55 protein-coding genes, 2 tRNA genes and 1 riboswitch (2 of these 58 only partly in view) are annotated in these 56,205 nt (G+C 70.6%); of the genes, 32 read left to right on the top strand and 25 right to left on the bottom strand.

Annotated elements, in window-relative coordinates; translation table 11 throughout:
- Nucleotides 1–362 carry the beginning of a TOMM precursor leader peptide-binding protein gene (locus FB157_RS26530; RefSeq protein WP_145883152.1) on the bottom strand. It extends 853 nt beyond the left edge of the window, so only the first 362 of its 1,215 coding nucleotides appear in the window; it begins with the start codon at nt 360–362; the stop codon falls past the left edge of the window.
- Between the two features lie 299 nt (nt 363–661).
- On the opposite strand from FB157_RS26530, the gene FB157_RS26525 reads away from it, so the two are divergent.
- The 4 genes from FB157_RS26525 to FB157_RS26510 all read left to right on the top strand — a co-directional run bounded on the left by FB157_RS26525 (nt 662) and on the right by FB157_RS26510 (nt 4,523).
- A complete protein-coding gene (locus tag FB157_RS26525; RefSeq protein WP_145883151.1) occupies nt 662–1,258 on the top strand; it encodes a M48 family metallopeptidase in 597 nt (198 codons plus the stop codon).
- A gap of 128 nt (nt 1,259–1,386) precedes the next feature.
- Nucleotides 1,387–3,057: a TerD family protein gene (locus tag FB157_RS26520; protein WP_145883150.1), complete on the top strand. Its 1,671-nt coding sequence runs from the start codon at nt 1,387–1,389 to the stop codon at nt 3,055–3,057.
- 11 nt (nt 3,058–3,068) lie between these two features.
- Nucleotides 3,069–3,749 carry an AIM24 family protein gene (locus tag FB157_RS26515; RefSeq protein ID WP_145883149.1) on the top strand — a complete coding sequence of 227 codons (681 nt, stop codon included), beginning with the start codon at nt 3,069–3,071 and terminating at the stop codon, nt 3,747–3,749.
- 18 nt (nt 3,750–3,767) lie between these two features.
- A complete protein-coding gene (locus FB157_RS26510) occupies nt 3,768–4,523 on the top strand; it encodes an AIM24 family protein (protein WP_145883148.1) in 756 nt (251 codons plus the stop codon).
- A 54-nt stretch (nt 4,524–4,577) separates the two neighbouring features.
- Here the strand turns inward: FB157_RS26510 and FB157_RS26505 are convergent, their stop codons facing one another.
- Nucleotides 4,578–5,099, bottom strand: coding sequence for an NUDIX hydrolase (locus tag FB157_RS26505; RefSeq protein WP_145883147.1), 522 nt, complete (start codon nt 5,097–5,099; stop codon nt 4,578–4,580).
- Nucleotides 5,096–6,532: a zinc-dependent metalloprotease gene (locus FB157_RS26500; RefSeq protein ID WP_145883146.1), complete on the bottom strand. Its 1,437-nt coding sequence runs from the start codon at nt 6,530–6,532 to the stop codon at nt 5,096–5,098. The genes FB157_RS26505 and FB157_RS26500 overlap by 4 nt, the downstream gene beginning before the upstream one ends.
- Before the next feature lie 192 nt (nt 6,533–6,724).
- Here FB157_RS26500 and FB157_RS26495 point away from each other — a divergent pair, with 192 nt between their 5' ends.
- From FB157_RS26495 to FB157_RS26485, 4 genes are all read left to right on the top strand, one after another.
- On the top strand, nt 6,725–7,834 hold the full coding sequence (locus FB157_RS26495) for an SDR family oxidoreductase (protein ID WP_145883145.1): 1,110 nt from the start codon (nt 6,725–6,727) through the stop codon (nt 7,832–7,834).
- 217 nt (nt 7,835–8,051) lie between these two features.
- Entirely contained in the window at nt 8,052–8,513 is a 462-nt protein-coding gene (locus FB157_RS26490) for a molybdenum cofactor biosynthesis protein MoaE (RefSeq protein ID WP_145883144.1), read from the top strand.
- A 158-nt stretch (nt 8,514–8,671) separates the two neighbouring features.
- Nucleotides 8,672–8,827: a hypothetical protein gene (locus FB157_RS47460; RefSeq protein WP_186581698.1), complete on the top strand. Its 156-nt coding sequence runs from the start codon at nt 8,672–8,674 to the stop codon at nt 8,825–8,827.
- Nucleotides 8,828–8,877: 50 nt separating this feature from the next.
- Complete coding sequence (locus FB157_RS26485; RefSeq protein ID WP_145883143.1) at nt 8,878–9,975, top strand: PDZ domain-containing protein; 1,098 nt, start codon at nt 8,878–8,880, stop codon at nt 9,973–9,975.
- Between the two features lie 115 nt (nt 9,976–10,090).
- Here FB157_RS26485 and FB157_RS26480 read toward each other — a convergent pair whose 3' ends face one another.
- A complete protein-coding gene (locus tag FB157_RS26480; protein WP_145883142.1) occupies nt 10,091–10,633 on the bottom strand; it encodes a PPA1309 family protein in 543 nt (180 codons plus the stop codon).
- A 164-nt stretch (nt 10,634–10,797) separates the two neighbouring features.
- Between FB157_RS26480 and FB157_RS26475 the strand changes: the two genes are divergently transcribed.
- The 4 genes from FB157_RS26475 (at nt 10,798) to FB157_RS26460 (ending at nt 15,998) form a co-directional block, all read left to right on the top strand.
- Complete coding sequence (locus FB157_RS26475) at nt 10,798–13,725, top strand: UPF0182 family protein (RefSeq protein WP_261386559.1); 2,928 nt, start codon at nt 10,798–10,800, stop codon at nt 13,723–13,725.
- Nucleotides 13,726–13,766: 41 nt separating this feature from the next.
- Nucleotides 13,767–13,840, top strand: a tRNA-Met gene (locus FB157_RS26470).
- 205 nt (nt 13,841–14,045) lie between these two features.
- Nucleotides 14,046–15,857 carry a tetratricopeptide repeat protein gene (locus FB157_RS26465; protein ID WP_186581685.1) on the top strand — a complete coding sequence of 604 codons (1,812 nt, stop codon included), beginning with the start codon at nt 14,046–14,048 and terminating at the stop codon, nt 15,855–15,857.
- Nucleotides 15,858–15,924: 67 nt separating this feature from the next.
- Nucleotides 15,925–15,998, top strand: a tRNA-Met gene (locus FB157_RS26460).
- 119 nt (nt 15,999–16,117) lie between these two features.
- Here the strand turns inward: FB157_RS26460 and FB157_RS26455 are convergent.
- Together FB157_RS26455 and FB157_RS26450 are read right to left on the bottom strand one after the other, a co-directional pair.
- Nucleotides 16,118–16,534 (bottom strand): Fur family transcriptional regulator, encoded by a 417-nt coding sequence (locus FB157_RS26455; protein ID WP_145883140.1) that lies wholly within the window; start codon nt 16,532–16,534, stop codon nt 16,118–16,120.
- A gap of 89 nt (nt 16,535–16,623) precedes the next feature.
- Complete coding sequence (locus FB157_RS26450; RefSeq protein ID WP_145883139.1) at nt 16,624–17,016, bottom strand: cyclic nucleotide-binding/CBS domain-containing protein; 393 nt, start codon at nt 17,014–17,016, stop codon at nt 16,624–16,626.
- A 454-nt stretch (nt 17,017–17,470) separates the two neighbouring features.
- Here FB157_RS26450 and FB157_RS48675 point away from each other — a divergent pair, with 454 nt between their 5' ends.
- The 3 genes from FB157_RS48675 to FB157_RS26440 are packed head-to-tail and all read left to right on the top strand — an operon-like array spanning nt 17,471 to nt 19,504.
- Nucleotides 17,471–18,148, top strand: coding sequence for a hypothetical protein (locus tag FB157_RS48675; protein ID WP_261386551.1), 678 nt, complete (start codon nt 17,471–17,473; stop codon nt 18,146–18,148).
- A 31-nt stretch (nt 18,149–18,179) separates the two neighbouring features.
- Nucleotides 18,180–18,737 carry a SigE family RNA polymerase sigma factor gene (locus FB157_RS26445; protein WP_261386550.1) on the top strand — a complete coding sequence of 186 codons (558 nt, stop codon included), beginning with the start codon at nt 18,180–18,182 and terminating at the stop codon, nt 18,735–18,737.
- A complete protein-coding gene (locus tag FB157_RS26440; protein WP_145883137.1) occupies nt 18,734–19,504 on the top strand; it encodes a hypothetical protein in 771 nt (256 codons plus the stop codon). Before FB157_RS26445 ends, FB157_RS26440 begins: the two co-directional genes overlap by 4 nt.
- Before the next feature lie 93 nt (nt 19,505–19,597).
- Here FB157_RS26440 and hisN read toward each other — a convergent pair whose 3' ends face one another.
- On the bottom strand, nt 19,598–20,398 hold the full coding sequence (gene hisN, locus FB157_RS26435; RefSeq protein ID WP_145883136.1) for a histidinol-phosphatase: 801 nt from the start codon (nt 20,396–20,398) through the stop codon (nt 19,598–19,600).
- A 178-nt stretch (nt 20,399–20,576) separates the two neighbouring features.
- On the opposite strand from hisN, the gene FB157_RS26430 reads away from it, so the two are divergent.
- Nucleotides 20,577–21,188, top strand: coding sequence for a TetR/AcrR family transcriptional regulator (locus FB157_RS26430; protein ID WP_186581684.1), 612 nt, complete (start codon nt 20,577–20,579; stop codon nt 21,186–21,188).
- Between the two features lie 103 nt (nt 21,189–21,291).
- On the opposite strand, the gene FB157_RS26425 is transcribed toward FB157_RS26430, so the two are convergent.
- The 4 genes from FB157_RS26425 to FB157_RS26410 form a co-directional block, all read right to left on the bottom strand.
- Nucleotides 21,292–21,615: a multidrug efflux SMR transporter gene (locus FB157_RS26425; protein ID WP_055710521.1), complete on the bottom strand. Its 324-nt coding sequence runs from the start codon at nt 21,613–21,615 to the stop codon at nt 21,292–21,294.
- An 85-nt stretch (nt 21,616–21,700) separates the two neighbouring features.
- Entirely contained in the window at nt 21,701–22,711 is a 1,011-nt protein-coding gene (rsgA, locus tag FB157_RS26420) for a ribosome small subunit-dependent GTPase A (RefSeq protein ID WP_145883135.1), read from the bottom strand.
- 16 nt (nt 22,712–22,727) lie between these two features.
- Nucleotides 22,728–24,068, bottom strand: coding sequence for a 3-phosphoshikimate 1-carboxyvinyltransferase (aroA, locus tag FB157_RS26415; protein ID WP_145883134.1), 1,341 nt, complete (start codon nt 24,066–24,068; stop codon nt 22,728–22,730).
- A gap of 28 nt (nt 24,069–24,096) precedes the next feature.
- The gene (locus FB157_RS26410) at nt 24,097–24,819 is read right to left on the bottom strand and encodes a M50 family metallopeptidase (protein ID WP_145883133.1); all 723 of its coding nucleotides are present in this window, start codon (nt 24,817–24,819) and stop codon (nt 24,097–24,099) included.
- A gap of 104 nt (nt 24,820–24,923) precedes the next feature.
- On the opposite strand from FB157_RS26410, the gene FB157_RS26405 reads away from it, so the two are divergent.
- The 10 genes from FB157_RS26405 (at nt 24,924) to FB157_RS26360 (ending at nt 34,933) form a co-directional block, all read left to right on the top strand.
- Nucleotides 24,924–25,739, top strand: a complete 816-nt coding sequence (locus FB157_RS26405; RefSeq protein ID WP_145883132.1) for an SOS response-associated peptidase — start codon at nt 24,924–24,926, stop codon at nt 25,737–25,739.
- Between the two features lie 9 nt (nt 25,740–25,748).
- The gene (locus tag FB157_RS26400) at nt 25,749–26,375 is read left to right on the top strand and encodes an alpha/beta family hydrolase (RefSeq protein WP_145883131.1); all 627 of its coding nucleotides are present in this window, start codon (nt 25,749–25,751) and stop codon (nt 26,373–26,375) included.
- Nucleotides 26,376–26,681: 306 nt separating this feature from the next.
- A complete protein-coding gene (sigR, locus tag FB157_RS26395) occupies nt 26,682–27,365 on the top strand; it encodes an RNA polymerase sigma factor SigR (protein ID WP_145883130.1) in 684 nt (227 codons plus the stop codon).
- Nucleotides 27,362–27,664, top strand: a complete 303-nt coding sequence (gene rsrA / locus FB157_RS26390) for a mycothiol system anti-sigma-R factor (RefSeq protein WP_145883129.1) — start codon at nt 27,362–27,364, stop codon at nt 27,662–27,664. The genes sigR and rsrA overlap by 4 nt, the downstream gene beginning before the upstream one ends.
- Nucleotides 27,665–27,773: 109 nt before the next feature.
- Entirely contained in the window at nt 27,774–29,117 is a 1,344-nt protein-coding gene (locus FB157_RS26385) for an HD-GYP domain-containing protein (protein WP_145883128.1), read from the top strand.
- Nucleotides 29,114–30,343, top strand: a complete 1,230-nt coding sequence (locus FB157_RS26380; protein ID WP_145883127.1) for an HD-GYP domain-containing protein — start codon at nt 29,114–29,116, stop codon at nt 30,341–30,343. Before FB157_RS26385 ends, FB157_RS26380 begins: the two co-directional genes overlap by 4 nt.
- A 110-nt stretch (nt 30,344–30,453) precedes the next feature.
- A complete protein-coding gene (locus FB157_RS26375) occupies nt 30,454–31,434 on the top strand; it encodes a hypothetical protein (RefSeq protein WP_145883208.1) in 981 nt (326 codons plus the stop codon).
- Nucleotides 31,435–31,573: 139 nt separating this feature from the next.
- Nucleotides 31,574–32,224, top strand: coding sequence for a peptide deformylase (gene def / locus FB157_RS26370; protein ID WP_145883126.1), 651 nt, complete (start codon nt 31,574–31,576; stop codon nt 32,222–32,224).
- Between the two features lie 259 nt (nt 32,225–32,483).
- The gene (gene cyc1, locus FB157_RS26365) at nt 32,484–33,566 is read left to right on the top strand and encodes an epi-isozizaene synthase (protein ID WP_145883125.1); all 1,083 of its coding nucleotides are present in this window, start codon (nt 32,484–32,486) and stop codon (nt 33,564–33,566) included.
- Nucleotides 33,563–34,933 (top strand): cytochrome P450, encoded by a 1,371-nt coding sequence (locus FB157_RS26360; RefSeq protein ID WP_145883124.1) that lies wholly within the window; start codon nt 33,563–33,565, stop codon nt 34,931–34,933. Before cyc1 ends, FB157_RS26360 begins: the two co-directional genes overlap by 4 nt.
- 132 nt (nt 34,934–35,065) lie before the next feature.
- Here FB157_RS26360 and FB157_RS26355 read toward each other — a convergent pair whose 3' ends face one another.
- The 7 genes from FB157_RS26355 to FB157_RS26325 all read right to left on the bottom strand — a co-directional run bounded on the left by FB157_RS26355 (nt 35,066) and on the right by FB157_RS26325 (nt 43,546).
- Nucleotides 35,066–36,073 (bottom strand): ribonucleotide-diphosphate reductase subunit beta, encoded by a 1,008-nt coding sequence (locus FB157_RS26355; RefSeq protein ID WP_145883123.1) that lies wholly within the window; start codon nt 36,071–36,073, stop codon nt 35,066–35,068.
- A gap of 56 nt (nt 36,074–36,129) precedes the next feature.
- Entirely contained in the window at nt 36,130–38,508 is a 2,379-nt protein-coding gene (locus FB157_RS26350) for a ribonucleoside-diphosphate reductase subunit alpha (RefSeq protein WP_145883122.1), read from the bottom strand.
- A 124-nt stretch (nt 38,509–38,632) separates the two neighbouring features.
- A riboswitch (cobalamin riboswitch) is annotated at nt 38,633–38,770 on the bottom strand.
- A gap of 141 nt (nt 38,771–38,911) precedes the next feature.
- Complete coding sequence (gene mctP, locus FB157_RS26345; protein ID WP_145883121.1) at nt 38,912–40,522, bottom strand: monocarboxylate uptake permease MctP; 1,611 nt, start codon at nt 40,520–40,522, stop codon at nt 38,912–38,914.
- Nucleotides 40,519–40,785 carry a DUF3311 domain-containing protein gene (locus FB157_RS26340; RefSeq protein ID WP_145883120.1) on the bottom strand — a complete coding sequence of 89 codons (267 nt, stop codon included), beginning with the start codon at nt 40,783–40,785 and terminating at the stop codon, nt 40,519–40,521. The genes mctP and FB157_RS26340 overlap by 4 nt, the downstream gene beginning before the upstream one ends.
- A gap of 136 nt (nt 40,786–40,921) precedes the next feature.
- A complete protein-coding gene (locus tag FB157_RS26335; RefSeq protein WP_145883119.1) occupies nt 40,922–41,686 on the bottom strand; it encodes a GntR family transcriptional regulator in 765 nt (254 codons plus the stop codon).
- A 203-nt stretch (nt 41,687–41,889) separates the two neighbouring features.
- Nucleotides 41,890–42,675, bottom strand: a complete 786-nt coding sequence (gene nagB, locus FB157_RS26330; protein ID WP_145883118.1) for a glucosamine-6-phosphate deaminase — start codon at nt 42,673–42,675, stop codon at nt 41,890–41,892.
- Between the two features lie 118 nt (nt 42,676–42,793).
- Nucleotides 42,794–43,546, bottom strand: a complete 753-nt coding sequence (locus FB157_RS26325) for an SDR family oxidoreductase (protein ID WP_145883117.1) — start codon at nt 43,544–43,546, stop codon at nt 42,794–42,796.
- A 96-nt stretch (nt 43,547–43,642) separates the two neighbouring features.
- Here FB157_RS26325 and FB157_RS26320 point away from each other — a divergent pair, with 96 nt between their 5' ends.
- Complete coding sequence (locus FB157_RS26320) at nt 43,643–44,272, top strand: TetR/AcrR family transcriptional regulator (RefSeq protein ID WP_145883116.1); 630 nt, start codon at nt 43,643–43,645, stop codon at nt 44,270–44,272.
- Between the two features lie 339 nt (nt 44,273–44,611).
- Entirely contained in the window at nt 44,612–46,087 is a 1,476-nt protein-coding gene (locus FB157_RS26315) for a sensor histidine kinase (protein WP_145883115.1), read from the top strand.
- A 200-nt stretch (nt 46,088–46,287) separates the two neighbouring features.
- On the opposite strand, the gene FB157_RS26310 is transcribed toward FB157_RS26315, so the two are convergent.
- Nucleotides 46,288–46,545, bottom strand: coding sequence for a WhiB family transcriptional regulator (locus tag FB157_RS26310; protein WP_016639615.1), 258 nt, complete (start codon nt 46,543–46,545; stop codon nt 46,288–46,290).
- 320 nt (nt 46,546–46,865) lie between these two features.
- The gene (locus tag FB157_RS26305; RefSeq protein WP_145883114.1) at nt 46,866–47,834 is read right to left on the bottom strand and encodes a diacylglycerol kinase family protein; all 969 of its coding nucleotides are present in this window, start codon (nt 47,832–47,834) and stop codon (nt 46,866–46,868) included.
- A 146-nt stretch (nt 47,835–47,980) separates the two neighbouring features.
- Between FB157_RS26305 and FB157_RS26300 the strand changes: the two genes are divergently transcribed.
- Entirely contained in the window at nt 47,981–48,424 is a 444-nt protein-coding gene (locus tag FB157_RS26300) for a hypothetical protein (RefSeq protein ID WP_145883113.1), read from the top strand.
- Nucleotides 48,425–48,469: 45 nt separating this feature from the next.
- Here the strand turns inward: FB157_RS26300 and FB157_RS26295 are convergent, their stop codons facing one another.
- From FB157_RS26295 to FB157_RS26285, 3 genes are all read right to left on the bottom strand, one after another.
- Nucleotides 48,470–49,543, bottom strand: a complete 1,074-nt coding sequence (locus FB157_RS26295) for an RNA polymerase sigma factor SigF (protein WP_261386543.1) — start codon at nt 49,541–49,543, stop codon at nt 48,470–48,472.
- 17 nt (nt 49,544–49,560) lie between these two features.
- The gene (locus tag FB157_RS26290; RefSeq protein WP_004925829.1) at nt 49,561–49,974 is read right to left on the bottom strand and encodes an anti-sigma regulatory factor; all 414 of its coding nucleotides are present in this window, start codon (nt 49,972–49,974) and stop codon (nt 49,561–49,563) included.
- A gap of 272 nt (nt 49,975–50,246) precedes the next feature.
- Nucleotides 50,247–50,507 (bottom strand): UBP-type zinc finger domain-containing protein, encoded by a 261-nt coding sequence (locus FB157_RS26285; protein WP_145883111.1) that lies wholly within the window; start codon nt 50,505–50,507, stop codon nt 50,247–50,249.
- Nucleotides 50,508–50,569: 62 nt separating this feature from the next.
- Here FB157_RS26285 and FB157_RS26280 point away from each other — a divergent pair, with 62 nt between their 5' ends.
- Nucleotides 50,570–52,162 carry a Na+/H+ antiporter gene (locus FB157_RS26280; RefSeq protein WP_145883110.1) on the top strand — a complete coding sequence of 531 codons (1,593 nt, stop codon included), beginning with the start codon at nt 50,570–50,572 and terminating at the stop codon, nt 52,160–52,162.
- A 53-nt stretch (nt 52,163–52,215) separates the two neighbouring features.
- Here the strand turns inward: FB157_RS26280 and FB157_RS26275 are convergent, their stop codons facing one another.
- Together FB157_RS26275 and FB157_RS26270 are read right to left on the bottom strand one after the other, a co-directional pair.
- On the bottom strand, nt 52,216–53,151 hold the full coding sequence (locus tag FB157_RS26275) for a 1-aminocyclopropane-1-carboxylate deaminase/D-cysteine desulfhydrase (protein WP_145883109.1): 936 nt from the start codon (nt 53,149–53,151) through the stop codon (nt 52,216–52,218).
- Between the two features lie 43 nt (nt 53,152–53,194).
- Nucleotides 53,195–53,788, bottom strand: a complete 594-nt coding sequence (locus FB157_RS26270) for an N-acetylmuramoyl-L-alanine amidase (RefSeq protein ID WP_145883108.1) — start codon at nt 53,786–53,788, stop codon at nt 53,195–53,197.
- Nucleotides 53,789–54,077: 289 nt separating this feature from the next.
- Here FB157_RS26270 and FB157_RS26260 point away from each other — a divergent pair, with 289 nt between their 5' ends.
- A complete protein-coding gene (locus FB157_RS26260) occupies nt 54,078–55,484 on the top strand; it encodes a family 2B encapsulin nanocompartment shell protein (RefSeq protein WP_145883106.1) in 1,407 nt (468 codons plus the stop codon).
- Nucleotides 55,485–55,596: 112 nt separating this feature from the next.
- Nucleotides 55,597–56,205, top strand: partial view of a family 2 encapsulin nanocompartment cargo protein polyprenyl transferase gene (locus tag FB157_RS26255; protein ID WP_186581683.1) — the 5' portion only. It continues 522 nt past the right edge of the window; 609 of the gene's 1,131 nt are visible here — the first part of the coding sequence; it begins with the start codon at nt 55,597–55,599; its stop codon lies beyond the right edge, outside the window.

Below are 56,205 nucleotides of genomic sequence, written 5' to 3'. Positions count from 1 at the left end.
GCGCCGCCGGGTTCGGGGGCGGTCAGGGAGAGGGAGGCGAGGTCGGGGCGGAGCCGCTCCAGGACGTCCGTCTTCTCGCGCAGGGTGTCCGCGGCGGGTCCGCCGCCGCGTGTGTCGTCGAGCAGTCCGGCCCGGGCCAGCCGGTCGAGGAGCGCGTCGACGTGGCCGTCCTGCAGGTCCATGCGCCGGCCCTCCTCGCGCAGCAGGGGGAGGGCGCGGGTGCCGTTGAGCAGTTCCAGGAAGCTGCCCGTGGCCGTGTCCATCGGTCCGAGTGTCATCGCGTGCGCCGGGGTCATACCGAACTGCACGGTGTTGAGGTCGCGCCAGCCGCGTCGCAGCGCGGGTTTCACCATCGGATGCATCACAGGTCCCCCGTATTCCGTGAACTGCCCTGAAATGTTCCTTGAGTCCATGGGTGTCCATGACCTTCGTGGACATCCGTGTTGTCGGTGAAGCCGGTCATGCTCCGTCGACGCCTGCCAGCATGCCGGGTCGGGCTGACGGGCGGCGGGCGTTGTCCACAGGCGGGGGATGATCGTCGTACGAACGGGGTGCACCAGTCGGGCATATCGGTCGTACAAATCAAACGCATGGTGGGGCATCGGCATCGAACCGTTCCGGAGCCGGGACTTCGGTGCTGTCCAGCGGGTAACGTCGGGGCGTGCCCGCCGACCCCCTGCACCGCGCCGGAAAGCCACAGCGCAGCACGACGAGCCAGCCGCCGAGCGGCTCGGGGGCGAGCGCGATCGAGGTCCGCAGGAGTACCCGGCGCCGCCGCACGGTCTCCGCGTACCGCGAGGGCGATCGCACCGTCGTACTGATCCCCGCCCGGATGTCCGAGGCGGAGGAGCAGCGCTGGGTGACCGTCATGCTCGACAAACTGGCCGCCCAGGAGAGCAAACGGGTGCTGGGCGACGCGGAGCTGACCGAGCGCGCCGAGCGGCTGTCGGACCAGTACTTCGACGGCCGGGCGCGCCCCGCCTCCGTGCGCTGGGTCACCAACCAGAACACCCGGTGGGGTTCGTGCACGCCGGCCGAGGGCAGCATCCGGCTCTCGCACCGGCTGCAGGGGATGCCGGAGTACGTCGTCGACTACGTGCTGTGCCACGAGCTGGCGCATCTGCTGGTGCCTGGTCACGGGCCGGACTTCTGGCGGCTGCTGGAGTCCTACCCGCGCACCGAGCGGGCTCGCGGCTACCTCGAAGGGGTGGTGGCGGCCGAGCGGCTGCCACATGGGCCCGGCGCGCGCGGGGAGTGAACGGGCGCCGTGGATCCGTCCACGGGCGCGGTTGTGTACCGGGTCTGTACCGGCTGCGTCCGATGTCGGGGTTTGCCGTTAGCCTGGCGCGACGCACTCACATTCGGGATGGGGGACGGTCGTAACGCATGGCCAGGGAATTCCAACGCGGCCACAAGGCCAGGATCAGTGACCTCACGGCGGGCACGGATCTGTACGTAGGCGTGCAGATCTCCGCCCCCGGACTGACCTTCGACATCAGCTGCTTCGGTCTGGACGCCGACGAGCGTCTCTCGGACGACCGGTACTTCGTCTTCTTCAACCAGCCGAAGTCCCCGGAGGAGTCCATTCAGCTGCTGGGTACCCAGTCGGGTGACACGGAGTCGTTCCGGGTCACCCTGGACCGGATCCCCTCCCAGATCCGCAAGCTGTCCTTCACGGCGACCATCGACGGTGCCGGGCAGATGTCGCAGATCGATCCCGGATACGTGCGCATCGTGGCCGGCGGCGAGGAGGTCGCGCGGTACTCCTTCAGCGGCTCGGAGTTCTCCACCGAGCGGGCCGTGATGCTCGGTGACTTCTACTTCAAGGACGTGTGGCGGTTCGCCGCGGTCGGCCAGGGCTTCGACGGCGGCCTGGAGGCGCTGCTGAAGAACTTCGGCGGCGAAGTGCTGGAGGAGGAGGCGCCCGCCGCCCCGCAGCAGCCGCAGTCCGGCGCCGCCCCCGGCTTCGCCCCGCCCGCACAGGCCGGCCCGACGCCCGCGTTCGGCGCCCCGGCGCCCGCCCCTGCTCCGGCACCCGCTCCGCAGGGCTTCGCGCCGCCGAGCGCGACTCCGCCCCCGGCCCCGGCCCCGGCCCCGGCACCCGCGCCGAACGTGCACGCGGCGCCGACGATCATCGCCCCCCTGACCCCGCCCGCCGGCGGCACGGTCCATCCGCCGGCCCCGGCGCCCGCGCCCTACGGCCAGCCGCCGCAGCAGCCGTCGTACGGCGGCCAGCCCGGCGCGCCGATGCCTCCGGGCTACGGCCAGCAGCCCTCCTACGGCGGTCAGCCGGGTGCGCCCATGCCTCCGGGCTACGGCCAGCAGCCGCCCTACGGCCAGGTCCCGGGTCAGCAGACCACTCCCTACGGAGTGCCGCAGGGCGCTCCCCAGGGTGGTGCCGGTGTCACGGCCGCGCTCCAGGCGTTCAAGGAGACGCCCACCGGGCAGCGCTGGACACAGCAGAACAAGAAGCTGATCCGTGTCGACCTCGGCATCGGCGGGCAGCCCGTGCTGGCCCGGCAGGGCAGCATGGTGCTCTACCAGGGCAAGGTCGACTTCAGCTACAAGGGCGCCGGGTTCGCCGGGCGGCTCGTGGGCAACGCGACCGGCCAGGAGATGCAGCTGATGCGCTGCACCGGCAACGGCCAGGTGTTCCTCGCCGAGAACTCCACCCACCTGCACCCCATCGAGCTGCAGGGCGACGCGATCTGCGTGTCCGCGGAGAACGTCCTCGCCTTCGACGAGAGCCTCCAGCACGAGGTCCGTCGCATCGAGGGCCACGGCATCCCGGGTGGCGCGCTGTTCACCATGCAGTTCCAGGGCACCGGCACCATCGTCGTCAAGACGCACGGCACGCCCGTCGTGCTGCCCGTGACGCCCACGACCTTCGCCGACTGCAACGCGGTCGTCGCCTGGTCGGCGGCCTCCCAGGTGATCGTCTCCAGCCAGGTCCGGATGCGCCGCAACGCCTACCCGGGCGACACCGGTGAGAGCGTCAACCTGCAGTTCCGGGGTGCGCCCGGCAACTTCATCGTCGTCCAGCCGTACGAGGTCTGAGGGAGCCCGTCATGAACCAGCCGCTCGCGGGCTACGCCCCCGCACCCGTCACCGCCCGTATGGAGAACCACGGCGACCACATGCTGAAGGTCGCCCTGCAGACCGGGAACGACCTCCTCGCGCGCGTGGGGTCGATGGTCGCCTACGAAGGCTTCATCCAGTACGAGCCCAACCCGCCGGCCGTGCGCCAGATCGCCCGCGACTGGATCACCGGCGAAGGCGCGCCGCTGATGAAGTGCTCCGGCGACGGACTGCTCTACCTCGCCGACTACGGCGCCAACGTCGTCGTGATCAACCTCAACGGCGACGGCATCTCCGTCAACGCCACCAACCTGCTCGCCTTCGACGCCCACCTCGACTGGGGCGTGGAGCGCGTCAAGGGGCTCGCCAAGTTCGCCGGACAGGGCCTGTGGAACACGAGGATCTCCGGGCAGGGCTGGGTCGCGCTGACCTCCCGGGGCAAGCCGATCGTCGTCGACTGCGGCGGCGGCGAGGACGAGACGTACGTCGACCCCGACGCGCTCGTCGCCTGGTCCCCGAACCTGAAGGTGAAGGGCAAGCGCAGCTTCAAGGCCCAGTCACTGATCGGCCGCGGCAGCGGTGAGGCCTACCAGATGGCCTTCTCCGGCCAGGGCATCGTCGTCGTCCAGCCCAGCGAGGACAGCACCGACCGCCTCCGGTTCCGGGGCTGAGGGGGAGCCAGAAACATCATGCAGAGCCCGCTTTTCGCGTACAACGACTCCCAGACTCAGGAGCGTTGGAGCCTGCAGAACAAGCAGATGCTCCGGGTCACCCTCGAGGGTCACGACGACCTCCTCGCCCGCAAGGGCACCATGGTCGCCTACCAGGGACTCGTCGAGTTCGATGCCGAGTACCGCAGCAACAGCCAGGCACGCGCGCGTGCGTACACCGGCGAGGGCCTGGACCTGATGCGCTGCCACGGGCAGGGCACGGTCTACCTCGCCAACCTCGCCCAGCATGTGCACGTCATGGAGGTCGAGCAGGACGGCCTGACGGTCGACAGCAGCTACGTCCTCGCCATGGACTCCTCGCTGCACCACGAGGTCATCGCCGTCGACAGCCTCTACGGCATCTCCGGGTCCGGGAAGTACCAGCTGAACATCACCGGGCGCGGCAAGGTGGCCCTGATGACCTCGGGCGCGCCGCTGCTGATGCAGGTCACGCCCGACAAGTACGTCAACTGCGACGCGGACGCGATCGTCGCCTGGTCCACCGGGCTGCGGGTGCAGATGCAGGCCCAGACGCACTCCTCGGGAGTGTGGCGGCGGCGTGGGAACACCGGTGAGGGCTGGGAGCTGAGCTTCATGGGCTCCGGGTTCGCGCTCGTGCAGCCCAGCGAGCTGCTGCCGCCGCAGAACGCGCAGATCGGCCAGGGTCTCGCCGCGCAGTTCGGCATGGGGCAGCAGGGGGCGCGCGGCCAGAACCAGGGCAACGTCTGGAGCTGACCGTCCGGAAAACAGACGTAAGGGGCGACCGCCGTGGCGGTCGCCCCTTACCTGTCAGAGCCTGGCGCGGGTCGCGTCCAGCAGGCGTACGACCGACTCGTCCGCCACGTCCGCCACCTCGCCGTAGGCGAACCAGCGCACGTCCAGCGACTCGTCGCTGACCGCGTGCTCGGCGTCGCCCGGGGCCAGCGCCGCGTACTGCACGTCGAAGTGCCAGTGGCACGGCGGCGGGATCGGATGCCGGTCCAGGCGCACCGGACCGCCGGACAGCAGCGTCAGTCCCGCGATGCCGGACTCCTCGGTCGCCTCACGCAGGGCCGCCGCGGCCAGCGAGGCGTCACCCGGCTCGCAGTGGCCGCCCATCTGCAGCCACATCCGCAGCTTCCGGTGCAGCGTGAGCAGTACCCGGCCGTGCTCGGGGTCGATCACCAGCGCGCTCGCTGTGATGTGGCCCGCGTGGCAGGCCTTCCACATGCCGTCCGGATGGGTCGCCAGATGGTCCAGGTAGGCCTGGCGCAGTTCTCCCTGGCCCTCGTACCCCTTGAGGACGAGGGCCGCGTCGTCGTGCAGGCTCACTCGGTGCCGTCGCCCTTGTCCTCGTCGTCCTTCTTCGGGTTCGGCTTCTCGCCGTGGCCGCTCGCCGCCTCGCCGAGCATCTTGTCCAGCTCGGAGAAGTCCAGCTGCTCGCGGTGCACGAAGCCGTCCGGGTCGTCCAGGTCGGAGGCCGTCGGCAGCATGTCCGGGTGGGCCCACAGGGCGTCCCGGCCGTCGACCCCGCGCGCGTCCGTGAGCGAGGCCCACAGGCGGGAGGCGTCGCGCAGCCGGCGCGGGCGCAGCTCCAGGCCGATCAGCGTGGCGAACGTCTGCTCCGCCGGACCGCCGGTGGCCCGGCGCCGGCGCAGGGTCTCACGGAGGGCGTCGGCGGACGCCAGACGCGGCTTCGCGGCCGCGTGGACCACCGCGTCCACCCAGCCCTCGACGAGCGCCAGAGCCGTCTCCAGACGGGCCAGGGCCGCCTTCTGCTCGGGCGTGTCCTCCGGCTGGAACATGCCCTGCTGGAGAGCGTCCTGCAGCTGCTCGGGGTTCTGCGGGTCGAACTGGCCGACCACGTCCTCCAGCTTGGCCGTGTCGACCTTGATCCCGCGCGCGTACCCGTCGACCGCGCCGAACAGGTGCGAGCGCAGCCACGGCACGTGCGAGAACAGGCGCTGGTGCGCGGCCTCGCGCAGGGCCAGGTAGAGCCGGACCTCCTCCTGCGGCACGCCGAGGTCCTTGCCGAAGGCCTCCACGTTGGCCGGGAGCAGCGCGGCCTTGCCGGCCGGGCTCAGAGGGAGGCCGATGTCGGTCGAACCGACGACCTCGCCGGCGAGCACGCCCACGGCCTGCCCGATCTGCGTGCCGAACATGGCACCGCCCATCGAGCGCATCATGCCGATCAGCGGGCCCGCCATGGCCTGCATCTCCTCCGGCAGGACGTCGCCCATGGCCGCGCCGACCCGCTCGGCGACCGGGTCGACCAGCTCCTGCCACGCGGGCAGGGTCGCCTCGACCCACTCCGCGCGGGACCAGGCCACCGCAGAGGCGGCACCCGACGGCAGGGACGTCGCGTCGTCCAGCCACAGGTCGGCCAGGCGGACGGCCTCCTCGACCGCGGTGCGCTCGGCGGCGCCGACGCTCGCGTCCTTGACGCCGTCCGGGGTGCCCTGGGAGACCGTCTGGCGGGCGATCTGCTTGGCCATGTCCCAGTTCACCGGGCCGCCCTCGTAGGAGAGCATCTGGCCCAGCTGCTGGAACGCGGCACCCAGGTCGGTGGGGTTCAGGGAACCGAACATCGCTGCGAGCGGATTGTCGGCGCCGGGGCCGCCAAAGCCTCCGGCTCCCGGCAGCCCGAAACCGAACGGGTTGCCCGGTCCCTGCTCACCACCGCTCTGCTGGTCCTTCTTCTTGCCCTCGTCGCCGTCTTCCGGCTCCTCCGGCGGAAGGCCGAATCCGAATGGGGTGTCACTCACGGGGTTCCTCGGCTGGTAAGGCCGCCGGTGATTCTCCGGCGGCGCGGCTGCCCGACATCACCACCCAGCGTAGACACCCGGACCCGATCGGGCCTCGGTGCTTCGTCCACAGAAGGCCTGCGGCAGGATGGATGCACCTGGTACGGCCGCGTCAGTCGCGCCCGTACCGAAGACAACCTCTGGAGACGCCAGGTGAGTTCCCCAGATCCGCAGGTTCGCGCAGCGCGAAACCCCTCAACCCCGCCCGCCGTGCGCGGACCCGTCGTCGCGGTCACCGGTGCCGCCGACGGGGTGGGAGCCCTGCTCACCGAGCGGCTCGCCGCGTCCGAGGAGATCAAGCAGGTCATCGCCATCGACGAGCGGCGCGGGGAGTGCGAGGCCGCACAGTGGCACATCCTCGACGTGCGCGACCCGTCGATCGCCGACAAGCTGCGCGGCGCGGACGTGGTGGTGCACCTCGCGCTCGACCTGGACCTCGGGAGCGACCCGGCCGCCCGCACCGCCTACAACGTCCGGGGGACACAGACCGTGCTGACCGCGGCCGCGGCGGCCGGGGTGCACCGGGTGGTGCTGTGCACGTCCGCGATGGTCTACGGGGCGCTGCCGGACAACGAGCTACCGCTTTCGGAGGACGCCGAGCTGCGGGCCACGGCCGAGGCCACCGGGGTCGGGGACCTGCTGGAGATCGAGCGGCTGGCGCGGCGCGCGCCGCGGGCGCATCCGGGGCTGAACGTGACCGTGGTCCGGCCCGCCGTGCTGGTCGGGGGCACGGACACCGCGCTGACCAGGTACTTCGAGTCGCCTCGACTGCTGGTCGTCGCCGGGTCGCGGCCCGCGTGGCAGTTCTGTCACGTCGAGGATCTGTGCAGCGCTCTGGAGTACGCCGTCCTGGAGAAGGTCGACGGGGAACTGGCGGTCGGCTGTGACGGGTGGCTGGAGCAGGAGGAGGTGGAGGAGCTGAGCGGGATCCGGCGGATGGAGCTGCCGTCGGCCGTCGCGCTCGGCGCTGCGGCCCGGCTGCACCGGATCGGGCTCACTCCCTCTCCGGCGGGGGACCTGGCGTACACGATGTATCCCTGGGTGGTCAGCGGGAGCCGGCTGCACGATGCCGGGTGGCGGCCGGGGTGGACCAACGAGGAAGTGCTCGCGGAGCTGCTGGGGGAGGTCTCCGGGCGGCATACGGTCGCGGGGCGCCGGCTGGGGCGGAAGGACGCGACGGCTGCGGGCGCGGCGGGTGCGACGGTGGCCCTGCTGGGCGCCGCCGCTGTGGTCCGGCGGGCTCGGAAGGCCCGGCGGCGGTGAGGCGTGGGGGCTTTGCCCCTTGACCTCCGCCAGGGGGGCTCCCGCCCCTGGAGCCCCGGCCTGTGCCCGCCCAGCACCCGCCTCGGTGGGCCGACGAGCGGCCGTGGCCCTGCCCCGGTGGGCCGGCAGCCCCTGTAGAAGGCTCCAAGGCGGCACGCGCGTGTGCCTGGTGAAAGTCGTATTCCTCGTCGTCGGGGGCATGCGGCACGATGGACCCATGGCAGCTACGAACGATCACCCCGGTGAGCAGGCGGCTCAGGATCCCATCAAGCTGATCGGCATCCGCGAGACCGCGCTGTCCGTGGACGAGGTGTTCCGGGCCGTCGGGGACGACGCCGCCGGCGGCGTCGCGCTCTTCGTGGGGACCGTGCGGAACCACGACGGGGGCGCCGACGTCGACGCGCTCGGGTACTCCTGCCATCCCAGCGCCGAGGCCGAGATGCGGCGGATCGCCGAGAAGGTCGTCGCCGAGTACCCGGTGCGCGCGCTGGCCGCCGTCCACCGGGTCGGCGACCTCGACGTCGGGGACCTCGCCGTCGTCGTGGGCGTGTCGTGCCCGCACCGGGCCGAGGCCTTCGAGGCGTGCCGCAAGCTGATCGACGACCTCAAGCACGAGGTGCCCATCTGGAAGCAGCAGAAGTTCTCCGACGGGACCGAGGAGTGGGTCGGCGCCTGCTGACATCAGCCGCACCCGTGTTCACGTTCGGCCCACCTCCCACTCCGGTTGCGTAACCGACCCCCTGGCGTGAGCGTTGTCAGTGCGGATGGTTAATCTGCTGATCAGTCAGTCGCGGACGCTCATGGGGTTGGGAGGTCGGCATGGCGGCGCTTGCCTGGTTGCTGATTCCGCTTGTGGCTGCGGTCGGTGCCGGTCTGTGGGGAAGCTGGGCCAACCGCACTCGACGGGCCCGCAGCGACGGGCCCGAACTGGACGGGTACGCACGCTTCCGCGAGGCCATGGAGAAGCCCCGCTCGGGCGCGCACGGCGCCTGACGGGGGTGCCCTGACGGTGCGCTGACAGAGGCGTCCCGTACTGTCGTTGCATGCCACGCCGCACCGCGACGATGCTCGCCTCCACCCTGATGCTGATCGCGCTCCTGTGCGCGGGAGTGCTCATCCCCGTGCCGTACTCGGAGATGTCCCCCGGGCCGACCGTGAACACGCTCGGGGAGCACGCGGGCGAGCCGGTGCTGGAGATCGAGGGGCACAAGACCTACCCGACGGACGGGCATCTCAACATGACCACCGTCCGGGTCACCAGCGCCGACTTCCGGATGAACCTGGTGGAGGCCGTCTACGGCTGGCTGGCGCACGACACCAAGGTCGTGCCGCACGACACGCTGTACCCGGACGGCAAGACGGAGGAGCAGTCCACCCAGGAGAACGCCGAGGAGTTCAGCCAGTCCCAGGAGAGCGCCAAGGTCGCCGCCCTGAAGGAACTGGGCGTCCCGGTGAAGTCCTGGGTGATCGTCTCCACCGTCGTCAAGGGCTCCCCGGCCGAGGGCCGGCTGCACGCCGGTGATGTGATCAAGGCCGTGGACGGTACGGCCGTGAAGCAGCCGTCCGATGTCGCCAAGCTCGTCACCAAGCACAAGCCGGGGCAGAACGTCGTCTTCACCGTCGTCCCCGTCAAGGAGCAGGCCGCCGCCCAGAAGGAGCACAAGACGGCGACCAGGACGCAGGACGTGAAGATCACGACGGCGACCTCCGCCGACAGCGGCGTCAAGCGGGCCATCGTCGGGATCTCCGCCGGGACCGACCACACCTTCCCGTTCACCATCGACATCAAGCTCGCCGACGTCGGCGGGCCCAGCGCCGGCCTGATGTTCGCGCTCGGCATCTACGACAAGCTCACCCCGGGCAGTCTCACCGGCGGCAAGTTCGTCGCGGGCACCGGGACGATCGACGACAACGGCACGGTCGGGCCGATCGGCGGCATCGAGATGAAGACCGTCGGCGCGCGCAGCAAGGGTGCCCAGTACTTCCTGACCCCCGCCGAGAACTGCGCGGCCGCCGCCAAGGACACCCCGGGCGGGCTCACCCTGGTCAAGGTCAAGACCATCGGCGACGCGCTCGGCGCCCTGAAGGACATCCGCAGCGGCGACACCGCCGCCCTGCCGAAGTGCACCGTCAAGGGCTGACGAGCGGATCCCGCTGCGGCGAGCGGATTCCGGTACACGGCTGGGGGCGCCCCTTGTGACAAGGGGCGCCCCCAGCGCCGTACAGGATCTGCGAGAAGAGTGCGAGAAGAGGACGTCAGTCCGCGAAGGTGGTCGACAGGGCCTCGGCCAGGCCGGGCACCAGGTCCGGGCCCGTCAGGACCTCCGTGGCGGAGTCCTTCTCGCGCAGCCGCAGCGCCGAGTCGCGGCTGCCGTCGCGCAGCACCGCGACCGTCATGCGGACCTCCTGGCGCTCGGGGTGGTCCGCCACCCACTGGGCCAGCTTGGCCTCGCTCAGGCCCTGGGGGACCTGCGCCTCGGCCGACGGCGGCAGCATCAGGCGCTCCACCGTCAGCGCGCAGCCGACCACCGCGTCCGGCCAGGCGATGGTGCCGAGGAACTCGTCGAGCGGCTTGTCCGTCGGGACCTCGTCCTGCTCGATCGGGGTGAGACCGGTCGTCTCGGACTCGTCCTGCAGGCCGAGCTGGGCGGCGAGCGAGGGTTCCTGAGCCCGCAGCCGTGCGGTGTCTACGAGGGCGAAAAGGCGAGCGGGCTGGTCCCAGCCGAGGCCGGAGGCGTACTCGTCGATCTCGAGTACGGCCCGGGTGAGCGGGCTCGCTGCCATGGGAGTGTTGGACATGGTCACAATCCTGCCTCGTTACCGGCCGGAATCGGGAACCGAGTAAACCGTGAGTAAGTTGCATAGGTGTGGGCCCGCGATCACGGGGGGCCACGGAGGGCCCGCGAACACGAGGGCCTGACGGATCGACAGCGAACTTCGAGGTGCGCACCTTGGCTTTCCAGATGCCGGACCGCGGCGGAGGCCCGACGGGACCGCGGATCAGAGCGGGCCGCCCGTCCCGGCGCGCCCGGACCCTGCTCATGACACTGGGCGTCCTGTCCGTCCTCGGCATGGCGTTCACCATGTTCGCGGGCTTCTGGACGGACTGGCTGTGGTACCGGTCGGTGCACTACTCGTCCGTGTTCACCACTACGCTGTCGACCAAGATCGGGCTGTTCTTCGTCTTCGGTCTGCTGATGGCTCTCGCCGTGGGCTTCAACATCTGGCTCGCGCACCGGCTGCGGCCCCCGCTGAGTGCCATGTCCATGGAACAGCAGAGCCTGGACCGCTACCGGATGGGCATCGCGCCGTACAAGACGTGGATGCTGCTCGCCGTCACCTCCCTCGTCGGCCTGATCGCGGGCGCCTCGGCGTCCAGCCAGTGGCGCACCTGGCTGATGTGGGTCAACGGCGTGCCCTTCCACCAGAAGGACCCGCAGTTCCACCTCGACGTCTCCTTCTACGCCTTCGATCTGCCCTGGTACCGGTTCCTGCTCGGCTTCGGATTCGCCACCGCGATCCTCTGCCTGATCGCCGCCGCGCTCACCCACTACCTGTACGGCGGGCTGCGCGTCACCAGCCCGGGCGCGCGCGCCACCGCCGCCGCGACCGGGCATCTGTCGGTGCTCCTCGGCATCTTCGTCGCGCTGAAGGCGGTCGCCTACTGGCTCGACCGGTACGGCCTCGCCGTCAAGTCCAGCGACTTCAAGACGACCGGCAACTGGACCGGCCTGCGTTACGTCGACGCCAACGCCTATCTGCCGGCCAAGACGATCCTGTTCTGCATCGCGGTCATCTGCGCACTGCTGTTCTTCGCCACCCTGTGGCGGCGCACCTGGCAGCTGCCCGTCATCGGCTTCGGCCTGATGGTGCTCTCCGCGATCCTGATCGGCGGCCTGTACCCGGCCATCGTGCAGAAGTTCCAGGTCCAGCCCAACGAGCAGGCCAAGGAAGCCCCGTACGTCCAGAAGAACCTCAAGGCGACCCGTGAGGCGTACGGCATCGACGACGCCAAGGTCACCGAGTACCCGGGCAAGTCCGGCACCGCGGACAAGACCAAGCTGCGCGACCAGGTCGACGACACGGCCAGCATCCGCATCATGGACCCGAACGTCGTCTCGCCGACGTTCCAGCAGCTGCAGCAGATCCGGAACTACTACGGGTTCCCGACCAACCTCGACGTCGACCGGTACGCCAAGGACGGCAAGGACCAGGACACCGTCATCGGTCTGCGCGAGCTGAACCTGGACGGCATCCCGAAGAACAACTGGATCAACGACCACTTCCGCTACACGCACGGCTTCGGCGTGGTCGCAGCCAAGGGCACCGAGGCCGACCCCGAGGGCCGCCCGGTCTTCACCGAGAAGAACCTGCCGTCCCAGGGGGACCTGGGCACGTACGAGCAGCGGATCTACTACGGCGAGAAGACCACCACGTACTCGATCGTCGGCGGTCCCCAGAAGGAGATCGACTACTCCGACGACCAGGGCGAGAAGACCACCAGCTACACCGGCAAGAGCGGCGTCAACCTCGACGACCCGATCAACCGGGCCGCGTACGCGGTGGCGTTCAACGAGCCGCAGATCCTCTACTCCGGCGCGATCGGCAAGGGCTCGCGGATCCTGTACAACCGCACACCCAAGGACCGCGTCGAGGCGGTCGCCCCCTGGCTGACCATCGACGGCGACGCCTACCCGGCCGTGGTGAACCACCGCATCCAGTGGATCGTGGACGCGTACACGACCACGAACGGATACCCGTACGCCTCCCGTACGACCCTCGGTGACACGACGGCCGACTCGCTGACCGCGAACAACAACTCCCGCGCGGTGGTGGCCCAGCAGAACCAGGTCAACTACATCCGCAACTCGGTGAAGGCGACCGTCGACGCGTACACCGGCGAGGTCAAGCTCTACCAGTGGGACACCAAGGACCCGGTGCTGAAGACCTGGATGAAGGCCTTCCCCGGCACGGTGAAGCCCCGCGCGGACATCTCCGCGGACCTGATGGCCCATCTCCGCTACCCGCAGGACCTGTTCAAGGTCCAGCGCGAGCTGCTCACCCGCTACCACGTGACGGACGCGCAGACCTTCCTCAGCGGCAGCGAGGTGTGGGAGGTCCCGGACGACCCGACCAACGACTCCGGCAGCGCGGTGCCGCCGTACTACCTGAGCATGAAGATGCCGGACCAGGCGGCGCAGGCGTTCTCGCTGACGACGACGTTCACGCCGAACGGGCGGGACAACCTCAGCGCGTTCATGTCCGTCGACTCCGATCCGCGGGCCAGCGACTACGGCAAGATCAGAGTCCTGAAACTGCCGACGAGCACGACCGTCGACGGACCCAAGCAGGTCCAGAGCCAGTTCAACTCCCAGGCGGACATCGCCGAGACGATCAGCCTCCTGTCCAGAGGCCACTCGAAGGTCGAGTACGGCAACCTGCTGACCGTGCCGCTCGACGGGGGCCTGCTGTACGCGGAGCCCGTCTACGTACGCGGTGGTGAACTCAAGTACCCCTTGCTGCGCAAGGTGTTGGTGACTTACGAGGGCAAGACCGCCTTCGAGGACACGCTGGACGAGGCGCTCAACAAGGTGTTCGGAGTGAACGGGTCGACCACACCGCCCGATACCGGCACCACCAATCCGCCCGGCACCACCAACCCGACGGTGCAGCAGGCGCTGGAAGACGCGCAGAAGGCCTTCGCCGCCGGGCAGCAGGCCCTCAAGGAGGGGCCGGACTGGGACGCGTACGCCAAGGCCCAGAAGGATCTGCAGGATGCGCTGAAGCGGGCCGAGGACGCACAGTCCAAGGCCGGCAGGACGACCGACAAGACGGCTGACAGGACAGCGGACAAGGCGACCGACAAGACAGCGGACAAGAACGCGAGTTGATCAAGGCCACTCTGCGCCGTGGTACTGTTACCAGGCAACGGCGCGGGGTGGAGCAGCTCGGTAGCTCGCTGGGCTCATAACCCAGAGGTCGCAGGTTCAAATCCTGTCCCCGCTACTGAAGTCGAAGGCCCGGATCCTAAGGGATCCGGGCCTTCGTGGTGTGCGAACTCATGTACAGGCGTGGAATGACCGCCGCGCCGCCGTGGGGAGTTGGACGACTTGTGTTTGACTTATCTCTCTGTGGGCATGTCGACAAAACGCTGAAGTGACCTCACGGGCTGCGGTATACCGGGTGTACCCAGGTTGCAGGTGGTGCGACGATGGACGTTATGGGGGACAAGGCAACTCTGTTCGAGACAGGGCGATTTGTGCAGCCTTCGAGTGAGGAGCCGACGCGGGACGAGATGGGCGACATGGGGGACGCCGCCGAGGAGGTACGCCTCCGGCTCGCCGCCGAGACCGGCGACACCGAGGCGATGAGCGTCCTCGGTGCCATCCTGCTGCGCCGCGGTGATCTCGACGGAGCGGAGCCCCAGCTGCGTGCCGCCACCGCGGCCGGGGACCGGGCCGCGGCCAACAACCTGGGTGTCCTCCTGCACCAGCGCGGCTACCCCGAGGAGGCCGCCGGCTGGTGGCGGATCGCCGCCGTCGCCGGTTCGGCCGCCGCCGCGCACGCGCTGGGCCGGCACCACCGCGAGCGCGGGGACGAGCCCGCCGCCGAGTACTGGCTGCGCCAGTCCGCCGAGCAGGGCCATGCGCTGGGCGCGTACGCGCTCGCCGACCTGCTGGAGCACCGCGCGGACGCCGGCTCCGAACAGTGGATGCGCGCCGCCGCCGAACGCGGGCACCGCGAGGCCGCCTACCGGCTCGCACGCGCGCTCGACCGCAGGGTCGCGCAGGAGGACGAGAGCGGGACCGACAACGCTGTCGAGGAGATCGAGCAGTGGTACCGGCAGGCCGCCGCGCGCGGCCACCGGCGGGCCGCGCTGCACCTCGGCGCGATCCTGGAGAAGCGCGGGGAGCTGAAGGAGGCCGGGCGCTGGTACCTGACCTCCGCCAAGGACGGGGAAGCGCGTGCCGCCTGCGCGCTCGGGTTCCTGCTGCGGGACGCCGGGGACACCGAGAGCGCGGCCGTGTGGTGGCTCAGGGCCGCGCAGGACGGCGACGGCAACGCGGCCAACGCGCTGGGCGCGCTGCACGCCGAGCGCGGCGAGACACAGACCGCCGAGCGGTGGTACAGGGCGGCGCTGGACGCCGGCGACGACAACGGGGCGTACAACCTCGGGCTGCTCTGCGCCGAGCAGGGGCGGACCGCGCAGGCCGAGCAGTGGTACCGGCGGGCCGCCTACGCCGGGCACCGGGAGGCGGCGAACGCGCTGGCCATCCTGCTGCTCCAGGGCGGCGACACGAGCGGTGCGGAGCCCTGGTTCTCCAAGGCGGCCGAGGCCGGGAGCGTGGACGCCGCGTTCAACCTGGGGATCCTGCACGCCGGGCGGGGCGAGGATCGGTTCGCTCTGCGCTGGTACGAGCGGGCGGCCGCCGCCGGGCACACCGAGGCGGCGCTTCAGGTCGGGATCGCACGGCTGCGCGAGGGCGACGAGCCGGAGGCCGAGCGGCATCTGCGGTGCGCGGCCGGCGGCGGCAGCGCCGAGGCGGCGTACCGGCTGGCCACAGTGCTGGACGCGCGGCGGCCGCCGGAGCCCGCGCACGAGCTGGGCGAGATCGTGCACGAGAAGACCGAGTGCGAGGAGTGGTACGAGCGGGCGGCCTCCCAGGGGCACCGGCGCGCGCAGGTGCGGGTGGGCATGCTCGCGGCGGCCCGGGGTGACGTCGTCGAGGCTGCGCGGTGGTACCGGGCGGCGGCGGAGGCCGGATCGCGCAACGGGGCGTTCAACCTGGGGCTGCTGCTGGCCCGGGAGGGCAGCGAGCCGGAGGCGGCCGTGTGGTGGACGCGGGCCGCTGACGCGGGGCACGGGCGGGCGGCTCTCCGGCTGGCCCTCGTCTACGCGCGTCGCGGGGAGCTGGCCGAGGGGCAGAAGTGGGCCGACCGGGCGGTGGCGCTCGGGCCCGCGGAGGTCGCGGAGCGGGCGGGACGGCTGCGGGACGCGCTGCGGGAGGAGCTTTCCGCGTGACCCCGGCCACTCGCCCCTAATGGATTTGCTTCAGCGGGCTGCCCTCACGTAGTGTCGTGTTCACCGACGCGGGGTGGAGCAGCTCGGTAGCTCGCTGGGCTCATAACCCAGAGGTCGCAGGTTCAAATCCTGTCCCCGCTACTGAAGGCCTAGGGCCGGAATCCAGGAATGGATTCCGGCCCTAGGTGCGTTCATGGGCGCCTGCGCATCAGCATGTAAAAAAGGGGGGCTTGCGCCCCCCTCGTGTCATGTGCCTCGTGTCACGTGCCGGCGCAGGTCGGGCACAGTCCCCGGTACGTCACCTCGACGTCCGACACCGTGAAGCCGAAGCGCTCCGTGTCGGGGAGGTCGGCGAGCGGGTTCCCCGTGGGGTGCACGTCACGGATCGCGCCGCACTGGGCGCAGACCAGGTGGTGGTGCGGCCGGTGCGCGTTCGGGTCGTACCGCTTGGCGCGCTTGTCCGTGGAGACCTCGAGCACCTCACCGAGGGAGACCAGCTCACCCAGCGTGTTGTAGACGGTCGCCCGGGAGATCTCCGGCAGCTTCACGACGGCCCGCGCGTGGACCTCGTCGGCCGTCAGATGGACATGCTCGCCGTCGAGAACCTCGGCCACGACGCGCCGCTGTGCGGTCATCCGCCATCCGCGTCCGCGCAGCCGTTCCAGAAGGTCGCTCATGCGGACAGTGTAACGGAATCGAGACCAGGTTCCGAATAGGTGTGACTTTGGAATGTTGACGGACTTGGACTAAGTCCAATGTTGGGATCTCATGCGGGTACCTGCTGCCGCGCCGGCGCCCAGCAGCGGATGATGTCGCGGACCGAGACGATGCCGGCGGGCTCGCCGCGGTCGAGGACGACCAGATGCCGGAAGCCGCCGTGCGCCATGGCGCGGGCCGCCTCCTCAAGGGTCCAGGTCGGGGTCGCGAAGACGACGTCGGTGGTGGTGTGGGCGTGGATGAGCTCCGCGTCCGGGCTCTGGCCGAGGCCCACGGAGTTGAGGATGTCGCGCTCGGTGATGATCCCGATGCCGCCGGCATCGGGATCGAGGATCACAGCGGCGCCGACGCGACGGGCGGACATCAGGGCGGCAGCCTGGCGGAGGGTGTGGTTGGGGCCGAGGGTGAGGACCATGGTGCTCATGGCGTCACGGACGAGCATGGATGGGCCACCTCCTACGGGAATCCCCGAGTCCGCGGCTCCGGCCGTTGGTTCAGGGATTCACAAGTTCACAAGTGGGGGTGGCCTCAGGATGCCAGGTAAAGGACGGGTCAACAAGAGGGCGCGCGCGGCCAGTTGAGGGCGTGCGCGGGCTTCTCTCCTTCCTCAGTAGCGCTGGTATTGAACTTTGCTTCCAGTGGGGTGCGGCGTGGCTCTGCACTCCGCCGGTGAGCTGCGTAGTTGCTGTCGATGCCTGTCGTCGTCGGTCTTCGGTCGACCTCATCTCGCGCGGGCGTGCAACCTGCCGTGAGTGTTTGGGAGTACCTACGGGCGGACGTCCAAGCCGCGGCCACCCCCTGGTGGTCGCTGCAGGTCGGCACGCGGGCCCAGCGCGCCGGCCGTCGACGACCGCCCGGCATGGCGTCGGGCGGCAGCTTTGAAGGAGAAATGCTCCGTGGCTCTCAGTTTTGCCAGGAAGGCAGCCATGGCGGCCGTCGCGGTCGCCGCGCTCGGAGGGGTCTCGTTCGGCGCCTCCGCGAGCGAGGCGGCGCCGAGCCCGGCCGCCCATCCGGCGTCCGCACCTGCCTCCGCCGTCGCCGAGCGGTCTGCTTCCGCTCACCGGCAGGTGCCGCAGGTGGTCACGCAGGTGATCGGCAGGGGCCGGGTGGACGGGCACCGTTGGTCGGTGGCGCTGGAGTTCCACCGGACGCTGCCCAAGGGCTACACCCTGCCGACGCTTCCCGATGGATCCACGGCCCCTGGTACGTCGCTGTTGTGCCAGCGCATGTACATCGGCGGCGTCCGTATCGACCACCAGGGCGGCCGGTGGGCCGACTGCCAGCCCGTCACCGGCACGCAGGACCCTCATGCCTCGGGCGAACTGGGGTTGTGGGGTCTGCACGACAAGGGTCTCAGCGGCAGCCGGCTCATGGTCTCCAACCCCGAAGCCGACGTCGCCTACGGCGTGGTCTCGCTCTCCGACGGCACCCAGGTCAAAGCCGCCACCGTCACCGTCCCCGGCACCACCTACCGTGCCTGGGCCGCGGCCATCCGCGACGGACGGACCATCACCGCAGTCGACCAGTACGACATCCACCACAAGCGACTCACCCACGACACCAACTGGCGCTGACCAGCCAGGCGAAGGACGGGCACCTCCTGCTGTGCAGCCAAGTGACCGCAAGGCCGCGGACCGCGGACCGGATTCGGAGTTCACCCGGTTCGTCGCCGCCCGTTGGCGAGCCCTGACCCACACCGCGTACCTGCTCACGGGCGACTTCCACGAAGCGGAAGACCTGGTGCAGACGACGCTGGCCAAGGTGTACCCGCACTGGCGGCGACTGGAGCCGGAGCGCGCCGAACACTACGTTCGCCGCGCACTGGTCAACACCAACCGCAGCCGGCATCGCCGCCGCAGGATCACCCACCTCCTTCTCCCGACACTGCCCGACACCGGCACCGTCCACGACGACGGGGCCGGTGTCGGAGGCGTGGACGTGTACGACGCCCTGGCTCGCGAGCTCGCCGACCTGCCCGAGCGCCAGCGGGCTGTCGTGGTGCTGCGCTACTGCGAGGATCTGTCCGTCGAGGAAGTGGCAGACGTCCTCGGCTGTTCGGTCGGCACCGTGAAGAGCCAGGCGTCCCGGGCCCTGGCCAAACTGCGCAGCCGGTCGACCCTCGCCTGCAACTACCCGCCCAGCCGCCCTGCAGAGGCACGATGACTCCAGACCACGGCCAAGAAGACTGGGCACGCGCCGCCTTCGCCCGGTCACGCGAGGCCTACCCCTCGTCCCAGGCTCCCGTCGACCAGATCCTGACCGCCGCGCGCGCCCGCAGGAAACGCCGCCGTGCGGCGGCTGCCGTGGCAAGTGCCGCGTGCGTGCTCGGCCTCGGCCTGACGGTTGCGTTCCTGAAGCCACCGTCTGATGCCGTCGCCCCTGCGCGCCGGCCCTCACCCCCCGCGAGCTCCTCCTTCACCCCGGCTCCCGGCCCGGTCGGTGTCCGGGTGGCCGAGGGGACGACGGACGGGCACCGTTGGTCGGTGGCGCTGGAGTTCCACCGGACGCTGCCCAAGGGCTACACCCTGCCGACGCTTCCCGATGGATCCACGGCCCCTGGTACGTCGCTGTTGTGCCAGCGCATGTACATCGGCGGCGTCCGTATCGACCACCAGGGCGGCCGGTGGGCCGACTGCCAGCCCGTCACCGGCACGCAGGACCCTCATGCCTCGGGCGAACTGGGGTTGTGGGGTCTGCACGACAAGGGTCTCAGCGGCAGCCGGCTCATGGTCTCCAACCCCGAAGCCGACGTCGCCTACGGCGTGGTCTCGCTCTCCGACGGCACCCAGGTCAAAGCCGCCACCGTCACCGTCCCCGGCACCACCTACCGTGCCTGGGCCGCGGCCATCCGCGACGGACGGACCATCACCGCAGTCGACCAGTACGACATCCACCACAAGCGACTCACCCACGACACCAACTGGCACTGACCACCACCGCCAGCAGATGCGGCGAACGCCAGGATCTCGGCCCACCTGCGGCACACCGGGTGGTGGGCCGGAGATCCCGTCCACGCTCCGGCGTCAGTAGCGCCCGTTCAGATACCCCAGCAACTCGTCGTGCAGCAGTCCGTTGGACGCGGCCGCGTTGCCGCTGTGCGGGCCCGGGCGGCCGTCGAGGCCGGTGAAGGTGCCGCCGGCCTCGGTGACGATGATCGCGTTGGCAGCCATGTCCCACAGGGACAGCTCCGGTTCGGCGCAGATGTCGACCGAGCCCTCGGCCACCATCATGTAGGGCCAGAAGTCGCCGTACGCGCGCGTGCGCCACACCTCGCGGGTGAGGTCGAGGAAGCCGTTCAGGCGGCCCTGCTCCTCCCAGCCGGAGAGCGAGGAGTACGCGAAGGAGGCGTCCGGGAGCTTGCCGACGCGGGAGACGTGGATGCGGGTCGCGGCGGACAGGCTGCGGCCGGTGAAGGCGCCGTGCCCCTTCGCGGCCCACCAGCGGCGGCCGAGGGCGGGGGCGGAGACGACGCCGACGACGGGGTGGTAGCCGCCCTCGCCCGCTTCCGTCAGGGAGATGAGGGTGGCCCAGACGGGGACGCCGCGGACGTAGTTCTTGGTGCCGTCGATCGGGTCGATCACCCAGCGGCGGGGGCCGGTGCCCTCGACGCCGTACTCCTCGCCGAGGACCGCGTCCCGGGGGCGGGCGCGCTGGAGCTGGCCGCGGATGAGCTCTTCCGCCGCCTTGTCCGCTTCGCTCACCGGGGTCATGTCCGGCTTCGTCTCCACCTTAAGATCGAGGGCCTTGAAGCGGTCCATGGTGGCGGCGTCGGCCGCGTCCGCGAGGACGTGGGCGAGGCGGAGGTCGTCGAGGTAGTCCGGCATGTGAGGAACGGTATCCGGCGAGGGGGTACGGGGCCATAGGGGGCCCGGGGGACGGGAGCCGGGCCGGTTCCTTCGGTGCATCGGTGGCGGAGGGCGCCCCTCCGCACCACCGCGAACCCTTGACAGTGCATGTACGCGCGTCAAATCTGGGCGCAGAGTTGCTCGCCCCAGGGAGGCGATGATGCCTGCAGCCCGGGAATCGCTACTGGACGCCGCCTGCACGGCGCTCGGGCGTCGGCCGTGGTCCGCGGTGCGGATGGTCGACGTGGCAGCGGCGGCCGGGGTGTCCCGGCAGACGCTGTACAACGAGTTCGGGAGCAAGGAGGGGCTGGCCAGGGCCCTGGTGCGACGGGAGGCCGACGGGTATCTCGCCGGCGTGGAACGGGCCCTGGCCGCGCACACCGACCCGCGGGACCGGCTGACCGCCACCGCCGAGTGGATGGCGACGGCCGCCCGGGACAACGCGCTGGTACGGGCCATGCTCACCGGCTGCTGGAGCGAGCGTCTGCCCACACCGACCCTGTCCGCCGTGCCGTCCTCCTCCGCCGTACCCGCGCAGCGCCGCGCCGACGGCCCGCTGCCCTCCCCCCGCGACTTCGTGCAGATCGTGCGGGACCGGGCGGTGACGGTGCTGGCCGGTCCGGGCGTGGCCACCACGGACACCGCCGAGCTGGTCCGCTCCTGCGAGCTGGCCGTACGGGTCGCCCTGTCGTGTGTCGCGGCCCCGCCGGGTGAGGGGGGAGTGGCCGAGCTGGTGCGCAGCGCCCTGGTGCGGCAGCGCGTCGGCTAGAGGTCTGCCGGACGGGTCAGGGCGCAAAGCCCCCGAGTCCGGGTGGCGGGTCGGGCCGGCAGGCCCAGGGCCGGGCCGGCCGACGGGCCGGGACCCGAAGCACCTAGTGCGCCGACCCCGACAGCTGCAGCCCGATCACGCCGACGATCACCAGGGAGATCGAGACGATCTTCAGGGTCGACACCAGGTCGCCGAGGAAGACCATGCCGTAGATCGCGGTGCCCGCCGCGCCGATCCCGGTCCACACCGCGTACGCGGGACCGACGTCGAGCTTCTTCAGGGAGAGGGTCAGCAGACCGAAGCTGCCCAGCGCGAAGGAGGCGAAGGCGACCGTCGGCCACAGGCGGGTGAAGCCGTGGGAGAGCTTGAGGCACACGGCGAAGCCGGTCTCCAGAATCCCGGCCACGATGACCAGCAGCCACGCCATGTGCTGTCCTCCCGTAGGTCCGGCCGTCCGGCTGGGTGCGATTATGCACTTACCGTCCAGGGACCCCGGCAAACAAGTGCGATGCTCAGTCGCCTTCCCGACGCTCCCGCGTCGCCAGCAGCCGGCGCAGGGAGAACAGCCGCGCCGGGTCCGCGTGACCCTCCTCGACCCACGCGTCCAGCGCGCAGTCCGGTTCGTCGTGGCTGCACGCGCGCGGGCAGCCCTCGGTGCCCGGTACCAGGTCCGGGAAGGCGTGGATCACCCGGTACGGGTTGATGTGCGCGAGACCGAAGGAACGCACGCCCGGGGTGTCGATGACCCAGCCGTCCGCGCTGTTCAGCGGCAGTGCCAGCGCCGAGGTGGTGGTGTGCCGGCCGCGGCCGGTCACCGCGTTGACGTGCCCCGTCGTACGGCGGCGGTCCTCCGGGACCAGCGCGTTGACCAGGGTCGTCTTACCGACGCCCGAGTGGCCCACGAAGGCGGTGATCTTGCCGTTCAGGTGCTCGCGCACCTGGTCCGCGGCACCGCCGTTCTCCAGCTCCTCGCGGCTGGTGACGATGTAGGGGATGTCGAGGGCGCCGTACAGTTCCAGCAGCTTGTCCGGCGGGGCCAGGTCCGACTTGGTCATCACCAGCAGCGGTTCCAGACCGCCGTCGTAGGCCGCGACCAGACAGCGGTCGATCAGCCGGGGGCGGGGCTCCGGGTCCGCCAGGGCCGTGACGATGGCCAGCTGGTCCGCGTTGGCGACGACCACCCGCTCGAAGGGGTCGTCGTCATCGGCCGTACGACGCAGCAGCGAGCTGCGCTCCTCGATGCGCACGATCCGCGCGAGCGTGTCCTTCTTGCCGGACAGGTCGCCGACCAGGGCCACCCGGTCGCCCACCACGGCCGCCTTGCGGCCCAGTTCGCGGGCCTTCATGGCCATGACCGGGCGGTCTTCGACCAGGCAGGTCAGCCGGCCCCGGTCGACGGTGAGGACCATGCCCTCGGCCGCGTCCTCGTGCTTGGGCCGGATGTTCGTGCGCGGCCGGTTGCCCTTGCGGTTGGGGCGGCTGCGGATGTCGTCCTCGTCGGTGTGCTTGCCGTAGCGGCGCATGGTTCCAGTCCGCCCGTCAGTTCCCGAGCATTCCGGCCCACATGTCGGGGAAGTCCGGCAGGGTCTTCGCCGTCGTCGCCACGTTCTCGATCTGCACGCCCTCGACCGCCAGGCCGATGATCGCACCGGCCGTTGCCATGCGGTGGTCCTCGTAGGTGTGGAAGGTGCCGCCGTGCAGCGGGCGCGGGCGGATGTGCAGGCCGTCGGCCGTCTCGGTGACGTCGCCGCCGAGTTCGTTGATCTCCTTGGTGAGCGCGGCCAGCCGGTCCGTCTCGTGCAGCCGCAGGTGGGCCACGCCACGGAGTGTGGAGGGCGAGTCCGCGAGGGCCGCGACCGCCGCGATGCCCGGGGTCAGCTCGCCCACGTCGCCCAGATCGACGTCGATGCCGTGGACGGCGCCCGAGCCGGTGAACTCCAGCCCGTACTCGGTCAGCTCGCAGGAACCGCCCATCTCGGTGAAGATCTCCCGCAGCCGGTCACCCGGCTGGGTGGTGCGGGCCGGCCAGTCCGGGATCAGCACCTTGCCGCCGGTGACCAGGGCCGCCGCCAGGAACGGCTGGGCGTTCGACAGGTCCGGCTCGATCGTCAGGTCCCGGCCGAGCAGAGCGCCCGGCGTCACCCGCCACACGTTCGGCTCGCCGCCCGACTCCGGGGTGTCCACCTGGGCGCCGACCGCGCGCAGCATGTCCACGGTCATCCGGATGTGCGGCATGGAGGGCAGGGACGTGCCGGTGTGGCGGACCTCGACACCCTGGTTGAAACGCGGGCCGGACAGCAGCAGCGCCGAGACGAACTGGGAGGACGAGGAGGCGTCGATCGACACCGGGCCGCCGTCCAGCGCCCCGCTGCCGTGCACGGTCAGCGGCAGCGCGCCCCGGCCGTCGTCGTCGATCCGGGCGCCGAGCACGCGCAGCGCGTCGATCACACCGTTCAGCGGGCGCTCGTACGACCGCGGGTCCCCGTCGAACCGGATGGGACCGTCGGCCAGCGCGGCCACCGGCGGCAGGAAGCGCATCACCGTGCCGGCGTTGCCGACGTCGACGGTGGCCGGACCGCGCAGGCCCGTGGGCAGCACCCGCCAGGCCTCACCGGAGCCGTCCGGGCCCCCCGCGACGGAGGAGCTGGACGACACGGTCTCCTCGATCTCCACGCCCATGGCCCGCAGGGCACCGGCCATCAGCAGCGTGTCGCGGGAGCGCAGCGGGCGGCGCAGCCAGCCGGGCTCGGAGGCCAGGGCGGCGAGCACGAGGGCGCGGTTGGTGACCGACTTGGACCCGGGCACGTGGACCGTCGCGTCGACGGCTCCGCTCGCGTGCGGGGCGGGCCAGAGGGCGGGGTGGGCGGTGTTCGGGGCCATGGGGCCACTTTATAAGGAGGGCCCGGCGTCAACCTTCCAGCAGCCAGCGGCCCCCACCGATGAGCGAACACAGCGACACCGCGTGGAACAGGAACAGCCACAGCCCCGCCGGTACGTGCGTCAGCCGCGACAGCTGGTCCGCGTCCGAGTCCCCCGCGCCTCCCCGCGCCCGCTTGGCCTGCAGCTCGAAGGGCGGTCGTACGCCCCCGAAGAGCAGGAACCACACCACCGCGTACGCGAACGCCGCCTGCACCTGCGGTCCCGCCAGCCAGGACACCAGCAGGAAGGCGCCCCCGGTGAGGACCACGGTCAGGACCCCGTACGCGTTGCGGATCATCACCAGCATCACCACGAGCAGCGCGGTCGCCGCCCACAGCAGCAGTGTGATGTGGCCCGCGGCCAGGAGCGCGGCGCCGCCGAGGCCCAGCAGCGAGGGGGCCGTGTAGCCCGCGGCCGCCGTGAGGATCATGCCGAGGCCGTACGGCTTGCCGCGGCTGACCGTGAGGCCGCTGGTGTCGGAGTGCAGGCGTATGCCCGTGAGCTGCCGGCCCGTGAGCAGGGCCACCAGTCCGTGGCCGCCCTCGTGCGCGATGGTGACGGCATTGCGCGAGAGCCGCCACAGGGAGTGCGGGACGACGGCGGCGAGGGCGGCGACGAGGGTGGCGAGCACCACCCACAGATCGGGGTCGGGCTGGGCGCCGGTGAGCCGGTCCCAGAGGTCGGGCAGCGCGGTGGCGGCGAGGCTGTCCATGTGTCCGAGTGGCTCCCTGTGGTCGAGTCAGTAGGGGTCGGCGCGAAGCGCCGTCGTTGAGGGGTGGTGGCCGGGTGACGGGCGGGCCTGGCAGTGTGGCACGTATGTGCGGACGGTATGCATCCAGTCGTAGGCCCGAGGATCTCGCAGGAGTCTTCGAGATCGAGAAGTGGGAGCCCGAGGAGACCCTGGAGCCGGACTACAACGTGGCTCCGACCAAGGAGGTCTACGCGGTCCTGGACCGTCCTCTCAAAGACGCGTCCGAGCCCCGGCCGGTTCGGCAGCTGCGCAGGCTCAAGTGGGGACTCGTGCCCTCCTGGGCCAAGACGCCCGAGGGCGGCGCCCGGATGATCAACGCGCGCGCGGAGACCGTGCACGAGAAGCCGGCCTACCGCCGCGCCTTCGCCACCCGGCGCTGCATCCTGCCCGCCGACGGCTACTACGAGTGGGTCACCGGCAAGGACGAGCGGGAGCTGGAGGTCGAGGGGAAGAAGAAGCGGCCCCGCAAGCAGCCGTACTTCGTGCTGCCCGCCGACGGCTCGGTGTTCGCGATGGCCGGGCTGTACGAGTTCTGGCGGGACCGGACCCTGCCCGACGACCACCCGCAGGCCTGGTGGGTCACCTGCTCGGTGATCACCACGGAGGCGGAGCACACCCCGCTGGCCGTCGCCCCCGCCGAGGGCCCGCACACCCTCGCCGAGATCCACCCCCGGATGCCGCTGATGCTCACCCCGGACCGCTGGGACGCCTGGCTGGACCCCGCCCGCACCGACCCGGACGACGTCCGCGAGCTGCTCGCCCCGCCGCCGGCCGGCCTGATGCGCGCCTACCCGGTCGCCACGGCCGTCAGCAACGTCCGCAACAACGGCCCGGAGCTGCTGAAGGAGCTGGAGGCGCCGGAAGTGAGCACCCTCTTCTAGCCTTCTGGTGTGATCGAGATTGTCGAGACCGACGCCGGGACCGCCCGCATCACCTGGCACCGGGCGAAGAAGGCGCGGCTGGTGCTGGCCGTGAGCCACGGGGCCGGCGGCGGCATCGAGGCGCGGGACCTGCGGGCGCTCGCCCAGGTGCTCCCGGGACACGGCGTGACCGTGGCCCTCGTCGAGCAGCCCTGGCGGGTCGCGGGCAGGAAGGTCGCGCCCGCTCCGAAGACCCTGGACACCGGCTGGCGTGGCATCTGGCCCGCGCTGGCCGGGATGGCGCTGCCGGTGATCTCCGGCGGCCGCAGCGCGGGCGCCCGGGTCGCCTGCCGCACCGCGACGGAGCTGGGCGCGCACGCCGTGCTCGCGCTGAGCTTCCCGCTGCACCCGCCGGGCAGGCCGGAGCGCTCCCGTGCCGACGAGCTGCTCGGCGCCGGGGTGCCCACGCTCGTCGTCCAGGGCGGAAACGATCCCTTCGGCAGGCCGGACGAGTTTCCCGAGGGGTCCTTCGGGCTGGTCGAGGTGCCGTACGGCGATCACGGTTTCGCCGTGCCGAAGCGCGCCGAGATCACCCAGGAGCGGGCGCTGGAGATCGTCACCGGCGGTGTCGTGGAGTGGGCCGCGTCACTCGGCTGACCCCCGGGAATGCCGCACGGTGGAGTGCTGTTGTGGCGGACAGGAGTGCTGAAGCACCGGCACCGACGTCGTGGAGAGGAAGTCCGCCGCATGGGTTCGACCATCTGCCCGCCCGTCGCCCACCACCCCGTGGACGGGCTTCGCCCGGCAGAGTCCGATCCGAGCCGCAGCAGCCGCACTGACCTGGACTGGACGGTGCTGCACGCGGCCAAGGCCGCTCCTATTCGAGCGGCGGCAGGCACGGGTCGTGTTCTATCCTCCGAAACGAGTGGGATCGGTTTCGGTCCTGCCCGGGATCTTGAGGAGGTGGGTCCGGTCACTGGGACCGACGCAGGGACCGACAACGGCCAGGCGGAGCTGCCCGAGGGCCGGGGCGACAGCGCGGAGACGACCGCCGAGCGCAGTGCGCGCTTCGAGCGGGACGCGCTCGAATTCCTCGACCAGATGTACTCGGCCGCGCTGCGCATGACGCGCAACCCGGCGGACGCCGAGGATCTGGTGCAGGAGACGTACGCCAAGGCGTACGCGTCCTTCCACCAGTTCCGCGAGGGCACCAACCTCAAGGCGTGGCTGTACCGGATCCTCACGAACACCTTCATCAACTCGTACCGCAAGAAGCAGCGCGAGCCTCAGCGCAGTGCGGCCGAGGAGATCGAGGACTGGCAGCTCGCCCGTGCCGAGTCGCACATGTCGACGGGTCTGCGCTCCGCCGAGTCGCAGGCGCTCGATCACCTGCCCGACTCGGACGTGAAGGAAGCGCTGCAGGCGATCCCCGAGGAGTTCCGCATCGCCGTCTATCTCGCGGATGTCGAGGGCTTTGCGTACAAGGAGATCGCGGACATCATGGGGACACCCATCGGTACGGTGATGTCCCGGCTGCACCGCGGCCGCCGTCAACTGCGCGGCATGCTCGAGGACTACGCCCGTGACCGCGGGCTGGTCCCGGCGGGCGCCGGAGAGTCGAACGAAGCGAAAGGTTCGGGCTCATGAGCTGCGGAGATCCGCACGAGACGGACTGCAGTGAGGTCCTCGACCACCTGTACGAGTTCCTCGACAGCGAGATGCCGGACGTCGATCGCGACAAGTTCCAGCACCACTTCGAGGAATGCTCTCCGTGCCTGGAGAAGTACGGCCTGGAGCAGGCCGTGAAGAAGCTGGTCAAGCGCTGCTGCGGCCACGACGACGTGCCGGCCGACCTGCGCGCCAAGGTCATGGGGCGGATCGACCTGATCCGCTCCGGGCAGACCGTCCCCGAGCACGACGTGACCGTCACGCCTCAGGAGAGCTGAGGACCGGCCATCACCCGAATGTGCTAATCCTCGGGTCATGAGCCCCCGGACCCCCCGATTCCCGCCCTAGGCTCCGAGCCCGGACAGGCACGGTCGGGGGAGGGGCGTCATGGAGGCGGTTCCAGCGAGGGCACGGGCCTATGTGGTCTGCGTCGCCCTGCTGGCCGTGGTCTGTGTTCTTCCCCTGCCGGTCACCCGCACGCCCTGGTGGGTGCTCGCCCTGCTCACCGCCCTGTACGCGGCCTGCGAGCACGCCGCACGGCGCCGCCTGGGCGGTACCTTCTACCCCGTTCTGCTCGCCGGGGCGTTCCTGCTGCCCCCGGCCGCCGCCGCCCTGGTGCCGGTGCCGGCCGCCCTGCTCGCCCGTGTGGAGGAGCGGCCCGTGGGGCTGCGCCGCATGTGGCGGGCCGCGCAGCCTTCCCTCGCCGTGTGGGGCGCGGCCCGGGTGCACGGGGCGCTCGGCGGCCGGGACACCGTCGTGGCCTGCGACTTCCCCCATGCGCTCGGGCCCGCCGGGGCGGCCGTCCTCGCCTTCTGCCTGGTGCTGGCCGCGCTCGACGGCGGCCTCCTCGCGGCGGGCGTGGGGGTACCGCCCACGCCGTTGCGGCAGTGGGGCGGGGTGCCCCTGCGCCGGGCCTGGCGCGGGCTGCTGTCCCGCTCCCTCGCGCCGGTCGCCGTGCACGGACTCGCCGGGCTGATGATGGCCGTGCTGTGGCGCAGCCGGTACGGGCCCGTCGCCGCACTGCTCGTGCTGCTGCCGATGTGCGTCTCCTGCTGGGTCTTCGCCCAGTACCACCGGGAACGTGCCGCCCACCAGGCGACCATCCGCGCCCTGGTGCAGGCCGTCGACCTCAAGGACGGTTACACCCGCGGCCACAGCGAACGGGTCGGCCAGGCCTCGGTGATGATCGCCCGCGAGCTCGGCATGGACGACGAACGCGTCGAGGTGCTGCGTTTCGCCGGCATCCTGCACGACGTCGGCAAGCTCGGCGTCCCCACCCGGCTGCTGCGCAAGGACGGCCCGCTGACCCCCGAGGAACGGCGGATCATCGAGCTGCACCCCGAGTACGGCCATGAGATGGTCCGCGGGATCTCCTTCCTCGGCGAGGCCCGCGCCGCGATCCTGCACCACCACGAACGGCTCGACGGCAGCGGCTACCCCTACGGACTGGTGGGCGCTCAGATCCCCGAGTGCGCCCGCGTGGTGGCCGTCGCGGACGCCTTCGACGCGATGACCTCCACCCGCTGCTACAGCAGGGCCCGCCCGGTCGAGGTGGCCGTCACCGAGCTGGAGCGGTGCGCGGGAACCCAGTTCGACCCGCGCATGGTCACGGCGCTCGCCCGGGCCCTCGACCGCCACGGCTGGCATCCGGCCGTCACGGCCGACGAGACGGCAGAGCGGATACCGGAGCGGCAACCGGTCGCCGGCAGTCCCAGCGGGGCGTCGCGGTGACCGCCCTCCGGCTCATCCACGCCTGCGCCGCCCTCACCGCCGCCGTCTGCCTCGCCGTCACCCTGTGGACCGGCTTGGCGGACCGGCGCGTCGCACTCGCCTTCGGGGTGCTCATAGCCGTCGGCGAGCTGACCCGGTGGAGCGGAGCCCAGGTACGGCAGGCCGCGCCGCTGGGCACCGCCGGATCGCTGTCGTACGCCCTGCTCGGTGCCGACGCGGGACATCCGACCCTGCAGGACGCGCCGCAGGTCGTCACCATCGTCCTCGCCGCCTCCCTGCTCGGCGGCGTCCCGCACATCTGGTGCGGACGCACCCCGACCCTCGACCACCTCGCCCGCCGCGTCCTGACCGTCGGATTCGCCGCCGTCTGCTTCCAGCCCCTCTACAACGAGGGCGTGTTCGAGTCCTGGAACGGCGCCGCCTACGCGTTGCTGCTCATCACCCTGCTCGTCCTCACCGCCCTGTGCGACGCCGTCCTCGCCGCGGCCCTCGCCCACTCCCGCACCCACTGGCCCTTCGGTCCGCTCCTGCGCGAGGAACTGCGCGGACTGCTCGGCATCGGATCAGCCGTCTGCGCGACCGGCGCGGTGATGGCGCTCGCGGTCGCCGTGGTCGGACTGTGGGCGCTGCCGGTGTTCTGCCTGCCGCTGCTGCTCGCCCAGCTCTCCGTCCGCCGCTACGCCGCCGTGCGCGCCACCTACCGGCAGACCATCGCCTCCCTCGCCCGGGCCACCGAGATCGCCGGGTACACCCCGACGGGACACGCCCGCCGGGTCGCCGCGCTCAGCCTGGCCGTCGGCCGGGACCTGGGCCTGTCCGGACCCGCGCTGACCGTCCTGGAGTACGCGGCCCTCATGCACGACATCGGCCAGCTCAGCCTGGTCGACCCCGTCCCCGCCGGCGCCACCGCCGTCCTGCCCCGGGAGGAGCAGCGGCGTATCGCCCTGCTCGGCGGGGCCGTCGTACGGCAGACCGGGGTGGACGCGGCCGTCGCCGTGGTCGTGGAGCGGCAGGCCGACCCCTGCCGGGAGCAGCCGCTCGCCGCGCGGATCGTCAGGGCCGTCAACGCCTACGAGGAGAAGGCCCGGGATGCGGGGCCCGACGGGCCGCTCAGGGCCCTGGAGGAGCTGCGCCTGGCCACCGCCGGGGACTACGCTCCCGAGGTCGTGGAGGCGCTCGCCCGGGTTCTGGCCCGGGACTGTCTGACGCTGCCCGTGGCGGGGTAACCCATGGGTAATGAGCGGCCCTCCCGCCGTACGTGGTTGGATGCGAGGGAGAGGGTGTTCGGGGGCACAAGCCAGCCCACGTGCGGAACTGGAACTGGCAGGCGGGAATCGTGAGGATCTTCGGCAAGGGACGGCACCGGCCCTCCGCCTCCTGGCGGCAGGCCACAGACCGCGCGTTCACGCTCATCGGCGACGGCCGGTACGAGGACGCGGGCGAGCTGCTGACACGCGCCGCCGACCTGGAACCCTGGCTGGCGGAGTCCTGGTTCAACCTCGCACTGCTGCACAAGTTCCGGCACGACTGGGAGCAGGCCCGCGCCGCCGGACTGCGCGCCGTGGCCCTCCTGGACCGGGAGACCGGCGCCCCCGACTGGTGGAACGTGGGCATCGCCGCGACCGCCCTGCAGGACTGGCCGCTGGCCCGCCGCGCCTGGCAGGCGTACGGGCTGCGGGTGCCCGGCGGCGCCACGGCCTCCGGCGAGCCGCTCGGCATGGAGCTGGGCAGCGCGGCCGTACGGCTCTCCCCGGAGGGCGAGGCCGAGGTGGTGTGGGGCCGCAGACTGGACCCGGCCCGGATCGAGGTGCTGTCCATCCCGCTTCCCTCGTCCGGGCGGCGCTGGGGAGAGGTCGTCCTGCACGACGGCGTCCCGCACGGCGAGCGCACGACGTCCGCCGGGCACTCCTACCCGGTCTTCGACGAGATCGAGCTGTGGGCGCCCTCGCCGGTCCCCACCTGGGTGGTGCTGCTGGAGGCGGCCACCGAGGCGGACCGGGACGCGCTGGAGCAGCTGGCCGCCGACGCGGGGTTCGCCGCGGAGGACTGGTCGTCGTCGGTGCGGCTGCTGTGCCGGATGTGCTCGGAGTCGCGGATGCCGTCGGACGAGGGGGACGGCGTCCATCTCGATCCGCATGATCACAGCGAACCGGGTCATCCCGGGCCGCTGGGGCATCGCACGGACGGGCAGCTCTGGGTCCCCGAGCGGGAGTGCGGGGTGGCCGCGCCGGCTTCGCTCGTAAGGGGGCTGCTGGACGGCTGGGTCGCGGACAGTCCGGACTCCAGGGACTGGCGCGATCTCGAAGAGGTCTGCTGAGACCACGGCCGGCCGCGGGTCCGATGTGGCCACGCGGCGGGCCGCCTTTCGGCACAGTCCCGCGCCCCTTCAGGGCGTGCCCACGTACCCTGTACCAGCAACTTCACCCCTGTTTTCCTGAGGAAGGCGTACGTCGGTCATGGCGCAGCAGGACACCGATCAGCAGCACGCGGGCGTGCTCCCCGTCGACGACGAGGGCTATGTCGTCGACACGGAGGACTGCGAGGAGCGCGAGAACGCCTGGCGTGAGCGCGGCACCTCGCGGCCGATCACGGTCGTCGGCAACCCGGTCCTGCACAAGGAGTGCCAGGACGTCACCGAGTTCGGTGCGGAGCTGGACCAGCTGGTCGCGGACATGTTCGCCAGCCAGCGCACCGCCGAGGGCGTGGGCCTGGCCGCCAATCAGATCGGTGTCGACCTGAAGGTCTTCGTCTACGATTGCATGGACGACGAGGGCGTCCGGCACGTCGGTGTGGTGTGCAACCCGAAGCTGGTCGACCTGCCCGCCGACAAGCGCCGGCTCGACGACAGCAACGAGGGCTGCCTGTCCGTACCGACCGCGTACGCGTCGCTCGCGCGTCCCGACTACGCCGAGGTGACCGGCCAGGACGAGAAGGGCAACCCGATCAAGGTCCGCGGCACCGGCTACTTCGCTCGCTGTTTGCAGCACGAGACCGACCACCTGTACGGGTACCTGTACATCGACCGTCTGTCCAAGCGCGACCGCAAGGACGCGCTGCGGCAGATGGCCGAGAACGAGCCACGCTACCCCGTCGTCGCCAACGACTGAGACGTCCGGTCCGACCGTACGGACACCGTACGAGAGCAGCAACGACGCACGTTACGACGCCCGTTCGGGATCCTTCCCGACCGGGCGTCGTTCGTTTGTTCGCCACAAAGTTCCCGCACCATGGGGTGGTGAGTGAAGCAAATCCGTTCCCATAATGGTCAGTTGTGGTGCTGAATGGGAAGGGCGGGGATACGCAACGGCGCACGCCCGGCACGGAACGGAGGGGTGTGCGCTCCTGGCGACTGAGAGGGGACTGTTCGTGCACGCTTTCTCACACGGCACCACATCGTCGACAGCGGTCGCAGTACCGCCGTCTCTCGCCCTCCCGGTGATCGAGGACTTGATTCCCCGACAACAGCACCCGTATTGGCCGAAGCTTCAGGAGAAGACCCGGCAGTGGCTCCTGGAAAAACGGCTGATGCCGGCGGACAAGGTGCGGGAATATGCCGACGGTCTTTGCTACACCGACCTGATGGCGGGGTACTACACCGGCGCCCCCGAAGAGGTCCTGCAGGCCATCGCGGACTACAGCGCCTGGTTCTTCGTCTGGGACGACCGGCAGGACCGTGACCGGGTGCACGGCCGGGTGGCCGACTGGCGCCGGCTGCGGCACCGGCTGCACGCGGCCCTCGACGCACCCCGGCACCATCTGCACCACCCGGACCCCCTGGTTGCGGGTTTCGCGGACAGTGTGCTGCGGCTGTACTCGTTCCTGCCGCGCACCTGGAACCTGCGGTTCGCCCGGCACTTCCACGACGTGATCGAGGCCTACGACCGCGAGTTCCGCAACCGGAGTGCCGGGTACGTCCCGAAGGTCGAGGAATACCTCGCCCTGCGGCGGCTCACCTTCGCCCACTGGATATGGACGGATCTGCTGGAACCGAGCGCCGGATGTGAACTCCCGGACTTCGTGCGAAAACATCCGGCATATCGCCGTGCGGCCCTGCTGAGCCAGGAATTCGCCGCCTGGTACAACGACCTCTGCTCACTGCCGAAGGAAATAGCGGGCGACGAGGTGCACAATCTCGGAATCAGTCTCGTCGCTCATGAGGGTCTGACGCTCGAAGAAGCGGTGGAGGAAGTGAGGCGGCGCGTCGAGAAATGCATATCGGAATTCCTCGAAGCCGAGCAGGACGCCCTGCGGTTCGCCGGTGAACTCGCCGACGGCACGGTCCGCGGAAAGGAATTGAGCGCCGCCGTGCACGCCTGCGTCGGCTATATGCGGAACTGGTTCAGCTCCGTCTACTGGTTCCACCACGAGTCCGGCCGGTACATGGTCGACAGCTGGGACGACCGGTCCACGCCCCCGTACGTCAACAACGAAGCGGCAGGTGACGAATGACCGTCGAGTCTGTGAAGCCCGTGGTCCCCGAAAGCACCGGACTGCGCGAACCGCCCCTCGCCGGCGGCGCCCTCCCGGTCCTCGGCCACGGCCTGAAACTGGTCCGCGACCCGCTCGCCTTCATGTCCGGGCTGCGCGAGCACGGCGACGTCGTGCGTCTGAAGCTCGGCCCCAAGACGGTGTACGCCGTCACCGCACCGGCGCTCACCGGCGCACTGGCGCTCAGCCCCGACTACAAGATCGACGGCCCGCTCTGGGAGTCCCTCGAAGGCCTGCTCGGCAAGGAGGGCGTGGCCACCGCAAACGGCCCCCGGCACCGCCGCCAGCGGCGCACCATCCAGCCCGCCTTCCGGCTCGACGCGATCCCCGCGTACGGCTCGATCATGGAGGAGGAGGCGCATGCGCTGACCGGGCGCTGGCGGGTGGGCGAGACCATCGACTGCACCTCGGAGTCGTTCCGGGTCGCCGTGCGCATCGCCGCCCGCTGTCTGCTGCGCGGCGACTACATGGACGAGCGCGCGGAGCGGCTGAGCATCGATCTCGCCACCGTCTTCCGCGGTATGTACCGCAGGATGGTCGTCCCGCTCGGACCGCTGTACCGGCTGCCGTTCCCCGCCAACCGTGAATTCAACCGGGCGCTGGCCGATTTGCATCTGCTGGTCGACGAGATCGTCGCCGAGCGGAGGGCATCTGGTCAAAAGCCGGACGATTTGCTGACGGCATTGCTGGAGGCGAAGGACGACAATGGCGACCCCATCGGGGAACAGGAGATCCACGACCAGGTGGTCGCGATACTCACCCCCGGCAGCGAAACAGTCGCCTCCACGATCATGTGGCTGCTCCAGGTGCTCGCGGAACATCCGGAACACGCCGAGAAGGTGCGCGCCGAGGTCGAATCCGTGACCGGCGGCCGCCCCGTTGCATTCGCGGACGTCCGCGAGCTCAGGCACACCAACAATGTCGTCGTCGAGGCCATGCGGCTGCGGCCCGCCGTATGGATATTGACGCGGCGCGCGGTGACCGACACCGCGCTCGGCGGCTATCGCATTCCGGCGGGGGCGGACATCGTGTACAGCCCGTACGCCATCCAGCGCGACGGCGGTTCCTACGACCACCACCTCGACTTCGACCCCGACCGCTGGCTGCCCGAGCGGGTGAAGGAGGTGCCCAAGTACGCGATGAGCCCGTTCAGCGTGGGCAACCGCAAGTGCCCCAGCGACCACTTCTCCATGTCCCAGCTGAGCCTGATCACCGCGGCGATCTCGGCGAAGTACCGCCTCGAGCAGGTCAGCGGGTCGAACGACGCCACCCGTGTGGGCATCACGCTCCGGCCCCACCGGCTGCTGCTGCAGCCCGTGCAGTGGTGAGCCACGAGTGGTGAGCGACGTGTGGTGAGCGACGAGTGGTGAACGACAGCCGCCGACGACCGGCGCGCGCTCAGGCGGCTTGCGAGCCCCGGAACGCGCGCCGGATCGATGGCCGACCGAGAGCGACCGGACTCAGAAGTCCTCGTCCAGGTCGACCGTGCCCTCGACGGCCACCTGGTACGCCGACGGGCGCCGCTCGAAGAAGTTGGTCAGCTCCTGGACGCCCTGCAGCTCCATGAAGGAGAAGGGGTTCTCGGAGCCGTACACCGGGGCGAAGCCGAGGCGGGCGAGGCGCTGGTCGGCGACGCACTCGAGGTACTGCCGCATCGAGTCGGTGTTCATGCCCGGCAGGCCGTCACCGCACAGGTCGCGCGCGAACTGCAGCTCGGCCTCGACGGCCTCCCGCAGCATGTCCGTGACCTGCTGCTGCAGCTCGTCGTCGAAGAGCTCCGGCTCCTCCTTGCGGACGGTGTCGACCACGTCGAAGGCGAAGGACATGTGCATCGTCTCGTCGCGGAACACCCAGTTGGTGCCGGTGGCGAGACCGTGCAGCAGACCCCGGCTGCGGAACCAGTAGACGTACGCGAAGGCGCCGTAGAAGAACAGGCCCTCGATGCACGCGGCGAAGCAGATGAGGTTGAGCAGGAAGCGCCGGCGGTCCGCCTTGGACTCCAGACGGTCCAGCTTCTCGACCTCGTTGATCCACTTGAAGCAGAAACCGGCCTTCTCGCGGATGGACGGGATGTTCTCCACGGCCGCGAAGGCGGCGGCGCGGTCGTCCGGGTCGGGCAGGTAGGTGTCGAGCAGCGTCAGATAGAACTGGACGTGCACGGCCTCCTCGAAGAGCTGGCGCGACAGGTACAGGCGCGCCTCCGGGGAGTTGATGTGCTTGTACAGCGTCAGCACCAGGTTGTTCGCGACGATCGAGTCGCCCGTCGCGAAGAAGGCCACCAGGCGGCCGATCAGGTGCTGCTCGGCCGGCGTCAGCCTGGCCAGGTCGGCGACGTCCGAGTGGAGGTCGACCTCCTCGACGGTCCAGGTGTTCTTGATGGCGTCCCGGTAGCGCTCGTAGAAGTCGGGGTAGCGCATCGGGCGCAGCGTCAGCTCGAAGCCCGGGTCGAGCAGGTTCTTGGCAGTCATCTCTGTCGGCGCGGAGCGCCGTCCTCCAGGGGTGGTGGTCGGGCGACGGGCGGGCATTACTGGCAGGCCTCGCAGGACTCGGGGTTCTCAAGGGAGCAGGCGACGGCGTCGGGGTCGGCGGCCTGCTGCACGGGGATGGGGGTCTGGGCCTGTGCCTGGGCGGCGCGGGCGATGCGGGTCGCCGGGCGGGAGCGCAGGTAGTACGTCGTCTTCAGGCCCTGCTTCCAGGCGTACGCGTACATCGAGGAGAGCTTGCCGATCGTCGGCGTCTCCAGGAACAGGTTCAGGGACTGCGACTGGTCCAGGAACGGGGTGCGGGCAGCGGCCATGTCGATCAGGCCGCGCTGCGGGATCTCCCACGCCGTGCGGTACAGCGCCCGCACGTCGGCCGGGATCCACGCGAAGTCCTGCACCGAGCCGCCCGAGTCGCGCAGCGCCTCACGGGTGCGCGCGTCCCAGACGCCCAGCTCCTTGAGGTCCTGCACCAGGTAGGAGTTGACCTGCAGGAACTCACCGGACAGCGTCTCGCGCTTGAACAGGTTGGAGACCTGCGGCTCGATGCACTCGTACACGCCCGCGATGGACGCGATGGTGGCGGTCGGGGCGATCGCCAGCAGCAGCGAGTTGCGCATGCCGACCTCGGCGATCCGCTCGCGCAGGGCCGCCCAGCGCTCGGGCCAGGTCAGTTCGGCGTCGTAGTGGTCGGGGTGCAGGACACCGCGGGCGGTGCGGGTCTTCTCCCAGGCCGGCAGAGCGCCGTTGCGCTCGGCCAGGTCGGCGGAGGCCTCGTACGCGGCGAGCATGATCCGCTCGGCGATCCGCGTCGACAGGGCCTTGGCCTCGGCGGAGTCGAAGGGCAGGCGCAGCTTGAAGAAGACGTCCTGCAGACCCATCGCGCCCAGGCCCACCGGACGCCACTTGGCGTTGGAGCGGCCCGCCTGCTCGGTCGGGTAGAAGTTGATGTCGACGACGCGGTCGAGGAAGGTGACGGCCGTGCGGACGGTCTCGTCGAGGCGCTCCCAGTCGATGTCCCCGTCCCGCACGAAGGCACCGAGGTTGACCGAGCCCAGGTTGCAGACCGCCGTCTCGCCGTCGTCGGTGACCTCCAGGATCTCCGTGCAGAGGTTCGAGGAGTGGACGACGTGGCCCGCCTCGGCCGTCTGGTTGGCGGTGCGGTTGGCGGCGTCCTTGAAGGTCATCCAGCCGTTGCCGGTCTGCGCGAGGGTGCGCATCATGCGGCCGTACAGGTCGCGGGCCGGGATGGTCTTCTTCGCGAGCCCGTTCGCCTCCGCCTTGCGGTACGCGGCGTCGAACTCCTCGCCCCACAGATCGACCAGCTCCGGCACGTCCGCCGGGGAGAACAGCGACCACTGCTCGTCGGCGTTCACCCGGCGCATGAACTCGTCCGGGATCCAGTGCGCGAGGTTGAGGTTGTGCGTACGGCGCGCGTCCTCACCGGTGTTGTCGCGCAGCTCCAGGAACTCCTCGATGTCGGAGTGCCAGGTCTCCAGGTACACCGCGGCCGCGCCCTTGCGCCGGCCGCCCTGGTTCACGGCGGCCACCGAGGCGTCCAGGGTCTTCAGGAACGGGACGATCCCGTTGGAGTGCCCGTTGGTGCCGCGGATCAGCGAACCGCGGCTGCGGATCCGGGAGTACGACAGACCGATGCCGCCGGCGTGCTTGGAGAGGCGGGCGACCTGGTGGTAGCGGTCGTAGATGGAGTCCAGCTCGTCCAGCGGTGAGTCGAGGAGGTAGCAGGACGACATCTGGGGGTGCCGCGTGCCGGAGTTGAAGAGCGTGGGGGAGGAGGGCAGGTAGTCGAGGCGGCTCATGAGCCCGTAGAGCGCGGCGACTTCGTCGGCGGAGCGGGTCGTGTCGTCCTCGGCGAGACCCGAGGCGACGCGCAGCATGAAGTGCTGGGGCGTCTCGATCACCTTGCGGGTGATGGGGTGGCGCAGCAGGTAGCGGCTGTGCAGGGTGCGCAGACCGAAGTAGCCGAAGCGGTCGTCGCCGGCCGCGTCGATCAGCGTGTCGAGACGCGCGGCGTGCAGTCGTACGAACTCCGCCGTGCGGTCGGCGACCAGGCCCTCGCGGTGGCCCACGGCGACGGACTCGGTGAAGGACGTCACGCCCTGCGAGGCGGCCTCGGCGCGGATCGAGATGGTCAGCAGCCGGGCGGCCAGCCGGGAGTAGGCGGGGTCCTCGGAGATGAGGCCGGCGGCCGCCTCCGTGGCCAGCTCGCGCAACTCCGCCTCGTCGGCCCGGGCGGAGCGGCCCCGCAGCGCGGCCGCGGCGACCCGGCCGGGGTCGGCGTCGGGGAGGTCGGCGGTCAGCTCGGTCAGGGTCCGCAGCAGCGCGGCACCGGGACCGTCGGTCTCCACCGGTGCTGCGGTCGCCTGGACGGCTGAAGCCGGGTCGGCTGGCGCGATGGTCACGTGGGGCTCTCCCTCGCTCGGCACGGGGCCTGGCGGAGGGCAGGGGGCAGCACGAGCGCGCACGGCGTCGCGTCCACCGGCCCACTCCACGAGGCCCGGACGTCTGAAGGCACCCGGACCGGACGGCCGGGCGCGCGCTGCCGACAGGTCCTCGGACTGAACGGGCGTGCGGATACACGCAAGTACACCGTTGCGGGACAGTTCCGGATTCGCACCGGATTCCCCTGCGGCGACAGCGAGGATGAGCATACATCTAGTGCCGGGTTGTGGTGTCACCCCCAGATGTTGTGTCTGTTGCGTGTTGCGGCGGCTTCAGAGGGTCAACAGCGGGCCGCCGTGGTGCTTGTTGCCGGCGGCCCGCTGCGGGTGGATCGTGTTTGCCCGCGCCCCTTCGGCGCGCGTCTCAGTGCCCGGCGCCCGCCGTGGCCGGGGGGAGTTCCACCTGAACTCCCGCGTCGCCCGCGTCCGCCGTGTAGTCCGCGGGGCTGGTCTCGTCGAGGCCCTCAGGGGCCTTGAGAGCCTTCAGGGCGAAGGTCAGGACCACCGTGACGGCGACGTTCAGGACGAAGGCCGTGAGGCCGATGTAGCCGATCTCACCGATGCCCGGGATCTCCTTGGCGGAGCCGCCGAAGTGCTTCTGGGTCGGCGAGGCCACCCCGTACGCGGCGGCCGTGCCGTAGACCATGCCGACCGCCCAGCCGGCGAGCAGCGCCCAGCGGTGGAACCAGCGCGTGAACAGGCCGCCGACCAGGGACGGGAAGGTCTGCAGAATCCAGATGCCGCCCAGCAGCTGGAAGTTGATGGCGACCGTCTTGTCCATGGTGAGGACGAAGACCAGGGCGCCGACCTTCACCAGCAGCGACACGAGCTTGGAGACCTGGGCCTCCTGCTTCGGCGTGGCGTCCGGCCGGATGAAGTCCTTGTAGATGTTGCGGGTGAAGAGGTTCGCCGCCGCGATGGACATGATGGCCGCCGGCACCAGGGCGCCGATGCCGATCGCCGCGAAGGCCACGCCCGTGAACCAGTCCGGGAACATGTCCTCGAACAGCTGCGGAATCGCCAACTGTCCGTTGGTGACGTTCACCCCGGCCGCGATCGCCATGAAGCCGAGCAGCGCGAGCAGGCCAAGCATCAGCGAGTACAGCGGCAGAATCGTGGTGTTGCGCCGGATCACCTCACGGCTCCTGGACGAGAGCGTCGCGGTGATCGAGTGCGGGTACATGAACAGCGCGAGCGCCGAACCGAGCGCCAGCGTGGCATACGTCCACTGGCCCGCGGGGGCGGGTACGAGCCCGCCCGCACCCGCCTTCGTGAACTTCTCGCCGGCCTTGGCGAAGATGTCCTCGAACCCGCCCAGCTTGATCGGGATGTAGATGATCGCCACCGCGATGACGATGTAGATCAGCGTGTCCTTGACGAACGCGATCAGCGCGGGGGCCCGCAGGCCCGACGAGTAGGTGTAGGCGGCCAGCACGCCGAAGGCGATGAGCAGCGGGAGGTCCTTCACGAACCAGTTGGTGTTCTCGCCGCCGCCGACGCCCATCACGTCCAGCACCGCCTGGATGCCGACGAGCTGGAGCGCGATGTACGGCATCGTCGCCAGGATGCCGGTGAGCGCCACGGCGAGCGACAGGCCCTTGGAGCCGAAGCGGCCGCGCACGAAGTCCGAGGTCGTCACATAGCCGTGCTTGTGCGAGACCGACCACAGGCGGGGCAGGAACGTGAAGATCAGCGGGTAGACCAGGATGGTGTACGGCACGGCGAAGAAGCCGGCCGCGCCCGCCGTGTAGATCGCCGCCGGCACGGCGACGAAGGTGTACGCCGTGTACAGGTCGCCGCCGAGCAGGAACCAGGTGACCCAGGTGCCGAACGACCGTCCGCCCAGGCCCCATTCGTCCAGGGAGTGCTCGTTGTCGGCCCTGCGCCAGCGGGCGGCCAGGAAGCCCATGACCGTGACGGCCAGGAAGAAGAAGATGAAGACGCCGAGCGCGACGCCGTTGACGCCGTTCTTCACTGCGCCGCCCCCTTGTCCTGAGTGGCCGTGCGGGCGCTCTGGTCACGCTGCCAGAGCTTGTACGCGAGCACTGTGAGCACGGTGGAGACCAGCACCCACAGCATCTGGTACCAGTAGAAGAAAGGGATCCCGATGAAAGCGGGGTCCGTCTTGGCGTACGAGCCCACCCACAGCATCGCCACGAAGGGCGCGACGAGACACAGGCCGATGATCACGCGGACCGGCGTCACGACCGGTGGTCTCACTTCAGGCGTTTCGGACATGCCACGGCTCCGTCCCCTGGTTGATCACCTGTGTAATGCGCAGGCAATCTAGGTGACGGTGTCGTGGCAGCGGAAGACCTCGTCCGTATAACGGCATGTCGATTTTGAGGTTGTGGCGTGAAGACGCCAACTTCCCTCAGTCCTGCGGGCGCTTGAGCCTCGCCACGAACTTGTACCGGTCGCCCCGGTAGACGGAGCGCACCCACTCCACCGGCTTGCCCTCGCGGTCCAGGGAGTGGCGGGAGAGCATCAGCATCGGCAGGCCCACGTCGGTGCCGAGCAGGCCCGCCTCGCGCGGGGTGGCCAGGGAGGTCTCGATGGTCTCCTCGGCCTCGGCGAGATGGACGTCGTAGACCTCGGCGAGGGCGGTGTACAGGGACGTGTACTTCACCAGCGAGCGCCTGAGGGCCGGGAAGCGCTTTGCCGAAAGATGGGTGGTCTCGATGGCCATCGGCTCGCCGTTGGCCATGCGCAACCGCTCGATGCGCAGCACCCGTCCGCCGGCCGTTATGTCGAGCAGCTCGGCGAGCCGGTCGTCGGCCGTGATGTAGCCGATGTCCAGCAGTTGCGAGGTGGGCTCCAGGCCCTGGGCCCGCATGTCCTCCGTGTACGAGGTGAGTTGCAGCGCCTGCGAGACCTTCGGTTTGGCGACGAAGGTGCCCTTGCCCTGGATGCGCTCGAGGCGGCCCTCGACGACGAGCTCCTGCAGGGCCTGGCGGACGGTGGTGCGGGAGGTGTCGAACTCGGCCGCCAGCGTGCGCTCGGGCGGGACCGGCGTGCCCGGCGCCTGCGTCTCCGTCATGTCGAGCAGATGCTTCTTCAAGCGGTAGTACTTGGGCACGCGCGCGGTACGGACCGTCGTCCCGGCCTCGTTCTCCGCACTGCCGACGTCGGTGCTCATGCTCTGCCTTCCCGGCTCCTGATGCCGAAAGCGACCGACATCCCATCGGCCACGGCTCACATCGTGGCACGGCTTCGTGTGTCAGGGCTCCGCCCGCACGCTCCGTGATCTCCTCTATATACCGTCGCACCCGCTGTTGGTCTAGTCCAACGGATGGTGCGTCGGTACCGGTGCGGGTACCGGTACCGACGCCGGTGCCCGGGCTAGATCCCCTGCCAGTCCGGCTTGTTCGCGTAGGTGTGCCGGAAGTAGTCGGCCAGCTTGAGCTTGGACGCGGCTGCCTCGTCCACGACCACCGTGGCGTGCGGGTGCAGCTGGAGCGCGGAGGCCGGGCAGACAGCCGCGACCGGGCCCTCGACGGTCGCGGCGACCGCGTCCGCCTTGCCCTCGCCGGTCGCGAGCAGCACCAGGTGCCGGGCCTCCAGGATGGTGCCGATGCCCTGGGTGATCACGTGGTGCGGCACCTGCTCGATGTCGCCGTCGAAGAAGCGCGCGTTGTCGACGCGGGTCTGCTCGGTCAGCGTCTTGATCCGGGTGCGCGAGGCGAGCGAGGAACAGGGCTCGTTGAACCCGATGTGCCCGTCCGTCCCGATCCCCAGCAGCTGCAGGTCCACGCCGCCGGCCTCGGTGAGCGCCCTGTCGTACGTCTCGCACGCCGCCTGGACGTCCTCGGCCGTGCCGTCCGGCCCCATGAACGCGTCCATCCCGATGCCGAGCGGCTCCAGCACCTCCCGGCGCAGCACCGAGCGATAGGACTCGGGGTGCTCGGCGGGCAGGCCCACGTACTCGTCGAGCTGGGCTATCCGGGCCCGCGCGGTGTCCACTGCACCGGAGCTCACCTTGGCGGTCAGGGCCTGGTAGATGGGCAGCGGGGTCGAGCCGGTGGCCACGCCGAGCAGGGCGTCGGGCTTGCGCCGCAGCAGCTGGGCCATGGCCTCGGCGATCAGCTCGCCGCCCGCCGCCGCGTCCGGAACGATGACAACTTCCACGCTGGGCCTGCCGTTCTGAAGAGGGCCTGGAGAACAGGGGAGAGGTCGGGGCAAGAGTCGCTATGTGGTTTAGACCAATCTAACAGAATCGGACCCCGGGGCCCAGGTGGGACGCCTGCTATGTCAGTGAACCCCCGGTCGCGTCCACCCAGCTCCCCGTCACCCATCGCCCGGCGTCGGACGCGAGGAACGCCACCACGTCCGCCACGTCGGCCGGCGTCCCCACCCGGCCGAGCGCCGATATGGCGGCGGCCCGTGCCCAGCCGTCCGGTGTCCCGTGCAGGAGCCCGGCCGTGTTGTCCGTGTCGATGATTCCCGGCGCCACCGAGTTCACCGTGATGCCGCGGGGGCCCAGCACCTTCGACAGGTCACGGGTGAAGACGTCCAGTGCGCCCTTGGTCATCGCGTACGCCGTCTTGTCCGGCATGGCGGCGGTCCGGGCGAGCCCCGACGAGACGTTGACGACCCGCCCGCCGTCCCGCAGCCGTGGCAGGCCGTGCCCGACGAGGAAGAACGGTGCCTTCACATTGACCGCGAAGACCCGCTCGTACTCCTCCTCGGTGATCTCGCCGACCGGGGGCGCCGTGCCGATCCCGGCGTTGTTCACCAGGATGTCCAGTCCGTCCGCCTGCCGGTCGAACTTCTCCCACAGTCGCTCCGCGTCTCCCGGCGTGCCCAGTTCCACCCCGATCGCGAACGCCGATCCGCCCGCCGCCTCGATCGCGGTCACCGTCTCCCCGGCGGCCGCCTCGTTGCTGCCGTAGTGCACCGCCACCCTCGCCCCGTCCCGCGCCAGCCGCTCGGCGATGCCCCGCCCGATGCCCCGGCTCGCCCCCGTGACCAGAGCCGTCCTCCCCGTGAGCACACCCATGTCCACCACCCCTCCGCATTTTTCTAGTGATCGCTACACAAAAACCGTACAACACTCCGCCGACATTTCTCTAGGGGGCGCTATAAAATGCACCCCATGGTGACCAGCGAGGACGCGAAAGCGCAGGCCAAGCCCACCAGGACGCGTGGCCGCCCGCGCTCCTTCGACCGCGCGACCGCGCTGGAGAAGGCGCTCATGGCCTTCTGGGAGCACGGCTACGAGGCCACATCCGTCTCCGACCTCACCCGGATCATGGGCATCGGCGCCCCGAGCCTCTACGCCGCCTTCGGTGACAAGCGCAGCCTGTTCGAGGAGGTCGTCCGGGTCTACGGCGACACCCACGGCGCCTTCGTCGACCGCGCCCTCGCCGAGGAGCCCACCGCCCGGGCCGCCGTCGAACGCACGCTGCGCGAGGCCGCCGCCGAGTACACCGACCCCGCGCACCCCTACGGCTGCCTGGTCGTCCACGCGGCCACCAACTGCACCAGCCCCGAGGTCGAGCAACTGCTGCGGGAACGGCGCAACGCGGGCATCGCCGCCCTCGAGTCCCGCATCCGGGCCGACGCGGCCGAGGGGCGACTGCCGGCCGGCACCGACCCGGCGACGCTCGCGCGGCACACCGGAGCCATGATCCAGGGCATGTCCCAGCAGGCCCGGGACGGCGCGAGCCGGGCGGAACTGGAGGCGCTCGCGGAAATTGCCATGGCCATCTGGCCCCGTGGCTGACCCGGGCGGGCTAGGCTGCGTGGCATCGCGTGCCGGCAGACTCCAACGCATACCCCCACACGCATGGACACGCCATCGTGGTCTAGTCCAGAATGCGTAGGGGAAAATCGTAGGGAAAACTGAACAGCTTCCGTCTTCCCCGCACAGGAGGACGGACGAGGAACCGGGGCTCTCTGCCCTGACTGCACCGGCTCCTCGACCTTCGGCCGACCGGGACCGCACACCCCACGGCCGATGATGCTCCGGGCTGCGGTGCCGGGAGGGTTGAGGGTCCCTCCCAGGCGCCGCGGCCCGCGGGTGTTTTTTCGGCCATCACCAGGCCCCGGGTACGCTCACATCGTGCCCTCCATGAACGAACTCGTACGCCAGCACACGGCCCTCGGTGACTCCGACCTCGAGTGGCTCCACCTGCTGGTCTCGGAGTGGCAGCTGCTCTCCGACCTCTCCTTCGCCGACCTGGTCCTGTGGGTCCCCACCCGCGACGGCACGCGGTACGTCTCGGTCGCCCAGATGCGCCCCAACACCGGCCCGACCTCCTACCAGGACGACATGGTCGGCCACCTGGTCCCGCGCGGCCGGCGGCCCATGCTGGACGCGGCGCTGGACGAGGGCCGGATCGTGCGCGAGGGGGACCCGGAATGGCGCGAAGAGGTCCCCGTCCGGGTCGAGTCGATCCCCGTACGGCGTGAGGGCCGTGTCCTCGGCGTCATCGCCCGCAACACCAACCTGCTCACCGTCCGCACCCCGAGCCGCCTCGAACTGACCTACCTCCAGAGCGCCTCGGACCTCGCGCAGATGATCGCGGCCGGCGCCTTCCCCTTCCCCGGCCAGCAGGTCGACATGGACGCCTCCCCGCGTGTCGGCGACGGCCTGATCCGGCTGGACGCCGACGGCATCGTCCAGTACGCCTCCCCGAACGCCCTCTCCGCCTACCACCACCTCGGCCTCGCCGCCGACCTGGTCGGCCAGCACCTGGGGCAGACCACGGCCGAACTCGCCCCGACCCGGGGTCCGGTGGACGAGGCGCTCGCCAAGGTGGCCAGCGGCTGGGCGCCGCGCGAGTTCGAGATCGAGGCGAACGACGGGGTGATCCAGTTCCGGGCCATCCCGCTCAAACCCAAGGGCACCCGTATCGGTTCCCTGGTGCTGCTGCGGGACGTCACCGAACTCCGCCGCCGCGAGCGCGAGTTGATCACGAAGGACGCGACCATCCGGGAGATCCACCACCGGGTGAAGAACAACCTGCAGACCGTCGCGGCGCTGCTGCGGCTGCAGGCCCGGCGCATCGGGTCCGAGCGCGGCCGGGAGGCCCTGGAGGAGGCCGTGCGACGGGTCGGCTCGATCGCGATCGTGCACGAGACGCTCTCCCAGAACCTGGACGAGCGGGTGGAGTTCGACGACATCGCCGACCGGGTCCTCGCCATGGTCGCCGAGATCTCGCCGGGCAAGGTGGCCGGCCGGCGCAGCGGACGCTTCGGGATCCTCGACGCCGAGGTCGCCACCCCGCTGTCGATGGTTCTCACCGAGATCCTGCAGAACGCGCTGGAGCACGGCTTCCGCGAGGGCGACACCGGCACGGTCGAGGTCTCCGCGGTCCGCGGGGGCACCACCAAGGAGGCCCGCCTCCTCGTCACCGTCCAGGACGACGGCGTCGGCCTGCCCGAGGGCTTCGATCCGCAGACGGCGGGCAACCTGGGTCTGCAGATCGTACGGACGCTGGTGGAGGGCGAGTTGGGCGGCACCTTCGACATGGTCCCGGCGCCGGAGCGGGGCACACAGGTCATCCTGGACATTCCGGTGCGCTCGCAGAAGTAGGAACTGCCCGGCAGGCCTGGCCTGTAGTGCCCCGAACAGCATTGAGCCCCGGGCCACCAAGTGGCCCGGGGCTTAAAGCTCGTTGCTGCTCCGCTTGTCGCTAAGCGCATCGGGGGTACTGCGCGCTGCGGCTCGGGGGCGGGAGATGCGTACTCGCTGTACGCGCCGCCAAGCTCAGGCTGTCAGCAGGGGTGGGACTGTCAGGCGGAGGCCTGACGGGCCCGGTTGCGGGCGGCGCGGCGCTTCATGGCGCGGCGCTCGTCCTCGCTGAGACCACCCCAGACGCCGGAGTCCTGGCCGGACTCGAGCGCCCACTGCAGGCACTGCTCCATGACGGGGCAGCGACGGCAGACGGCCTTGGCTTCCTCGATCTGCAGCAGCGCAGGACCGGTGTTGCCGATGGGGAAGAAGAGCTCGGGGTCTTCCTCGCGGCAAACGGCGTTGTGACGCCAGTCCATGGCTGCTACCTCTCCTTGGTATTACATGCAAGTTGCTTGTGAATGTGAACGCTTTCACGAATCCCTCAACAAGTGAAGGGCCGACCGCCGAGTGTTCCCCGGCGTGGTCCTTGGTTTGAAGAGGGGTTCTGGTGATCAGTGGAGGCCGGTGTTGCGGGCCGTCCCGATCGCCACGTAGAGACTCGCAAACCTCAGCGACGGATACAACCCCTTCCGAAAAGTTTTTTTTGATTCCTCGGTGTCGACTGGGTCACAGCCGTACTTCCATGGGGTGGATCCTGGCCTAAACGTTCGAGTGAAAGGACTTTGGCCCGTTCCGCTCACACAATCACACGCAGTGCGCGGCGTACGCCTGTGAACGTCACGCTCGTACGCAGTCCGAGGTGGTCGCCGTCCATCTGAAGGGGCAGGGGGGCCTTCGAATGCAAGGTGAACTGGTCCATGTCGTGCAGTGAGACCGTATGCCTGCCATGGGGTCCGCGCTCGGGGGACGAAGTGAGCAACTGCGTGCCATACCGGGCAACCGCGGCCGTCGACAGACGGCTGAGACCGAGCACGTCGATGCCTGTATCGAACGACGCCTTAGGTGACGTGTACATCGGGCGATTGCCGAGATACGTCCAAGGCGACGTGTTCGAGACTATGGCGACAACAAGATCGGTGATCGGGTCGGCGCCGGGGCGCTCCAGAGTGATCGCGCCGTGCCGGCGGTGCTGCTCGCCGAGGAACTGCCGGACCACCTGTCGCACGTACAGCGCGTGGGTCGACTTCTTGCCGCGCTCACGCTGCTGCTCGACCCGGCCGACCACACCCGCGTCGAAGCCGAGCCCGGCGTTGAAGGTGAACCAGCGGTCCGGCACCGCCTCGTCCTCGGTGCCGGGCGTGCCCGAGGTCAGGCCGAGCCCGACGACCCGCTCGGTTCCGTCGCGCAGCGCGTCCAGCAGGGCGCCGGTGGCCTCGACGGGATCGTTGGGCAGGCCCAGGGCGCGGGCGAAGACGTTGGTGGAGCCGCCGGGGACCACGGCGAGGCCGGGCAGGCGGTCCGGGTCGGGGCCGTCGTGCAGCAGGCCGTTGACGACCTCGTTGACGGTGCCGTCGCCGCCGAGGGCCACGACCAGGTCGATGTCGTCGCTCTCCGCGGCCTGCCGGCCCAGGTCGCGCGCGTGGCCGCGGTACTCGGTGGTGACCGCCTCCAGCTTCATCTCGCTGGCGAGTGCGTGGATCAGCACGTCACGCCTGCGTGCGCTTGTGGTGGTTGCCGCCGGATTGACCACGAGAAGTGCACGCATGGATGGCAGCGTACCTACTGGGGGGTACCCGGCCCAGACCGAGGTAGGGATCAGGTAAGAGGCGAGGGCGTGAGCCTGGACACTCACCACCGCACCGGACCCGGGGCGGAGGCCGCCGCCGTAGGGTGCGGGGCTACGCTTCTGGCGTGAGCAGTGAGCAGAAATCCGCCCCGGAAACGACCGAAGCCGCCGAGCCCCGCCCGCGCCGGCTGACGTACGCGGCGGCGCTGGCCGGGCTGGAGGGTGCCGCCCTGGTGATCGGCGGCGTCTGGATCCTCGTCCTCGGACTCACGGGCGATCCCGACGACCGGCAGCAGGCCGTGACCGGCGGGATCACCCTGATGGTGCTCGCGCTGCTGCCGCTGCTCGCCGCGCGCGGTCTGCTGCTCAGGCGCAGCTGGAGCCGTGGCCCCGCCGTCATCACGCAGATCATGGCGCTTCCGGTGGCCTACAACCTGCTCAAGGCCGACAGCATGGCCATCCCGGGGGGCATCGCTCTGGCCGTCGTGGCGATCGCCGCGCTGGTGCTGCTGGTGAACTCGGCGACGACCCAGGCCCTCGGGATCAAGGGACCGGGCCGGGCCGAGTAGGACTCCCCCCTGGGCGCTCACCCAGGGGTGCTCACCCGTCGGCGCTCACTCCTCGACGAGCAGCTTCTCCCGCAGCTGGGCGAGGGTTCTCGCGAGCAGCCGGGAGACGTGCATCTGCGAGATGCCGACCTCCTGCGCGATCTGCGACTGCGTCATGTTCCCGAAGAAGCGCAGCAGCAGGATCCGCTTCTCGCGCGGCGGCAGGTCCTCCAGCAGCGGCTTGAGGGACTCGCGGTACTCCACGCCCTCCAGCGCCTCGTCCTCGGCGCCGAGGGTGTCGGCGACCGCCGGGGACTCGTCGTCGGTGTCGGGGACGTCCAGGGACAGGGTGGAGTACGCGTTGGCGGACTCCAGGCCCTCCAGGACCTCCTCCTCGGAGATGGCCAGCTTCTCGGCCAGCTCGTGGACCGTGGGGGAGCGGCCGTGCTGCTGGGACAGCTCGGCCGTCGCCGTCGTCAGCGCGAGGCGCAGCTCCTGCAGCCGGCGCGGCACGCGGACCGCCCAGCCCTTGTCGCGGAAGTGCCGCTTGATCTCGCCGACGACGGTCGGGGTGGCGTACGTGGAGAACTCCACGCCGCGCTCGGGGTCGAAGCGGTCGACCGACTTGATCAGGCCGATCGTGGCGACCTGGGTGAGGTCGTCGAGCGGCTCGCCGCGGTTGCGGAAGCGGCGCGCCAGGTGTTCGACGAGCGGCAGGTGCATACGGACCAGCTGGTTGCGCAGCTCCGCGTACTCCGGGCTGCCCTGGTTCAGCTTGCGCAGCTCGATGAACATCGCACGCGCCCCGCTGCGGTCCTGCGGGTCGTGGTGAGTGGCCTGCACGGCCTCCGCGCCCAGCGCGTCGTCCTCGGCGTATCGCTCGTGCTCGCTCATCGTCCCGCCCGTAGCCCTTCCCCGAGCCCTCGCCTCCGCGTGGGCGGCGGATCCGATCCCGCCGCGTCCCTCCGGAGGCGCGCTCTGCACGGCACCGTCGCTGCCGGCCTCGGCGGAGTCCTCCTCCGGATGCGGCCTGGCCTGCTCGGGGATGCCGTCGATGCCGTCCGCCATGCGTCGGGAACCGTCCGCGGGGCTTCGGTCCCCCGTCGGCAGCTCCCGTGTGCCGCGCTCTTCGTCCCGCACCGGCCCGTCCCCGTTCCTCACGCCGGCCCGGGGCCCGCGCCGCGCTGTTTGTAGAGGCTGATCGACACGGTCTTGTCCTCGTCGACGGCGGACGAGACCTTGCCCGCGAGGGCCGAGAGCACCGTCCAGGCGAAGGTGTCCCGCGAGGGGGCGTGGCCGTCGGTGGTCGGCGCCGACACCGTGACCTCCAGCGAGTCGTCGACGAGCCGGAAGACGCAGCTGAGCACAGAGCCGGGCACGGCCTGTTGCAGCAGGATCGCGCAGGCCTCGTCCACGGCGATGCGCAGGTCCTCGATCTCGTCCAGGGTGAAGTCCAAGCGGGCCGCAAGACCGGCCGTGGCCGTCCGCAGCACCGACAGGTAGGCACCCGCAGCCGGCAGCCGGACTTCCACGAAGTCCTGGGTCGCGGGCTCGCCTGCGATCTGGGACACCCTCACCTCCATGGTGGTACAAGCTTTACGGGGCCGAGGGTTGCCCCTCGGGGTAACGCACACGTGGTTCCGCGGTGACGCTATCGCGCTCCGAACGGTCCTGTCCCCGGGACCCCAACCCCCTGGCGTCACTCACAGTAAAGCTGTGGATACGCTCCGTGTCTAGAGGGTTTGCGGGCCCAAATGGGAAGAGCGCGCGCCGGGTTGACGTACCCCGGTGTCAGACGCTCGAACCGTCCACGGCCGCGGCCGTATGCCGTGTCAGTGCAGTGTCACACGAGAACGTGGTCGACGAAGCACCACCGCCAGTCCTCGCCGGGTTCGAAGGTCCGCATCACCGGGTGACCGGACGTCTCGTGGTGCTCCGTCGCGTGTCTGCCGGGCGAGGAGTCGCAGCAGCCGATGTGGCCGCAGGACAGGCAGAGCCGCAGCTGCACCGGATGCGTCCCGCGCGCGAGACACTCCGGGCAGGTCTCGCTCAGCGGCTCGGGCTCGGGGTGCGGCAGCGCGTCGGAGTGCGTGCACTGTTTCATGATTGCCAGATTACGACGGGCGTGCGGGTGACCGTGCGGAAAAACGAGGGTGGGCGAGGACCATGGATGTGATGCCGCTGCTGTTGCTGGTGGCGGGCAGCGCCGCGGTGGCGGGGGCCGCCCGGCGCACCCCGGTGCCGGCGCCGCTGCTGCTGGTCGCGGTCGGTCTGGCGGTCTCCTACGTCCCCAGGATGCCGGACTACACCCTCGACCCCAAGATCGTCCTGCCGCTGCTGCTGCCTCCGCTGCTGTACACCTCGGCGACCGACAGCTCCTACCTCGACCTGCGGGCCCAGATCCGGCCCGTGGCGCTGCTGTCGGTGGGCTACGTGCTCTTCGCGACCTTCGCCGTCGGCTGGGCCGCCTACGTGCTCATCCCCGGGATGCCGCTGACCGCCGCCCTGGTGCTGGGCGCGGTGGTGGCGCCGCCGGACGCGGTGGCCGCCACGGCGGTGGCGCGCCGGGTCGGTCTGCCGTCCCGGATCACGACGGTCCTGCAGGGCGAGTCGCTGCTGAACGACGCCACCGCGATCACCGCCTACAAGGTGGCCGTCGCCGCGGTCGTCGGCGAGGGCGCCACCTGGGCGGGCGGGATCCGGGAGTTCCTGCTCGCGGCGGTCGGCGGCGTCGGCGTGGGTCTCGTCCTCATGGCGCCGCTGCACTGGCTGCGCACGCACCTGAAGGAACCCCTCCTGCAGAACACCCTCTCCCTGCTGATCCCGTTCGTCGCCTACGGCGTCGCCGAACAGCTGCACGCCTCCGGGGTCCTCGCGGTCGTGGTCGTCGCCCTCTACCTCGGTCACCGCGCGTGGGAGGTCGACTTCGCCACCCGGCTTCAGGAGGAGGCGGTGTGGAAGATGGTCGCCTTCATCCTGGAGTCGGCTGTCTTCGCCCTGATCGGCCTGCAGCTGCCGGTCGTCCTCAAGGGGCTCGGGGGATACGAGGGCGTCAAGGCGACCTGGTACGCCGTCGCCCTCTTCCTCGTCGTCGTCCTCGCCCGGTTCGTCTGGGTGTACCCGGGGACCTTCCTGCCCCGCCTGCTGTCGGCGCGGATCAGGGAACGCGAGGAGAACCCCACCTGGCGGGGCGCGATGGTCACCTCGTGGGCCGGCATGCGGGGTGTGGTCTCCCTGGCCATCGCCTTCTCCATCCCCACCGTGCACGACGGCCACCCCTTCCCGCAGCGCAACCTGATCCTGTTCCTGACCTTCACCACCGTCATCGGCACCCTGGTCGTGCAGGGCCTGACGCTGCCCCCGCTGATCCGCCTGCTGAGGTTCCCCGGCCGCGACCGGCAGGCCGAGACGCTCGCCGAGGCCAACGCCCAGGCGCAGGCCTCGCGGGCCGCCGAGAACCGCCTGGACGAACTCCTCTCCGACGAGCGCAACGCCCTGCCCCCGCCGCTCGCCGACCGCCTGCGCATGGTCCTGGAGCGCCGCCGCAACGCCGTCTGGGAGCGCCTCGGCCAGGTCAACCCGGTCACCGGAGAGTCCGTGGACGACACCTACCGACGGCTGTCGCGCGAGATGATCGGCGCCGAACGCGAGGTCTTCGTCCGCCTCCGCGACCATCGCCACATCGACGACGAGATGCTCCGCGCCCTGCTCCGCAGACTCGACCTGGAGGAGGCGGCCGCATACCGGGAGGCGGGCTAGCCAGGGGGTTTCGTCTGGATCAGGTCGGACCCGGACCGATCCTGGTTCGACAACTAGGCCCGCTGGCGGCGGTCGCTGTCCGAGCGGCCCTGGGCCTGCGGGAAGGGCCGCCCGGTGATGACCGCCGCGATGGTCGTACCGCGCGTGAAGGCGCCTTCCTCCGCCAGCGTGGTGAGTCCGTGCAGCAACTTGGCGACATAGAGACGTTCCACGGGCAGTCCGTGGCGCCGTTCGAAGTTCTCCGCGAAGGCGTCGAGCTCGGCAGTCGTGCGGGCGTATCCGCCGAAGTGGAAGCGGTCGTCCAGGGACCAGGTGCCGGTGCGGGTGCCGAAGGCGTGCTCCTGGAGGGTCTGTATGTCGGCCTCCAGGAAGCCGCCCTTCAGGACCGGTATGCCCAGCGCGCGCTGTCCGGGGGCCAGGCCGGCGGCGAGTCCGGCGAGGGTGCCGCCGGTGCCGCAGGCGACCGCGACGACGTCGGAGCGGCCGCGCAGCTCCTCGCCCAGAGCCCGGCAGCCGCGTACGGCCGCGGCGTTGCTGCCGCCCTCGGGTACGACGTACGCCCCCTCGGCACCGGCCTCGCGCAGGATCGCGGCGAGCGTCGCCGGTTCGCTCTTGTGCCGGTACATCGACCTGTCGACAAAGTGCAGCCGCATGCCGGCGGCCGCGCAGCGGGACAGGGACGGGTTGAGCGGGCGGTCGGCCAGCTCCTGGCCGCGGACCACCCCGACCGTGGCCAGGCCGAGGAGCCGGCCCGCGGCGGCGGTGGCCCGCAGATGGCTGGAGTACGCCCCGCCGAAGGTGACCAGCTCGCGGCCGCGCGCCGCCTCCAGGTTCGGCGCCAGCTTGCGCCACTTGTTGCCGATCAGCTCCGGGTGGATCAGGTCGTCCCGCTTGAGCAGCAGACGCAGGCCGTGCCGGTCGAACCGGTCGTCCCGGACCTCCACGAGAGGGGAGGGCAGGCGCGGGGCGAGCGGGCCGGTGCTGGTCACCGCCTCATTGTCGCCCTGCGCCGGTCCGGTCCGGCAACCGCACCTACGCCTTCAGGTGCTCCTCGACCCGGTCGCGCAGCCAGGCCATCGAGAAGCCGCGCGGGTCCACCTTGCCCGGCTGCCACTCCAGGTGGCCGATGACCGAGCGCTCGGTCCAGCCGTGGTGCCGGCACACCGCCGTGGCGGCACGCACGATCGCTTCCAGCTGCGCCTCGGGCCAGGGATCCTCGCCGTCGCCCAGGTTCTCGCACTCGAAGCCGTAGAAGTGCCGGTTGCCGTCGGTGTTCACCTCGTTCTCCGGGGGCAGCCGTTTCTCGGCGATCACCGCGCGCAGGACGTCGTCGTCGCCGAGGCCGGCGTGGTTGGCTCGGCCGTAGCCGACCAGATGGACCGTGCCGTCCTTGGTGATCACTCCATGGCACAGCGGGCCCGGCAGCTCCGCGTGGCCGGTCCGGCAGAGCTCCACGGTGCGGGCGCTGCCCCGGGTCACCGTGTGGTGGATCATCACGCCGTGGACGGGACCCCAGGGGCCCTTGTGATTGCGGTTGTGGGTCCGCCAGTCGCCGACCTCGACGACCTGGACGCCCTCCGCTCGAAGCGCGTCCAGGAACCCGTTCGCGGACATGGGTGGGGCCATGACCGCCTCCTTCGTGCTGTGCCCGGTGGCCGCGGGGGCGCGGCCCTGTCGTACCGCTGCTTCTACCGAAACCGGACGTCCCGGACTACATCGTTCGCACGCTGTGCGAGCCGATCCGGACAGGTCACGCGGGGTGGGGCACTGGACACGGTCCCTCTTTCTGCCCGGTAATCCGATGATCCATTCCCGCTCTTTCGGGTAATGGCGCGTGCGCTCTCCGTAATGGAAGGCTCGCTCGCGAGACCGGTGTGCGACTCGGCGCCGGACATACATGAGAGGGCTTTTCCTTATGTCGGTAGGCGAAGAGGTCCGCACGGAGCAGGGCAAGCCGCAGCAGTCTCTCGGCACGGCGGCAGCGCGGAACCTGGCCACCACGACCAAGTCCGCCCCGCAGATGCAGGAGATCACCTCCCGCTGGCTGCTGCGGACCCTGCCCTGGGTGGATCTCCAGGGCGGCACGTACCGGGTGAACCGGCGCCTGACGTTCGCCGTCGGCGACGGCCGCATCACCTTCGTGAAGACCGGGGACCAGGTGGAGGTGATCCCCGCCGAACTCGGTGAGCTCCCGGCCCTGCGGTCGTACGAGGACCAGGAGGTGCTCACCGAGCTGGCCCGGCGCTGCCGGCAGCGGGACTTCGCGCCGGGCGAGGTCATCGCCTCCTTCGGCAACCAGACCGACGAGGTGTACCTGCTGGCCCACGGCAGGGTCGAGAAGGTCGGCACGGGCCCGTACGGCGACGACGCGGTCCTCGGTGTCCTCGCCGACGGCGCCTACTTCGGCGAGGCGGCGCTGCTGGACCCGGACGCCATCTGGGAGTACACGGCCCGCGCGAACACCGCGTGCACGGTGCTGATCCTCGCCCGCCAGGACTTCGAGCAGGTCGCGGAGCGCTCCGACTCGCTGCGCGAGCACGTCCGGGAGCTGCGCGCGCTCCCGGAGCAGCGGACCAACAAGTACGGCGAGAAGGAGGTCGCGCTGGCGGCCGGCCACAGCGGCGAGCCGGAGATCCCGCACACCTTCGTCGACTACGAGGCCCGGCCGCGCGAGTACGAGCTGAGCATCGCCCAGACAGTGCTGCGCATCCACACGCGCGTGGCCGACCTGTACAACCAGCCGATGAACCAGACCGAGCACCAGCTGCGGCTCACGGTCGAGGCGCTGAAGGAGCGCCAGGAGCACGAGCTGATCAACAACCGCGAGTTCGGGCTGCTGAACAACTGCGAGTACGACCAGCGGCTCCAGCCGCACGACGGCGTGCCCAGCCCGGACGACATGGACGAGCTGCTCAGCCGCCGGCGCGGCACCAAGCTCTTCCTCGCCCACCCGCGCGCGATCGCCGCGTTCGGGCGCGAGCTGAACAAGCGCGGTCTGGTCCCGGAGACCGTCGAGATCGGCGGCAACCGCATTCCCACCTGGCGCGGTGTGCCGATCTACCCGTGCAACAAGATCCCTGTCACGCCGGAGCGCACGACCTCGATCATCGCCATGCGTACCGGCGAGGACGAGCAGGGCGTCATCGGCCTGCGGCAGTCCGGCATCCCGGACGAGATCGAGCCGAGCCTGTCCGTGCGGTTCATGGGCATCAACGAGCAGGCCGTCATCAACTACCTGGTGACGGCTTACTACTCGGCCGCCGTCCTGGTGCCCGACGCGCTCGGTGTGCTGGAGAACGTCGAGATCGGCCGGTGGAGGTGACGTTTCCGCACTTCGCGGCCGTGTTCCCGCCCTTCGGGGCGGGTACACCCTCGGGGTATGCGTCCAGCCGGAGCGGAAGCGCCACCGTCCGCGGACTGTGCGAGGGGGACTCATGGCCGAGTTCATGACGGAGACCAAACAGCGTTCACCCGCGACGGGTGAACGGCGGGGGCCGGCCGGTGACGCCGGGGCCGGCCCGCTCGACGGGCAGGAGGCGGCCGCGCTGCTGGAGCGGACCCGGGCCGTCGTCGACCCGGAGCTGCGTGCGGCGGTCGAGTCGCTGCCCGGCTCGATGCGCCGGATCGCGCTCTACCACTTCGGGTGGGAGCACGCGGACGGCACTGCGGCGGCAGGCAACGCGGGCAAGGCCATAAGGCCCGCGCTGGTCCTCGCCGCGGCCGCCGCGCTCGGCGGCCCGCGGGCGCGGACGGCGGCCGTCCGGGCGGCCGTGGCGGTCGAACTGGTCCACAACTTCACACTGCTGCACGACGACGTGATGGACCGCGACAGCTCCCGCAGGCACCGGGCCACGGCGTGGACCGTCTTCGGCGACGCGGACGCCATCCTCGCCGGGGACGCCCTGCAGGCGCTGGCCCTGCGGCTGCTCGCCGAGGATCCGCACCCGGCCTCGGGCGCGGCCGCGGTCCGGCTCGCCGACTGTGTCGTGGAGCTGTGCGCCGGACAGCACACCGACACGGCCATGGAACGGCGTGCGCCGGGC

The organism is Streptomyces sp. BK340 (assembly GCF_007827595.1).
Lineage (GTDB): Bacteria > Actinomycetota > Actinomycetes > Streptomycetales > Streptomycetaceae > Streptomyces.
The sequence above is the reverse complement of the archived record's forward strand: the minus strand, read 5'-3'. Positions and strand labels throughout refer to the sequence as shown.

Coding starts and splice junctions, on each gene's coding strand:
- FB157_RS26335 (WP_145883119.1), bottom strand. CDS start 41,686: ATGAGCACCGACGTCGGCAGTGCGGAGAACGAGGCCGGGACGACGGTC.
- FB157_RS26485 (WP_145883143.1), top strand. CDS start 8,878: ATGCCACGCCGCACCGCGACGATGCTCGCCTCCACCCTGATGCTGATC.
- FB157_RS26355 (WP_145883123.1), bottom strand. CDS start 36,073: ATGACTGCCAAGAACCTGCTCGACCCGGGCTTCGAGCTGACGCTGCGC.
- FB157_RS26490 (WP_145883144.1), top strand. CDS start 8,052: ATGGCAGCTACGAACGATCACCCCGGTGAGCAGGCGGCTCAGGATCCC.
- FB157_RS26515 (WP_145883149.1), top strand. CDS start 3,069: ATGAACCAGCCGCTCGCGGGCTACGCCCCCGCACCCGTCACCGCCCGT.
- FB157_RS26440 (WP_145883137.1), top strand. CDS start 18,734: ATGACTCCAGACCACGGCCAAGAAGACTGGGCACGCGCCGCCTTCGCC.
- FB157_RS26405 (WP_145883132.1), top strand. CDS start 24,924: ATGTGCGGACGGTATGCATCCAGTCGTAGGCCCGAGGATCTCGCAGGA.
- FB157_RS26510 (WP_145883148.1), top strand. CDS start 3,768: ATGCAGAGCCCGCTTTTCGCGTACAACGACTCCCAGACTCAGGAGCGT.
- FB157_RS26320 (WP_145883116.1), top strand. CDS start 43,643: ATGGTGACCAGCGAGGACGCGAAAGCGCAGGCCAAGCCCACCAGGACG.
- FB157_RS26340 (WP_145883120.1), bottom strand. CDS start 40,785: ATGTCCGAAACGCCTGAAGTGAGACCACCGGTCGTGACGCCGGTCCGC.
- FB157_RS26410 (WP_145883133.1), bottom strand. CDS start 24,819: ATGGACAGCCTCGCCGCCACCGCGCTGCCCGACCTCTGGGACCGGCTC.
- FB157_RS26360 (WP_145883124.1), top strand. CDS start 33,563: ATGACCGTCGAGTCTGTGAAGCCCGTGGTCCCCGAAAGCACCGGACTG.
- FB157_RS26430 (WP_186581684.1), top strand. CDS start 20,577: ATGATGCCTGCAGCCCGGGAATCGCTACTGGACGCCGCCTGCACGGCG.
- def (WP_145883126.1), top strand. CDS start 31,574: ATGGCGCAGCAGGACACCGATCAGCAGCACGCGGGCGTGCTCCCCGTC.
- FB157_RS26305 (WP_145883114.1), bottom strand. CDS start 47,834: ATGCGTGCACTTCTCGTGGTCAATCCGGCGGCAACCACCACAAGCGCA.
- rsrA (WP_145883129.1), top strand. CDS start 27,362: ATGAGCTGCGGAGATCCGCACGAGACGGACTGCAGTGAGGTCCTCGAC.
- FB157_RS26260 (WP_145883106.1), top strand. CDS start 54,078: ATGTCGGTAGGCGAAGAGGTCCGCACGGAGCAGGGCAAGCCGCAGCAG.
- FB157_RS26385 (WP_145883128.1), top strand. CDS start 27,774: ATGGAGGCGGTTCCAGCGAGGGCACGGGCCTATGTGGTCTGCGTCGCC.
- FB157_RS26455 (WP_145883140.1), bottom strand. CDS start 16,534: ATGAGCGACCTTCTGGAACGGCTGCGCGGACGCGGATGGCGGATGACC.
- FB157_RS26480 (WP_145883142.1), bottom strand. CDS start 10,633: ATGTCCAACACTCCCATGGCAGCGAGCCCGCTCACCCGGGCCGTACTC.
- FB157_RS26310 (WP_016639615.1), bottom strand. CDS start 46,545: ATGGACTGGCGTCACAACGCCGTTTGCCGCGAGGAAGACCCCGAGCTC.
- FB157_RS26465 (WP_186581685.1), top strand. CDS start 14,046: ATGGACGTTATGGGGGACAAGGCAACTCTGTTCGAGACAGGGCGATTT.
- FB157_RS26520 (WP_145883150.1), top strand. CDS start 1,387: ATGGCCAGGGAATTCCAACGCGGCCACAAGGCCAGGATCAGTGACCTC.
- FB157_RS26270 (WP_145883108.1), bottom strand. CDS start 53,788: ATGGCCCCACCCATGTCCGCGAACGGGTTCCTGGACGCGCTTCGAGCG.
- FB157_RS26280 (WP_145883110.1), top strand. CDS start 50,570: ATGGATGTGATGCCGCTGCTGTTGCTGGTGGCGGGCAGCGCCGCGGTG.
- FB157_RS26325 (WP_145883117.1), bottom strand. CDS start 43,546: ATGGGTGTGCTCACGGGGAGGACGGCTCTGGTCACGGGGGCGAGCCGG.
- hisN (WP_145883136.1), bottom strand. CDS start 20,398: ATGCCGGACTACCTCGACGACCTCCGCCTCGCCCACGTCCTCGCGGAC.
- FB157_RS26475 (WP_261386559.1), top strand. CDS start 10,798: ATGCCGGACCGCGGCGGAGGCCCGACGGGACCGCGGATCAGAGCGGGC.
- aroA (WP_145883134.1), bottom strand. CDS start 24,068: ATGGCCCCGAACACCGCCCACCCCGCCCTCTGGCCCGCCCCGCACGCG.
- FB157_RS26425 (WP_055710521.1), bottom strand. CDS start 21,615: ATGGCGTGGCTGCTGGTCATCGTGGCCGGGATTCTGGAGACCGGCTTC.
- rsgA (WP_145883135.1), bottom strand. CDS start 22,711: ATGCGCCGCTACGGCAAGCACACCGACGAGGACGACATCCGCAGCCGC.
- FB157_RS26285 (WP_145883111.1), bottom strand. CDS start 50,507: ATGAAACAGTGCACGCACTCCGACGCGCTGCCGCACCCCGAGCCCGAG.
- FB157_RS26450 (WP_145883139.1), bottom strand. CDS start 17,016: ATGCTCGTCCGTGACGCCATGAGCACCATGGTCCTCACCCTCGGCCCC.